The sequence below is a fragment of the Afipia sp. Root123D2 genome, from assembly GCF_001425835.1.
Classification (GTDB): Bacteria; Pseudomonadota; Alphaproteobacteria; order Rhizobiales; family Xanthobacteraceae; genus Afipia.
In genome coordinates this window covers 1-55,857 of record NZ_LMDP01000003.1, presented here as the reverse complement: position 1 = coordinate 55,857, position 55,857 = coordinate 1, and the positions used below count along the sequence as shown (strand labels likewise).

The window sequence follows — 55,857 nt, the reverse complement described above, 5'->3', positions numbered from 1 at the left end:
GGTGAGCTGGCCGCCGATCAGGGTGACGTACTGGAAGCTGGAGTAGAAGCCGCGATGCTGCGGGTCGGCAATTTCGCTTAAGTAAGTTGCGCTGGCGCCGTATTCGCCGCCAAGGCTGAGGCCCTCGATGATGCGCGCGACGGCGAGGACGATGGGCGCGGCAATGCCAATCGTCTCATAGGTTGGCGTGACTGCAATGATCAGCGAGCCGAAACACATGAATATGACGGACAGCGTCAAGGAGAGCCGTCGGCCGTATTTGTCACCGATGTATCCGAATAGCCATCCGCCGAACGGCCGCATCAGGAAGGTCGCGGCGAACAGCACGGCAGCATTGAGCTGCTGGACCACCGGATCGCTTTGCGGGAAGAATTTCGGTGCGAAGTAAAGCGCGAACGCGGTGTAGGCGTAGAAATCATACCATTCGACGAGATTGCCCATCGAGCCGATGAAAATCGACTTCAGGCGGCGCCGCACATCTGCCGTGTCGATATGACCGTCGCCGACAACCGTTTCTGTTTGCATGGAAGCTCCGAATTCCGGACGGGGAAGTGAACGTCCTTGCTCGGTAAAGGTTGCGCTCGAAAGGTAGATTGTACCCATGAGCCGTCGAGGCAGGCTACTGTGATAAGCGCATCCCTGATCGGCGCAGCCTTGAATCAAATTGTCGGTGGCATGCCGTCACCACGGCAGGCCGCACAGGTCGATCACGCCGTCGGGGCCGATAGCGCATGTCGAAGACATGGGGTGTCATCGCCTCGAAACGAACGGTCTTGCCATTCTGTTCGACATGAAGTTCGCCCTCGAACGGGTGCCAGCCGCGCGCCTGGTAGAATGCGAAATTGTGCGGTTCGCAGACCAGCAGGATAAAGTCACTGGCGTGTTCGTCCCGTAGCGTCTGCACCGCAGCGTTGAGTGCGATACTGGCATAACCATGACGGCGAAAATCCGGATGCGTGCAAACGCCGCCGATGCCTGCAATGCGTACCCTGCGGCCTTTCCATGTGCCGGTGCGGCGATAGATGCCGGCATGAGAAACGACACCCTGATCGGGCGCCTCGATCATCAACCGCAGGTCCGGATGCGCCCACTCGATCGGGCCGCCGGGCGGCCAGATCGAGGTCAGCAGTGGTCTGGCGGCGGGCCAGCCGGCGTCGCCGGTACGGATATCGATCTCGATGCTCATTGGTTACGACCCCTGCAGAAACTGCAGCTCATTATTGCAAGTCCCGAGGATGGTCACCTGTCAATTACGGTGCCAGAGTAGGAAAAATTTCGAGACCGGCAAGGCCGGGGAAACATTTCACATGCATGCGGGTCAACTGAGTTCATTCCAGCGTTGGTCGATTCTGATCGGCGCGGCGACGATGCTGAGCCTCTCGATGGGGATGCGGCAGAGCTTCGGGCTGTTTCAGCCGTCGGTCATCCACGACATCGGCATCACCACGGCCGATTTCTCGATGGCGATCGCCATTCAGAATATCGTCTGGGGTATCACGCAGCCGGTCGTCGGCGTGGTCGCCGATCGCTACGGCTCGCGCTATATCATGGTCGGCGGCGCCTTGATCTATGCGCTTGGCCTCGTCGCCATGATCTTCGCCAATTCGGCGTTGATGTTCACATTCGGCGCCGGCATCTGCGTCGGCATTGCATTGTCATGCACGGCCTCGAGCATGAGCATGACGGTGGCGGCGCGCACCGTGTCGCCGGCCCAGCGCAGTGTGACCATGGGCGCGATCTCGGCGGCAGGCTCGCTCGGTCTCGTGCTGGCATCGCCGATGGCGCAGACGCTGATTTCGCAAGCTGGCTGGCAGATCGCGCTGGTCGGTTTCCTCGGGCTGGTTGTGGTCATGCTGCCGTCCGCCTTCGGTGCCGGCTTGGCCGACAAGATCGAGATCGACAAGGCCGATGACGTCGAGCAGTCGCTCGGTGCGGTGGTGCAAACGGCGCTTGGCCATTCCGGCTATGTCGTGATGGCGATTGCTTTCTTCGTCTGCGGGCTGCAGCTTGTCTTTCTCACCACGCATCTGCCGAACTATCTGGCGATTTGCGGGCTTGACCCCTCGCTCGGTGCGACCGCGCTCGCCATCATCGGTTTTTTCAATGTGATCGGCTCCTATGCGTTCGGCTGGCTCGGCGGGCGCTATCCGAAGCAAATCCTGCTCGGCGGCATCTATATCGTCCGCTCACTGGCGATCGCGCTCTATTTCTCGTTTCCGGCGTCGGTGATGTCGACAATGGTATTCGCTGCGGTGATGGGCTCGCTGTGGCTCGGTGTCGTGCCGCTGGTCAACGGCCTTGTCGCGCAACTGTTCGGGCTGCGCTTCATGGCGACGTTGACCGGTATCGCGTTCCTGAGCCATCAGGTCGGCTCCTTCATCGGCGCGTGGGGGAGCGGCGTGATCTACGAGCACATGGGCAACTACGACATGGCGTGGAAAAGCGCGGTGGTAATCGGGATCGTGGCCGGCTCTTTCCAGATGCTGATGAACGTCCGTCCGCCGAAATCCAAAGAAGAACCGGCCGGCGCACTGGCCAGCGCCGCATAACATTGCGGCGCCGCCCTGCGGCCTCATATTGACTGTCTCTGGCGCGCGAAACCTTCTATAAGGAGGCGCGTTGAGTACCTGTCTCCCATAATTGCGGATGTTATCCCATGACCTTCACTCTCCCGAATTTGCCTTTCGCTTACGATGCGCTCCAGCCCCACATGTCGAAGGAGACGCTCGAATACCATCACGACAAGCATCACCAGGCCTACGTGACCAACGGCAACAACCTGCTGAAGGGCACCGAATTCGAAGGCAAGTCGCTTGAAGAGATCGTGAAAGGCTCGTTCGGCAAGAATGCGCCGCTCTTCAACAATGCCGGCCAGCATTACAATCATCTGCATTTCTGGAATTGGATGAAGCCCAATGGCGGCGGCGACAAGCTGCCTGGCAAACTCGCCAAGAAGATCGATGAGGATCTCGGTGGTTTCGAGAAGTTCAAGACCGATTTCGCCGCCGCCGGCGCCGGCCAATTCGGCTCGGGCTGGGCGTGGCTGTCGGTGAAGAACGGCAAGCTCGAAGTGTCCAAGACGCCCAACGGCGAGAATCCGCTGGTTCACGGCGCCACCCCGATTCTCGGCGTCGACGTCTGGGAACACTCGTACTACATCGATTATCGCAATCGTCGTCCCGATTATCTCAAGGCGTTCGTCGATCATCTGGTGAACTGGGAATATGTCGAGGACCTGTTCTCGAAAGCTTCTTGACGTCATCTGACGCGATATCATTCAGCGGGGCCCCAGAGATGCGGCCCCGCTTTTATGAGGCTCGGAAATAGCCGGGCAGGGGCTGGTGCAATGTCTTATTTGCTTGTCTTTGTCGGTGGCGGTCTCGGTGCGTCGCTCCGCCATGCCGTCAACATGCTCTGCGCCCGCCTGTTCGGAACGCATTTTCCCTTCGGCACCTTCCTCATCAATATCTCCGGCTCGCTGGTGATGGGGCTGATCGCCGGCTACCTGGCATTCAAGGGGCAGGCGGCGCAGCCGTGGCGGTTGTTCGTCATGACCGGCATTCTCGGCGGCTACACCACCTTTTCGGCGTTCTCGCTGGACGCCGCTTTGCTCTACGAGCGGGGCGAGATCGGACTGGCGGTCGCCTACGTGCTCGGCTCAGTCGCTCTGGCGCTTGCCGGTCTGGCGGCGGGGCTGGCGCTGATGCGCCATCTGGCCTGAATTTCAGCGATTTTCGGTGAGCGAAGCCATTGCCGTTTACCGGCCAAATGATATGTTATATTATAACATTTATGGTTTTTACCGCAGGCCGCCCGTGGGGCTGGTCAGAGTGTTCCATGGCCCATTCGCACGCCTCTCACGCCCACCCGCACGCCCATGACCATGGACACGGCCATCCGCACAACCATGATCCGGCGGCCCCTCATCCCGCTCAGGCGGCTCAGTGGTCGATCCTGCGGATGACGCTGGCAGCGCGCTTGACCGGCGCGATGGCGCTCAGCGCCGGTCTCTGGGCCATTGTCTGGCTGGCGATGAAATGACCATGATGGCCCAGCTGCAATTCCGGAACGTCACGCTGGGATACGACCGGCATCCTGCTGTGCATCATCTCAGCGGTGAGATCGCGCCCGGTACCCTTCTCGCGGTGGTCGGCCCGAACGGCGCCGGCAAGTCGACGCTGTTTCGCGGCATCGTCGGGATCCTCAGGCCGCTGGCAGGGACCATCGGTCTCGGCGGCCTCCATGCCCGCGACATCGCCTATCTGCCGCAGACCGCGGATATCGACCGCAGCTTCCCGATTTCGGTGTTCGATTTCGTCGGCACCGGCCTGTGGCGCCGCAACGGCCTGTTCGGCGGCATCGGCCGGCACGAGCGTGACCGGATCGCAGAGGCGCTCGCGGCTGTCGGCCTGAACGGGTTCGAGAGCCGCGCGATCGGCACGCTGTCCGGCGGCCAGATGCAGCGGATGCTGTTCGCCCGCGTACTTCTGCAGGATGCGCGCGTGATCGTGCTCGACGAGCCGTTCAACGCCATCGACGCCAAGACCTCCGCCGACCTGATCGATCTGGTCCGGCGCTGGCACACCGAGCAGCGCACCGTGGTGGCGGCGCTGCACGACATGGATCTGGTACGTACCGAATTTCCCGAAACGCTGCTGCTCGCGCGCTCGCCGGTGGCGTGGGGGGCGACCGCCGACGTGCTGACGGCGGACAATCTGCGCACCGCGCGGCGGATGTGCGAAGCCTTCGACGACGCGGCCGAGCCGTGCGTCGAGGAAGCGCCGCCACAGGCGGCCTGATCATCATGTATGACGCGCTGATCGCTCCGTTCCTTGAATTCGAGTTCATGCGCCGTGCGCTGGCCGGCGTGATCGCGCTGGCGCTCGGCGGCGCGCCGATCGGCGTCTTTCTGATGTTGCGCCGGATGAGCCTCGTCGGCGACGCCATGGCCCACGCGATTCTGCCGGGGGCGGCGATCGGCTTTCTGCTCTCCGGTCTCAATCTGTTCGCGATGACGTTCGGCGGCCTGGTTGCCGGATTCACAGTGGCCATTCTTGCCGGCGCCATTGCCCGCGTTACCGAATTGAAGGAGGACGCGTCGCTGGCGACATTCTATCTGGTGTCGCTGGCACTCGGCGTGACGATCGTTTCGATCCGCGGCACCAATATCGACCTGCTGCATGTGCTGTTCGGCAACATTCTCGCGATGGACGACCAGACGCTACTGGTCATCGCGTTCAATGCGACGATCACGCTGATATTGCTTGCGATCATCTATCGTCCGCTAGTGATCGAGTGCGTCGATCCGGTGTTTCTGCGCACGGTGAGCCGTGCCGGCGCGCCCGCGCATTTGACGTTTCTGGCGCTGGTGGTGATCAATCTCGTCAACGGCTTTCACGCGCTCGGCACGCTGCTGGCGGTGGGACTGATGATCCTGCCCGCAGGCATCGCGAGGTTCTGGTCGCGCGACATCACCGGGATGATCTTGATTGCCGTCGCCGCCGCGATGCTGTCCGGTTACGCCGGGCTGGTGCTGTCGTTCCACACCAAGGTCCCGTCCGGCCCGGCGATCATTCTGGTCGCGGCGGGGCTTTATATCGTTTCGCTGCTGTTCGGCAGCGTCAGCGGGCTGGTGCGCCAGCTATTCCCCGGCCGGCATCTCGAAGCATGATCAGGCAAACGATACACCGCTGGCTTGCGATGGCGATCCTGACTTTGGCCGCGATGGCATCTCCGGCCGTTGCGGAGGAGAAGCTGAACGTCGTCGCGACATTTTCAATCCTTGGCGATTTCGCCCGTAACGTCGGCGGCGACCGGGTTGCGGTGACTACGCTGGTTGGCCCCAATGGAGACACTCACGTCTACACACCGTCGCCGGCCGCTGCCCGGACAATAGCCAACGCGCGACTGGTGATCGTCAACGGCCTCGGCCTTGAAGGCTGGCTGCCGCGTCTGGTCGGCTCGTCCAGCCGTCAGGCGACGACGGTGGTTGCGACCAGAAACATCAAACCGCGCGATGTCACCTCGGGCGATAGCCATGGCCACGATCATCCCGATGAGGCCGATCCGCATGCGTGGCAATCTGTCGTCAATGCCAAGGTCTACGTCACCAACATCCGGGATGCCTTGATCGCGGTCGATCCGGCCGGCGCGGAAATCTACAGGGCCAACGCGGCGGCCTATCTGGCGAAACTCGATGATCTCGACCGCGAGGTGCGCGAGGCTATGGCGAAAATTCCGCAGGACCGCCGCAGCGTGATTTCGAGTCACAATGCTTTTGGCTATTTCGCCGCGGCCTACGGCATTTCGTTCATCTCCCCACAGGGCGTTTCAACTGACTCCGAGCCAAGCGCGCGGGACATCGCGGCCATCATCACCCAGATCAAAAAGCGGAAAATTCCGGCAATTTTTCTGGAAAATATCAGCGATCCACGGCTGATGCGCCGGATTGCCGCCGAGACCGGGGCCAAGGTGGGCGAAACGCTCTATTCGGACAGTTTGACCGAGGAAAACGGCCCCGCACCCACTTACATTGACATGGTCCGGCACAATATAAAGGCCCTGACCAGCGCGCTGTCGAGCTAGGGCAGGGGCCACCCTGTCGCCGGGCGCGCATTGATGTGCCTGGAGTTTTCATGTCTGACGTCGCCGCCAACAAAATCCCCGTGACCGTTCTGACCGGCTATCTCGGTGCCGGAAAGACCACGCTGCTCAATCGCATCCTGTCGGAAAACCACGGCAAGAAATACGCCGTGATCGTCAATGAATTCGGCGAGATCGGCATCGACAACGACCTCATCATCGGCGCCGATGAAGAGGTCTTCGAAATGAACAATGGCTGCGTCTGCTGCACCGTGCGCGGCGACCTCGTGCGTATCCTCGACGGGCTGATGAAGCGCAAGGGCAAGTTCGACGCCATCATCCTCGAAACAACCGGGCTGGCCGATCCCGCCCCTGTGGCACAGACGTTTTTCGTCGATGAGGACGTGCGGGAGAAGACCGCGCTCGATGCGGTGGTGACGGTGGCCGACGCGAAGTGGCTGTCGAGCCGCCTCAAGGACGCGCCGGAAGCCAAGAACCAGATCGCGTTCGCCGACGTTATCGTGCTCAACAAGACCGATCTGGTCAGCAAGCCGGAACTGGCTGAGGTCGAGGCGCGAATTCGCGCGATCAATCCTTATGCGACGCTGCACCGCACCGAACGCTGCCAGGTGCAACTGTCCGACGTGCTCGGGCGCGGTGCATTCGATCTCGATCGTATTCTGGAAATTGAACCAGGCTTCCTCGAAGACGATAGCCACGATCATGACCACGGCCACGATCATCACCATGACGGCCATGACCACCATCATCACGATCACGCCCATCACGGGATGAAGCACTATCACGACGAGGACATGCAGTCGCTGTCGCTGCATTCCGACAAGCCGCTTGACCCAACCAAATTCATGCCGTGGCTGCAGCAGCTGGTCGCCGAGGATGGCATGAACATTTTGCGGTCGAAGGGGATTTTGGCGTTCCAGGGCGACGACGACCGCTATGTGTTTCAGGGCGTCCACATGATGCTGGAGGGCGACCATCAGCGCAAATGGAAGGATGATGAAGCGCGTGTGAGCCGTCTGGTTTTCATCGGACGCGAACTGCCTGAGCAGAAAATCCGCGACGGCTTTGCGAAGTGTATCGTCGCGTGATGACAAATTTCGATCCCCCCGATCATTCGTCTTCGATCGTTTCAGTGACCGATCGCGTCACGCCGGTCACGCTCGCCGGTCCAGCAACGGCCATTCATTTTCTTGGCGACGTCGCTGCATTTGTCGGGGCCGAGGAAACAGTATCCCTTGTAACGGGCGTGGCCGAGATTTCACCGGTGTCCGTTCAGGGCGCTGGAATCCTGTGTTCAGCCTCGGATGGCAAGCGCATCGTGACCGGCGGAGATGACGGCAAGCTGGTGGCTATTAACGGCAAGGGCGAAACCGAAGTCATTGCGACCGATGCGAAGCGGCGCTGGATCGACAATGTCGCGGTTCATCCCGATGGCGCGGTCGCTTGGTCGGTGGGCAAGACGGCTTTCGTGCGTGCGCCCAAGGGCGAGGAGAAATCGCTCGAGGTGTCGTCGACCGTTGGCGGACTTGCCTTCTCACCGAAGGGATTGCGTCTCGCGGTGGCGCACTACAACGGCGTGACGCTGTGGTTTCCCAACATGGCGGCAACGCCTGAATTTCTGGAGTGGAAAGGTTCGCATCTCGCTGTCACCTTCAGCGAGGACAATCGTTTCCTCGTCACCGCGATGCACGAATCCGCTCTGCACGGCTGGCGCTTGGCGGATTCGCGGCACATGCGGATGACGGGCTATCCGGCGCGGGTCCGCTCGATATCATGGAGCGTCGGCGGCAAGTTCCTCGCGACCTCCGGTTCGGACAGCGTGATCCTGTGGCCGTTCGGCAGCAAGGACGGCCCGATGGGCAAGGAGCCGGCGATGCTGGCGCCGTTACAGGCAAAGGCGACCGTGGTGGCCTGCCATCCGAAGCAGGATATTTTCGCCGCGGGCTACAGCGACGGCACCATTCTCATGGTGCGGATCGAGGACGGCGCGGAAATTCTCGTACGCAGGAATGGCGGCGAACCGGTCGCTGCATTGGCATGGAATGCAAAGGGAACGATTCTCGCTTTCGCTACCGAAGACGGCGATGCAGGGTTGATGCCGCTGTAGGTTTCCTGTGCGATCAGGTTCCGCTCGCGATGTTCACCATCGGTTGAGTATCGTCGTCGCCGGGCGAGCCAGAAACCGGAACCTTGCGGTGTGTGATCGGTTGTCCATCCAATAAGGAATGGTGACCGATATGACGCCGAATGAGAGAAAACGCGCGCTGCGGCTGGATCTGGTTCTCGCCGGCATCATGGTCGCGGTGGGTCTGACGATGGCGGGCGTATCGCTGGCGCAGCTTCAGTCGCGCGACTCTCGCATGGCGCAAACCACGTCGCCGCCTGCCGCGACAACGCCTTCAGTGCCCGCTGGCAATGATAATGGGCCAGCCGAATCAAAGCCCGGCGGGACGCGCCCGACCACACCGCCGCCGGAGCCTGCGCGGCCGGATGCCGAGGCTCAGAAGAAGGGCGCGAGCCCGGCCTTGCCGGCTGCACCCGCCGAGAAGATGGGCGAGCCGGTCCAGAAATAATCCGCAAGAAATGATCCGAACGACGCCTCGCATGCGATGTCATCACCGGGCATAGCCGTTCGAAGACGGCGTCGCCTCCGCTCCCTATGTCCCGGTGATCCCCATTTGTGGCCACGGTGCACCCTGAATCGAGATGGCCGGGACCAAGCCCGGCCATAACGATCATTGGGTGCTGCGGATGTCGTTATCGCACCAGAACGTTCCGGAACTGCCACGGGTCGCTGGTGTCGATGTCTTCCGGGAAAAGGCCAGGACGATCGGTCAGCGGCGTCCAGTCGGTGTAATATCCCTTCACTGGACCGAGGTAGGGGCCCTGGATTTCCAGCAGGCGATCGAAATCCATCTCGTCGGCTTCGACGATGCCTTCGTTCGGATTCTCCAGCGCCCACACCATGCCTGCGAGCACGGTGGAGGTTACCTGCAACGCAGTGGCGTTCTGATAGGGCGCGAGTTTCCGTGTCTCCTCGATGGAGAGCTGCGAGCCATACCAGTAGGCATTTTTGTCGTGGCCGTAGAGCAGCACGCCGAGTTCGTCGATGCCGTCGATGATCTCGTTCTCCTCGAGAATGTGATGCTTCTCCTGCATCTTGGCGGCGCGGCCGAACATTTCGTGCAGCGAGAGAACCGCGTCATCCGCAGGGTGATAGGCATAGTGGCAAGTCGGCCGATAGATGACCGTGCCGGCCGCGTCGCGCACCGTGAAAAAATCGGAGATCGAGATTGACTCGTTGTGGGTGACGAGGAAGCCGTATTGCGGGCCGCGGGTCGGGCACCAGGTGCGCACGCGCGTATCGGCACCGGGCTGCATCAGATAGATCGCCGCGCCGCACCCGGCTTCATGGGTGTGTGCGTTTTCGGGAATCCATTTTTCGTGGGTGCCCCAGCCGAGTTCGGATGGCTGCACGCCTTCCGACATGAAACCTTCCACCGACCACGTGTTGACGAACACGTCAGGCTCTTTCGGATTCTTCGAGCGCTGGGTGTCGCGTTCGGCAATGTGGATGCCCTTGATGCCGGTCTGGCGCATCAGGTCCGCCCATTCGGCCTTGCTCTTCGGCTTCGGAGCATTGAGCTTGAGGTCGGCGGCGACATTCAGCAGAGCCTGCTTGACGAAGAACGAGACCAAGCCAGGATTGGCGCCACAGCAGGAAACGGCCGTCGTCGAGCCCGCCGGACGGGCCTTCTTGGCGGCCAGCGTGTTCTCGCGCAGGGCGTAATTCGAGCGCGCTTCCGGGCCCTTCGACGCATCGAAATAGAATCCGAGCCAAGGCTCATTGACCGTGTCGATATAGAGCGCGCCGAGTTCGTTGCAGAGCTCCATGATATCGGTGGAGCCGGTATCGACCGAAAGATTGACGCAGAAACCCTGGCCATCGCCTTCGGTGAGCAGCGGGGTCAGCAGTTCGCGATAATTGTCCTTGGTCACGGCCTGCTGGATGAAGCGAACATTGTGCTTCTCGCAATGTGCCTTGCGGCCTTCGTCTTTGGGATCGATCACTGTGACGCGCGACTTGTCGTAATCGAGATGCCGCTCGATCAGCGGCAGCGTGCCTTTGCCGATCGAGCCGAAGCCGATCATGACAATAGGGCCTGTGATGCGTGCATGAATGGGCGATGTTGGCATCTAAATCTCTCCGACTGATGAGGGCTTGATGGGGAAGCTCCAGCGGGAGCAGTGTTCTTGGCTTTGAAAACGACAAATAGCCGATGAAATCAAGGCTTATAACGCCGGCGACGGCGTCGCGGCGTCATGGTCCCGTCACACCGCGTGATCGGCCTTGAGCGCGCAGCGCGCTGTGGCCGAGATTTCGATCTGGATTGTGGTGTGGCCGATCCCGAAGCGCTGGTGAAGACCGTCGCATGCGGCTTTCAGGAAATCGTCGCCGGGATGTCCGGCTGGCGTCACCAGATGTGCGGTGAGAGCCACCTCGGTGGTCCCCATCGGCCAGATATGTAGATCGTGCATCGAGGCGACGCCGGGCAGTTCCGACAGATAGGCGCGCACCGCGTGAGGATCGATGCCGGCAGGGACCGCCGCCAGCGACATCGCCATGCTTTCGCGGAGCAGGCCCCACGTTCCCCATACGATCACCGCGACGATCAGAAGGCTGGTGAGCGGATCGACCCATAACCAGCCGGTTTGCATGATGATGAGTCCCGCAATGACGACGCCGGCGGACACGGCCGCATCCGCAGCCATGTGCAGATACGCGCCGCGAATATTGAGATCGCCCTTGCGGCCGGAGGCGAACAGCCATGCCGTAAAGCCGTTGATCGCGATACCCGCCGTCGCCACCGCAGTGATCGTCATGCTGGCGACGGGTTCGGGATCGATAAGGCGTTGCACCGCTTCGAGCAGGATGGCGCCCGCGGCGACCAGTAACAGCACCCCGTTCGTCAGTGCGGCAAGTGTCGAGGTGTTGCGCAAGCCGTAGGTCAGGCGCGGCGTCGGCGGTCGTGTCGCGAGGTGAGCGGCGATCCATGCCACCACGAGGCCAAGCACATCCGAGAGATTGTGCCCTGCGTCGGCCAGCAAGGCAGTCGAGTTCGACAGGAATCCGTAAGTCGCTTCGACGATCACGAATGCCGTATTCAATCCGATGCCGATGGCGAAGGCGCGGCCGAAATCGGCGGGCGCATGGCTGTGCCCGGCATGACCGTGTTCGTGGCGGTCTTGATGCGAATGATGGCCGTGATGGCTGTGGCTCATTCGCCGATCCTACCATGCACCGGGAGGGCCAGCGACCACGACCAACATCTGTTTCGTGCGGATGAATTTTATAACGTCTCACGAAGAAGCATAGCGCCGCAGCGCTATGCCTGGTTGAAAACCTTGGTCACGGTCAACGAACGCCAGCCGCCGGCCGGCGTCTGAAATTCGATCGTCTGTCCTGCGGACAGGCCGATGAGCGCCGCGCCGATCGGCGTCAGGACCGAGATCTTGTTGGCGTTGACGTCGGCGGCTTCGGGATACACCAGCGTGACGGTGCGGGCCTGTCCGCTGATGTCGTCGTGAAACGTCACCTCCGATTGCATCGCCACGATATTGCGCATCGAGCGATCGGCCGGACAGATCTCGGCGCGATCGAGTTCGCGCGCGAGAAATTCCGCGGTCGCCGGATACTTCTCGGCCGCGGCTTCGGCGAGGTGACGTAAGCGCTTGGCATCATTCGTGCTGATGGCAATCGTGGGCAGCCGCGTTTGCAGATCGTCGTACATGGTGTTCACCTGAGTTGGTCGCGAGATCGGTGCGACTCGCGCAAGGAAATTGCGGCATACGGCGAAAGGATCGCCGGATATGCCGTTGGACCGAATGTTGGATGTGGAGAATGCAGTCGAACGGAAAAACTTATCCCGGACGGCACGGATGCGCGTCCGCCCGGGTCACCTTCCTGCGATAAGGTGACCGGCGCGAAGCAACAGACGATTATTGCATACGTTCGACATGATGATCTTAACGTAAGGTGGCCCGCGCGGAAGTCAACGCGCGGGCTGCGACATCTTGGCGCGCAAGCGCTTTTTTGCCGGTCACATCAGATGGTTGGGCAGCCAGGTCGCCAGTCCGGGGAACGCGCTGATGAGGATGATCGCCAGGATCATCAGCAGCATGAAAGGAAGAGCGCCCTTCAGGATCGTCGGCAGGCGGACATCGGGAACGATTCCGTTGATGACGAACAGGTTGAGGCCCACCGGCGGCGTGATCAGCCCCAGTTCCATGTTGATGGTGAGGATGACCCCGAACCACACGGGATCAAACCCGGCATTGTGAATGATCGGTGCCAGAATCGGCGTTGCCATCAAGATGATCGCGGCAGGGGGCAGAAAGCAGCCGGCAACCAGCAGCAGGATATTGATGTAGAACATCAGCACCCAGCGATTGATGTCCATACCTGCGATCCACTCCGCGACGGACTGCGTCACGTAGAGGCTCGACATCATGTAGCCGAACAGGATCGAAGATCCGATAATGAACAGGAGCATGCCTGATTCACGCATGCCGTCACGCAGGATCTGCCAGACCTCTGTGGGCCGCCACATCCGGTAGATAATCATGACCATCACAACACAGAGGACAGCACCGACGCCGGCGGCTTCCGACGGTGTGGCGATGCCGCCATAGAGCGAATAGACCACGCCGACAATCACCGCGATTAACGGCAACAGTTTCGGCATCAACTCCAGCTTTTCCTTCAGTGAGTAGATCCGGTCACGATCGACAAGCTGGGTGCCGCGTTTCCAGCTCAGGAAGATCGCCCATGCGATAAACAGCGTGGTGAGCAGAATTCCGGGAATGATTCCTGCAATGAAAAGCTTTCCGATCGAGGTTTCGGACGCGATTCCGTAGAGAATCATGGTGAGGCTGGGCGGGATCAGAATTCCGAGCGTGCCGCCGGCCGCAATTGAGCCGGTGGCGAGGTCGGCGTCGTAGCCGCGCCGCCGCATTTCCGGAATTCCCATCTTGCCGATGGCGGCGCAGGTTGCGGGCGACGAGCCGGTCAGTGCGGCGAAAATCGCACAAGCGCCGAGATTCGACGCCACCAGCGATCCCGGAATTTTGTGCGTCCAGCGCGATAGCGCTTCATAAAGGTCGCTTCCCGCGCGCGACGATGCGATCGCCGCCCCCATGATGATGAACATGGGGATCGAAACGAGAGTGAAGTCGTTGAGGCCCGCAAACAGCGTTTCGGTTAGAAAGTTGATGCTGCGGAAGCCGTCGAAAATAATCATGAAGGCGAGGGCGACCGCGCCGAGTCCGAACGCGATCGGAATACCCGTCGCGAGGATGCCGAAGGTCACCGCGCAGATGATAAGGCCGATGACAAGAGGACTCATAGCCGATCCTCTGGTTTAAGGCCGAAGGGCATGTCGCGTCCGGTCGCGAGCGCCAGAATATCGACGATGTACTGGAGACAAAGCAGTCCCATGCCGATCGGGACCGGCAAATAGGCGATCCAGAGCCGCGCCCGCCAAAGCGTGCTGGTGTGCTTGTCGGTGATCCACGCCTCGTACCACCAGTCGATGCTGTTGACGAACAGCACGAGGCAGAATGCGAGCGCGATGAAGGACGCGACGAAAGCGAACACCACCCGCCAGCGTTGAGGGAGCATCAGCGGCAGCAAGTCGACGTTGACGTGACCGCGGGTCATCAAGATGTACGGAGCGCCGATGAATGTCGCGGCAATTAGTGCGAATGTGACGAATTCGGTCTGCCAGATCGACGATTCGTTCAGGACGGACCTGACGAAAATCATCTGGCAGACCACGAGCGCGGATATCAGAATCAGCGCAGTCGCAATGACTCCGCTGATCTGAGATAGCCGCCGAACGCCGGCAACAAAGAGGTTCACTGAAAAGCGCTCACTTCACGGCGAGCGCTTTGTCGATCAGTGCTTTACCGCCGGGCACCTTCTCACTGAATGTCTTGTATGACGTCTTCTCTGCGATCTTGCGCCATTCGTCGGCCTGCGCCGAGGTCATGGTCACGATCTCGACGTTGGCCTTTTTGAAGGAGGCGACCATCTTCTCGTCGAGCTTCTTCGATTCTCCGGCGAAATAGTCTTCCGCCTTCTTCGCCGCGGCCATGATTGCCTTCTTCTGTGCATCGTTCAGCTTGTCGAACGACGCCTTCGACATCAGGAGCGGCTCGTACATGAACCACAGGGCGTTATCGCCCGGCGCCGTCACGCACTTGAGTTGTTCGTAAAGGCGGAACGAGTTGAAGCTTCCCGTCGACGTGTCGGTGCCATTGGCGACGCCGGTTTGCAGGGCATTGTAGACTTCGTTGGACGGAATCGAGACGATCGAAGCTCCCGCGCCGGCCCACATTTCGGAGAAGGTCGCGCCTGCCGAGCGCACCTTGAGACCCTTGGCGTCGTCAGGCGCGACGATGCACTTGTCCTTGCCGCCGAAGGCGCCGGCGAGCCAGGCATCCGCCAGTACGATCACGCCGGCCTTGTTGATGATGGCCTTGATGTCGGCCATGAACGGCGATGTGTTGATGCGCCGGGCGTGGTCATGATTTTTGACCAGTCCCGGCATCAGCGTTGCGCCGAACTGGGGTTCCGATCCGGACGCATAATCGAGTGGGAATGATGAAATATCGATCTGGCCGCGCTGCATGGCGCGCCACTGCTCTTGAGCTTTCACGAGGCTGGCACCCGGGAAAACCTTGATCTCGATGCCGACATTGGCGGCATTCACCTCGCGCGCGAGGATCTGAACCATTTCATCTCGCGCGTCGCCTTTCCCGCCGGGAAACTGGTGCGAAGCCTTGAGCACAATCTGCGACGAAGCGGCAGTAGACGTAGCGACAAGCGCCAATGCGGCGACCAGCGCCGGAACAACTTTGATCATGTTTACTCCCTCACGTTATGTCGTGTCTTGACGCCGGACGGTCCTGAACCGTCCGACACCAGCCGACTTGCCCTGATTATGGAGGGGTCGCGCGCGGCTCACAAGGTCTGGTATCTCAGCCCATCGTCGCAGTTGAGGGCAAGGCCGCGCTATGCAACCGTCGGCGTCAGGCCGAGCGGCGTTTCGCGGTGATTTCGATCTCGATTTTCATTTCCGGCTTGTAGAGGCCGGCGACGGCAAGAGATCTCGATTTTCATTTCCGGCTTGTAGAGGCCGGCGACGGCAAGAATCGTCGCAGCCGGGCGAATGTCGCCGAGATTCTCGCCGCAGACCGCGAACACGGCGTCCGCATCCTTGGCATCGGTAATATAGTAGGTGGCGCGGACGATGTCGGCCATCGCAAAACCCGCTTCCTTCAGCGCGCTTTCAATCGTCTTGAAACAATTGCGGGTTTGCGCGGTAACGTCGGCCGGCAGGATCATGGTGCTGTAGTCGTAGCCGGTGGTGCCGGCGACGAAGCAAAATTCGCCATCGACCACGGCGCGGCTGTAGCCGGCGATCTTCTCGAAAGGCGATCCGGATGAAATCAGGCGGCGGGACATGGTCAGTTCCTTGAGGAGCGGCCTTGCGTGGCTGTGCAAACACGCAAGACCGCATTGGTGCGTGATCCGCCGGCGTATCGATGTCCGGCACGTGCCCGGTCTCATAACCGAGGGCGTGGCCGGACGCAAAAGCTGAAATCAGGCGGCGCGAGTGGCAGCCGTGCGCGCTGGCGGGGCAACACGCGGACGCGGCCGCCGCGCCTTCGAGCCGGTCGGCACGATCATGCCCCAGGCGTCGTTGAGCGCGCCGTCCCGCAGCTCGAGCGCCAGCAGGCGGTCGCGTTCGAAGGGGCCGGGCAGCGACAGTTCGCCGGTTTTGGCGGCGGTGAAGCCGAAGCGGCTGTAATAGGCGGCATCGCCGCGCAGGATCACTGCGCCGTGGCCGCGCGCCTTTGCGGCGGCGAGCGCGTGGCTCATCAGCACCGCGCCAACGCCGAGCTTGCGGCACGACGCATCGACCGCGAGCGGGCCGAGCACCAGCGCCGGAACGCCACCGGCGCTGACGTGCCATAGCCGCACGGTCCCGATCAGCCGGCCATTGCGGATCGCCGAGAAGGCGAGGCCTTCGGCGGGCGCGCGTCCGTCGCGCAGGCGCTGGCAGGTGCGCGCGTGACGGCCTTCGCCGAAGCTCGCATCGAGCAACGCTTCGCGCGCGGCGACGTCCGAAGCACGCTCCGCGCGGATCGCGAACGGAGCGGTGTCGGAGGCGAGGGCGGCAGCGGTGGTCCAAACAGCGGACGTTCTGAGAGCAGTCATGGCACGTCAGTCCCCACTCCGGACGGCGACCCGGCCGTCGAGTGTTGTCAGCAAATTCGCTTGTGACGGGATGGGAGCCGGCGCACCGGCTCCCGGTTATTCGCTTGTGAGGGCGACCCTCGGGGCAAGCCGAGGGAAAGCCTCAGATGTGGTAGGTCCTCAGCGGCGGGATGCCGTTGAAAGCCACCGCCGAGTAGGTCGACGTGTAGGCGCCGGTGCCTTCGATCAGCAGCTTGTCGCCGATCTCCAGCGTCACCGGCAGCGGATACGGCGCCTTTTCGTACAGCACGTCGGCCGAGTCGCAGGTCGGACCGGCGAGAATGCACGGCGTCATCTCCGCGCCGTCGTGCGGCGTACGGATCGCATAGCGGATCGATTCGTCCATCGTTTCGGCGAGGCCGCCGAACTTGCCGATGTCGAGATAGACCCAGCGGTTCTCATCGTCATCGCTCTTCTTCGAGATCAGAACGACTTCGGTTTCGATGATGCCCGCATTGCCGACCATGCCGCGGCCCGGCTCGATGATCGTTTCCGGGATCTGGTTGCCGAAGTGCTTGCGCAGCGCGCGGAAGATCGATCGGCCGTACTGCACGACCGGAGGAACGTCCTTGAGGTAGCGCGTCGGGAAACCGCCGCCCATGTTGACCATGGACAGGTTGATCCCGCGCTCGGCGCAGTCACGGAACACGGTCGAAGCCATCGCCAGGGCGCGGTCCCACGCCTTCACCTTGCGCTGCTGCGAGCCGACGTGGAACGAGATGCCGACCGGCTCCAGGCCACGGCGCTTGGCAAGATCGAGCACGTCGACCGCCATTTCCGGGTCACAGCCGAACTTGCGCGACAGCGGCCACTCGGCGCCGGCGCAATCGTAGAGGATGCGGCAGAACACCTTCGCGCCGGGGGCGGCGCGGGCGATCTTCTCGACCTCTGCGGCGCAGTCCACCGCGAACAGGCGGATGCCGAGCGAAAAGGCGCGCGCGATGTCACGCTCCTTCTTGATCGTGTTGCCATAGGAGATGCGGTCCGGCGTCGCACCGGCAGCCAGCGCCATCTCGATTTCCGCGACGGTCGCGGTATCGAAGCACGAGCCGAGCGAAGCCAGCAGCGACAGCACTTCCGGCGCCGGGTTGGCCTTCACCGCGTAGAATACGCGGCTATCCGGCAACGCCTTCGCGAAGGTCTGGTAGTTGTCGCGCACGACCTCGAGGTCGACGACGAGGCACGGCTCGGTGTCGAGGCCCTCGCTGCGGCGGTTGCGCAGGAATTCCTGGATACGTTCGGTCATAGCACTGCTCCCCAACAGCCCTGCAACGGGCTGTCAAAAATTGTTCTCGGACGTGAGCGCTGCGGCCAGTCGCACGATGGAGACGCGACGAAGCCTCGAACTCAGTACGAACTGTGCTGCCGTGGATTGGTTGGGAATTTCCCGCCCGCACACCTGGCAATGAAGGACAAGCCTTTTCAGTAGCCCGCGCCGGCGTTGGAATGCCGGTAGAGACCAAAAAAGCCCGCTCCGTCGTTGCTTTAAGTCGCGTCCCCCGTTGAGAGCGGGGTGCGCCGGTTCGCCTCCGGCTGTCAGTCACGGTTGCAAGTCCAAGAGACCCTTCAAGCGGCGCATCCCTTGAGAGAGATGCTGGGTCCCTTTTCCTTGGCGGCTGTCCGGCCTCTTGTCCGGATACCCACCGACTGACACACGACCACAGGCACGTGCGAAATTGGGCAAGGCTGGAAATATGAGTTTTGACTCTGCTTCGCAAGTTTTTTTTCCGTCTGCTGACAGAATTCGCGAAGACGTGTCCACAGTGTTGCAGCGATGCCGCGCGAAACGGCGCTCGCAGATGAACGGATGTTAAACTTGCTTAACGGAAATCACATTGTCGCCGCGGTTCGGCGCGTGCGATCGCTCAGGCGCGGCGGGTGAACGGCTCGACATGCTGCGCGCCGCGGACAAAGCCGATCATGATGGCGACGCCGATCATGAACAGGATGACCTGGACGATGTGCGCGCCGGTGTCGCTCAGGCCGAACAGGATCGCGAGCGCCCAGCCGCCGGCGAACGCAGCGCCGAATACCTCGGCCCCGATCAGGATCGCGGCGCTGATGACCGTGATGACGCTCGGCCAGGCGATTTTCCGGGCATTGGCTTCAAGCTTCTTGGCGCTCATGGCAGTCTATCCTGGCGGTGGTCCTGTTGCGGGCCGCAATCTCTGCGAAATCGCCGTCCCGATCAAGGCTTCAGGGCGTAAAAAAGCCCCAACCGATGCTATATCAGAGATCATCAGAATTCGTTGAAAACAGGGCTTTCCATGTCAAACGTGTCTCCGTCGCCGGCGCCGAAATCCTCATCCTCGGCGGCCGCCAATCCGCTGCTGGCTGCGTGGGACACGCCGTTCGAGACGCCGCCGTTTGGCCAGATTCGGCCCGAGCACTTCCCGGAGGCCTACGACCGCGCCTTCGCGGACCACGCCGCTGAAATCGCGGCGATCAGGGACAATCCGACTGAGCCGACTTTTGAGAACACCGTCGCGGAGCTGGAGCGCGCCGGGGCGCTGCTGACGCGGGTCTCGGCAGTATTTGCCAACCTCGTCTCCGCCAACTCGAACCCCGAACTGCTCGAGATCGAGAACGACATCGCCCTGCAGGAAGCCCGGCATTGGAATCCGATCATGATGGACGCCGCGCTGTTCGGTCGCATCGCCCAACTGCGCGACAACGCCGCCCGACTCGGCCTCACGCCGGAGCAGGCGCGGCTGCTGGAGCGGACCTGGACTGACTTCCACCGCTCCGGCGCCGGCCTCGACGCCGCCGCCAAGGTACGGATGGCCGAGATCAACGAGCAACTCGCCCAACTTGACACGACTTTTAGCCATCACCTGCTCGGCGATGAGCAGGACTGGACGCTGGAACTGGGCGAGGGCGATCTGGCGGGGCTGTCGGACAGCTTCGTGGCGGCCGCCAAGGCTGCCGCCGAAGAGCGCGAGATGCCGGGAAAAATGGTGGTCACGCTGTCGCGGTCCTCGGTCGAGCCGTTCCTGCAAAGCTCCAGCCGCCGCGACCTGCGCGAGAAGGTGTTCAAGGCCTTCACCGCCCGCGGCGACAACCAGAACGCCAACGACAACAGCGCGACGATCCTCGCCATTCTCAAGCTGCGCGAGGAAAGCGCGAAGCTGCTCGGCTATCCGTCGTTCGCCGCCTACAGCCTCGAGGACTCGATGGCCAAGACGCCGGAAGCGGTGCGCGGCCTGCTGGAGCGGGTGTGGACACCGGCCCGCGCCAAGGCGCTGGCGGATCGCGATGCGTTGCAGGCATTAATCTCGGAGGAGGGCGGCAACTTCAAGCTCGCCGCCTGGGACTGGCGCTACTACGCCGAGAAGCTGCGCCAGCGCCGCGTCAATTTCGACGACGCGGCGATCAAGCCCTATTTCGCTCTCGACAACACGATCGACGCCGCCTTCGACGTCGCCCATCGGCTGTTCGGCCTGACCTTCCATGAGCGTAAGGACATTCCGGTGTGGCACCCGGATGTCCGCGTCTGGGAGGTCAAGGATTCTGCGGGCCGCCACAAGGCGCTTTTCTACGGCGACTACTTCGCCCGCGCCTCAAAACGTTCGGGCGCGTGGATGACGTCACTGCGCGATCAGGAAAGGATGGATGGTGAGGTCTATCCTCTGATCCTCAACATCATGAACTTCTCCAAGGGAGCGAACGGTGCTCCGGCTCTGTTGTCGCCGGACGATGCTCGCACCCTGTTCCACGAGTTCGGCCACGCTTTGCACGGCATGCTGTCGAACGTGGTCTATCCGTCGTTGTCGGGCACCAGCGTGTTCACCGATTTCGTCGAGCTGCCGTCGCAGTTGTACGAACACTGGCAGGAGCGGCCGGAAGTGCTGCGCAAGTTCGCCCGCCATTACCAGACCGGCGAGCCGTTGCCGGACGACCTGCTCAAGCGCTTCCTTGCCGCGCGCAAGTTCAACCAGGGCTTTGCGACCGTGGAGTTTGTGTCGTCCGCGCTGATGGACATGGAGTTTCACAGCCAGCCGTCTGAGAGCATCACCGATGTTCGCGCCTTTGAGCGCCGTGAACTCGACAAGATCGGGATGCCGGTCGAGATCGCGTTGCGCCACCGCCCGCAGCAGTTCGGCCATATCTTCTCCGGCGATCATTATGCGGCGGGCTATTACAGCTACATGTGGTCCGAGGTGATGGATGCCGACGCCTTCGGCGCATTCGAGGAGGCGGGCGACATTTTCGACCCCGCCGTGGCGAAGCGCCTGCACGACGACATCTATTCGTCTGGCGGTTCGCGTGACCCCGAGGAAGCCTACATTGCCTTCCGCGGCCGCAAGCCGGAACCCGACGCGCTGCTGCGCGGCCGAGGCCTGCTTGATGACTCTGAGGCGGCATAAGGAGCGGCGAACGTGTTGACACTCAGGATCGACCGACTGCTTTGCAGTCTCGCGCTGATGGCGGCCGTAATATTCGGCGGCGGTCGCGCCGAGGCGCATCCGCACGTCTGGATCACCGCGGTGAGCGAACTGGTCTATGCGCCCGATGGCACGATCACCGGCGTGCGTCACGCATGGACCTTCGACGACATGTTCTCGGCCTATGCCGTTCAGGGTCTGCCGAGCAAGACGCCAGGAACGTTCACCCGGGAAGAACTGACCGCGCTGGCGCAGACCAACGTGGAGTCGCTGAAGGAGTATGCGTTCTTCACCTTCGCCAAGGCGGGCGCGCTTGGCAGCCAGAAGAAAGAGAAGTTCGGCGATCCGATCGACTACTATCTCGACTACAAGGATGCGGTGCTGACCCTGCACTTCACGCTGCCATTCAAAACGCCATTCAAGGCGCAACAGCTTGCGGTCGAAGTGTTCGATCCGGCTTACTTCATCGATTTCAAGATGGCCGATAATGATCCCGTGAAGCTGGTTGGTGCCCCGGCGAACTGCAAGATGAGTTTCGTCCGACCGACGGACAGCACCCAGACGCAGCCGCTCGACGAGTCCTCGTTCCTCAGTGGCGACAACTCGAACTACGGGGCGATGTTCGCCAACAAGATCACGGTGGAATGTCCCTGATGGCGCACTCCGGATGGACGGCTGCGCGCATTGCGGCAATCTGTGCCCTTCTGTTCGCGATCGTCGGATGTCTCGACATTCTCGTGAGCGTGGCGCATGCGCAGAACCCGTTCGGTGCGCCACGCCCTGCGGCCGGCGCCGGCGAAGCATCGGGCGGCATCGTCGGCTGGCTGCTCGCCAAGCAATCGGAATTCTATCGCCAGATGTCGTCGACGATCCGCGCGGCGAAGGCCGACGGCTCGGCGGTGTGGTCGCTGCTCGGCATCTCGTTCGCCTATGGCATCTTTCATGCCGCCGGTCCCGGACACGGCAAGACGGTAATTTCGTCCTATCTCGTGGCCAACGAGGAGACCGCGCTGCGCGGTATCGTACTGTCATTCGCCTCGGCGCTGATCCAGGCGCTGGTCGCCATCGCGATTGTCGCCGTTGGCGCGCTGCTGCTCAACGCGACGGCGCGCACGATGTGCAGTGCGGAGCGGGTGATCGAGATCGCAAGCTACGGCCTGATCGCGGCATTTGGCGCCCGGCTGGTCTGGAACAAGGGGGGCGGTTTTCTCCGCGCGCTGAAAACATGGCGCAGGGAAACCACTCCGCCGCTGGTCCCTGCGATGGCTCACGCCCACGATCATCATCATGCTCATGCAGCCCATGACGGTCACAGCCATCATGCTCATGCTCATGATCATCACCACCACGATCACCATCACGTTCATGACGAGCATTGCGGCCATTCGCACGGTCCCGAACCAAGCGAGCTGGCTGGCCCCGGCGGCTGGGCGCGAGGCTTAAGCGCCGTGCTGACGGTCGGCATCCGGCCCTGCTCGGGCGCGATCCTCGTTCTGGTGTTCGCGCTGGCGCAGGGTCTGTTCTGGGCCGGTGTCGCCGCCACACTGGTGATGGGTCTCGGCACCGCGATCACCGTTGCGGCCATCGCCATTGTCGCCGTGTCGGCCAAGGGTCTTGCGCTGCGTCTTGCCGGCGGCCGTGACGGTGGTGGGGCAATCGTGATGCGCGGCATCGAATTCGCAGCCGCCGGTCTGGTTCTGCTGTTTGGAGCCGGATTGCTGCTGGGCTATATTGCCGCCGAGCGCGTGACGTGCTTTTGACGGTAAGCATTCTCTGATCCGGGTGAGCGCCGATTGAGCGCGCCGGAGCGTAATTATTGCTATGATGAGCCCATGACCGTCACTGTTCCCCTCGATAGTTCAAAGATCGTCGCTCAAGCCGCGCAAGGTCGCGTCGGCGTGCTTCTCGTCAATCTCGGCACGCCCGACACCGCGGACGCCAGCGGCGTGCGCGTTTACCTGCGCGAGTTTCTGTCCGATCCGCGCGTCATCGAAAATCAGGGACTGGTCTGGCAACTGATCCTCAACGGCATCGTGCTGCGGATTCGTCCCGCCAAGAAAGCCAAGGATTATCTGAAGATCTGGAACAACGAGAAGAACGAGTCGCCGCTCAAGACCATCACGCGCGGACAGGCGGAGAAGCTCGCGGCGTCGATCGGCGACGATCATCATGTCATCGTCGAGTGGGGCATGCGGTACGGTAATCCCTCGCTCAAGTCGGGCATCGACTCGCTGATGGCAAAGGGTTGCGATCGCATTCTCGTGGTGCCGCTTTATCCGCAATATTCGGCGTCGACCTCGGCGACGGTGGTCGACAAGGTCGCGACCGTGCTGAAGGACATGCGTGCCCAGCCGACGGTGCGGTTTGCGCCGCCGTATTATGACGATCCCGGCTATATCGACGCGCTGGCCACCTCCATCGACGCGCATCTGACGACGCTGACGTTCGAGCCCGAAACCATCGTCGCCTCGTTTCACGGCATGCCGCAGAGCTACATCGCCAAGGGCGATCCGTATCAGGCGCATTGTGTCGCGACTGTCGAAGCTTTGCGCAAGCGAATGGGCCGCGACGACAAAAGCCTGATGCTGACGTTCCAGTCGCGCTTCGGCTATCAGCAATGGCTGCAGCCCTACACCGACAAGACGGTCGAGCGGCTGGCCAAGGAAGGCGTCAAGCGACTCGCTATCGTCACGCCCGGCTTTTCTGCGGATTGCATCGAGACGCTGGAGGAGATCGCGCAGGAGAATGCCGAGATCTTCCGCCACGCCGGCGGCGAGCAGTTTTCCGCGATTCCCTGCCTGAACGACAGCGATCCCGGCATGGACGTGATCCGCCAGTTGGTGCTGCGTGAATTGCAGGGCTGGATCTAACAGCCGGATTTAGATCCGTTCTGACGTGCACCTGCGGCGAAAGGCGCGGCAAATTATTTGCACGCGATGCCGTGAACCTGCATGGTTGCTGCCGAGACAATGATAGGCTGCCCGGGCGCGGCTTTGTCGTGCCCCGATGCCTGGCGGCTCAAATGATTTGACTTCGAAGGCCACTTGGGAGGGCTCATGTCCGGGTTTGATATTTTCACCATCGCCTTTTTGCTGCTGGTCGTCTTCACCCTGTTTGCAGGCGTCAAGACGGTGTCGCAAGGCTATGACTGGACCGTCGAGCGGTTCGGCAAATACACCCGCACACTGGAGCCCGGCCTCAACATCATCATTCCCTATTTCGATCGCATCGGCCGCAAGGTGAACATGATGGAGCAGGTGATCGACATTCCCGAGCAGGAGGTCATCACCAAGGACAATGCCACCGTCAGCGTCGATGGCGTCGCATTCTATCAGGTGTTCGATGCCGCCAAGGCGAGCTACGAGGTCTCCAACCTCAACCAGGCGATCGTGACGCTGACCATGACCAACATCCGCTCGGTGATGGGCGCGATGGATCTCGATCAGGTGCTGTCGCATCGTGACGAGATCAACGAGCGGCTGCTGCGCGTGGTCGATGCTGCGGTGTCGCCGTGGGGCCTCAAGGTCAACCGCATCGAGATCAAGGACATTGTGCCGCCGGCCGATCTGGTCGAGGCGATGGGCCGCCAGATGAAGGCGGAGCGCGTCAAGCGCGCGGAAATCCTGCAGGCCGAAGGTCAGCGCCAGTCGGAAATCCTGCGCGCCGAGGGCGCCAAGCAGTCGCAGATCCTTCAGGCGGAAGGCCGCAAGGAAGCTGCGTTCCGAGACGCCGAGGCGCGCGAGCGTTCGGCCGAAGCTGAAGCCAAGGCGACGCAGATGGTGTCGAGCGCCATCGCCGCCGGTGACGTCGCGTCGCTGAACTACTTCATCGCCGACAAGTACATCAAGGCATTCGGCGAGATCGCCAAGTCGCCGAACCAGAAGATCGTGATGCTGCCGATCGAGGCAACCTCCATTCTTGGTTCGCTCGCGGGCATCGGCGAGATCGCCAAGGCGACATTCGGCGAAAGCGCTACGTCCGCCGCATCGGCGGCGTCTGCCGCGCGGCGTCCGTCGGTGCCGAACGCCGGAACGCCGCCGAACCGAACCACCTGAGTATCCCGATCATGATCGATATCGTTGCAAAGCTCGGGACCTGGAACTGGCTCATTCTCGCCGTCGTGCTGATGGGTATCGAGACTTTCGCGCCCGGCGTGTTCATGCTGTGGCTCGGCATCGCGGCGCTGATCGTCGGCCTGCTGTCGTTCTTCATCGTGTCGTCGTGGCAAAGCCAGTTTCTGGTGTTCGCGGTGCTGTCGCTGGCGATGGTGCCGCTGTGGCGCCACTTCGCCCGCCGCAATGAGGCGCCTACCGACAAGCCATTTCTCAATCGCCGGGCGGAGGGTCTGGTCGGCCGCGAGTTTACGCTCGACAAGCCGATCCTCGATGGTATCGGCACCGTGAAGATCGACGACACGATCTGGCGTGTCTCGGGCGCCGACGCGCCGGCCGGCAGCAGGGTCAAGGTGGTTCAGGCCGATGGCGCGAGTCTGCGCGTCGGGCCTGCGTAGCGCTCAAGCGGTCTTCTGCCGCCTGTTCCAGCGATCGGCGAACTGGTGGAGCGGCATGAACAGTTCGAACAGCTCGTGCCCGCCCGCGGAGAGGCGATAGCCGCCCTCGGCCAGTTTCTCAACCAGTCCCGCGTCGCGCAATTCCGTCAGCCGCTGCTGTATCACGGTCGGCGATGCGTCATCGCAAGCGGTGCGCAATTCGCGCGACGTCAGCGTGCTGTCGCGCAATTCCCAGACGATCCTCAGGGTCCATCGCCGGCCTAAAAGATCGAGCAGGACCATGATCGGCCGCCCGGATTGCGAGCCGCGAACGGATTTCGCGGGTTTCGCCGATGGCGGTTTTGCTGGTTGCGGCTTAGTCACTGGCGCGTCTCTGCGAAAAGTATCTTGCTACAATTAGTGTAGCGATGCTACATTTACTGTAGCAAAGGGATAGTGCCATGTCACGATTAGCTCCGCTGGAGCCGCCGTATGCGGCGGACATTCAGGCCGATTGCGACCGCATCATGCCACAGGACGTTCCGCCGCTGGTTCTGTTCCGCACCATCGCGACGTCGAAACGGGCATGGACCAAGTTCCGCGCCGCCAGTTTGCTCGATCGTGGGCCGTTGTCGCTGCGCGAGCGGGAAATCGTGATCGACCGCACCTGCGCGCTGACCCGATGCGAATACGAGTGGGGTGTCCATGTCACGATCTTTGCACAGGCAGCGAAGCTGACCGGCGAGCAGGTGAGGGCAACCGTCCTCGAACCCGCGGAAGCTGCGTGCTGGACCGATGCCGAGCAGGCGCTGATCGCGGCGGTCGATGCGCTCCATCATCGCGCGACGCTGACCCGCAGGGAGTTCGAAGCGCTCGCCGCGTACTTCGACGGTGCGAAAATTCTGGAGATCTTTCAGCTCTGCGGATTCTACCGGACCGTCGCCTACCTCGCCAACGGGCTCGATCTGCCGCTGGAGCCGACAGCGATGCGCTTTCCGGAAAGCTGAGCGAAGCGGTCAGGCCACGCCGGCGCGCAGGATGTCGTGCAAGTGAACGATGCCGACGGGTGTCTTGCCGTCAGTGACGATCAGCGCGGTGATCTTCGATGAGTTGAGGATTTCAAGCGCCTCGCTCGCCAGCAGATCGGGACTGATGGTCTTCGGATTTTTCGTCATCACCTCATCGACGCTGGCGGTCATCAGGTCCGGCCGCATGTGGCGGCGCAAGTCGCCATCGGTGACGATGCCGGCGATCTCGCCGCGCGTGTCGATGATGCCGACGCAGCCGAAGCCCTTCGATGTCATCTCGACCAATGCCTCGGACATTTTCGCGCCGAGCGGCTTCAACGGAATCGCAGTGTCGATGTGCATCAGGTCGCGAACGAATTTCAGCATCGCGCCGAGCTTGCCGGATGGATGCAGCACGCCGAAATCGAGTGCGGTGAAGCCGCGGCTTTCCAGCAGCGCGACCGCGAGTGCGTCGCCGAGCGCGAGCTGCATCAGCGACGATGTTGTCGGCGCAAGATTGTGCGGACAGGCTTCGCGTGCCTTCGGCAGTGTCAAAGCCACGTCGGCGGCCGCGCCCAGCGTCGATTCCGCCTCGGAGGTGACCGCGATCAGCCCGATGCGGAAACGCCGCGAATAGTTGATCAGGTTCTTGAGTTCGGCGGTTTCGCCGGACCACGACAGCGCCAGAATGACATCGTCGGCGGTGATCATGCCGAGATCGCCGTGGCTCGCTTCGGCGGCGTGGACGAAGAAGGCGGGGGTGCCGGTGGAGGCGAAGGTCGCCGCCATCTTGCGGCCGATGTGTCCCGACTTGCCGAGTCCGGTCACGATCAGGCGGCCCTTGGCATTGCGCACCAGATCGACGGCGGCGGTGAACGGAGCGCCGAGGCCGTTCTGCAGGGCGTCGACGAGCGCGGTGATGCCATCGGCTTCGGTGTCGAGGGTGCGCAGCGCGGAAGCGATCGCCGGCGGTGTTGTGGAGGTCATGTGAAGCTTTCCAGGAGCGACGGGCCTCGCATGAAACGACGCGCCATCCGGAGTTTCCCCTAGCACGTTCAACGACATAACGCGAAGCCGCCGGCGGTTCTCAACGGCTCATTAACCATAATTGTTTTAACTCCATTAACCCTGCGCGTTGCCGTGCGGGGCGGCGGACGTTTTCCGCAAGCATCTCAATTTGTTGCGGTTTTCGGCTTGGCCGGAAAGGCTGGTGAGACGTGCGTTCAGGGCGAAAGCCCCTCCGGTTGCGAAATCGCGGTCACCGCGCGCGAAACAGGCGCGCGCTGGCGGCGTGCGCGGCCGCGTGCCTGATCGCGAGTGCTCCCGTGCCTGCATCCGCCCAGTCGCTCACCGACATGCTCAATCCGTCGCGCGGCGGCTTCGCGCCGGCCGATCAGTCAGCGTTGCGGCGGACCGCGCAGAACGCCGCCACCGGCAGCACCGCGACCGACAGCACCATGATGGACAATCCCGACGCCACGCGACTGCGGGGCGCGACCGCGCCATCGCGGATCGGCCGGATCCCGACCTACGACGTGCCGGCATCGGGAGCGGCTGTCGCCGGCTACGACTCGCTTAATCGCAAGCGCATCCGTCCCAAGCCCTATCCCGGCACGCCGAAGCCGAAAGTCGTCGGCCCCGGCAATTCGCCGATCTCGCCCGACACCGCACTGCGCGGCACGCGCCGTCCGCCGGTCTCAGCCTCGGTCGCGGGCATCGCTGTCGGCCAGCCGCCGCGTCGCCCGTTGAAGGTCGACGACGATCCGTTCGGCAACGTTGGATTTCACACCGGCCCGTTTCTTAGCAAGGCCGCGGTCGAAATCATGGGCGGCTACGACACCAATCCCGGCCGTCTTGATGTGCCAAAGGCCTCGCCGTTTTACGTGATCTCGCCCGAGTTGCTGATCGCTTCGCAGTGGAGCCGCCACTCGCTGGTCGCCGACCTGCGCGGCTCGTTCACCGGTTACAGCCGGACCTTTCCGCCGGTCGACGGCGAAGTCGCGCCGATGCCGACCAACATCGATCGCCCCGATTTCACCGGCAAGGTCGCCGGACGTATCGACGTGACGCGCGACACACGGATCAATTCCGAACTGCGGCTGCGCATCGCTACCGACAATCCCGGCAGCCCGAACATCCAGGCGGGCCTGAGCAGATATCCGCTTGCTTTCACCACGGGCGCCACCGCCGGCGTCGAGCAAGATTTCAACCGTCTGCAGGTGTCGCTCGCCGCCACCGCCGATCACACCACCTATCAGTATTCGCATCTCACCGACGGCACCGCGACCAGCAACGCCGACCGCAACTTCGACCAGTATGGCGGCATCGCCCGCATCAGTTACGACCTGATGCCAGGCGTCAAACCGTTCGGCGAAATCGAGGGCGATACCCGCATCCACGAAACCGAATTCGATCGCTCGGGCTACCGGCGCAATTCGACCGGCGGCTACGCCAAGGCCGGAACGTCGTTCGAATTCTCGCGGCTGCTGACCGGCGAGGTCGCCGCCGGTTACTCGCTGCGCAACTACGACGACCCGCGCCTTGAGCGCCTGAGCGGCCTGCTGACCAGCGCATCGCTGGTGTGGACCGCGACCGGGTTGACCACTGTGCGCCTCAACGCGACGTCGTCGATCGACGAGACCACGCTGCCCGGCGTGTCCGGCTCGCTGACCCGCGATTATGTTTTTCAGGTCGATCACGCCTTCCGCCGCTGGCTGATCGGCACCGCCAAGCTCGGCTACGGCACCACCGATTACGACGAGGCGCGCTCCGACAAGCGCTATTTCGCGGAGGCCGATCTGATCTACAAACTCAGCCGCACCTTCCACATCAAGGGCAGCATCCGCCACGACTGGCTGGAAAGCTCGGTCCCCGGCGCGAGTTCGCGCGGGACCATCGTGATGCTTGGCGTGCGCGTGCAGCGCTAGGTTGTTAGCGAGACTCTAGTCGTTGACGCTCGTATTCGGCCGCCGCGTCAGCAGCCGGTTCTCTACCATGGTCAGAAGCCATTCCGCCAGTAGCGCCACCACGGCAACGACGATCATCGCGGCGAACACGCCGTTGGCATCGAACGAGCCTTGGGCGGTGGCGATCAGCAGGCCCATGCCCTCGCGCACGCCCTGAAACGCGTGGGCGAACACGACTAAGAACACCATCACCGCGTCGCATCAGCAGGCACCTTGACACCAGCATGAGTCAATGCCCGCGCGCGCAGAATCCGGTGTTGCGCGCGCGCTTTCTTTCGTTGTCGCGAAGCAAGATTCTAACGAGCGGAATAGATAATTAAGCAAAATTGGGATGTGTCGCGGCGGATCTGGGCTATTCAATTCCGACCAGATTCATCCTTTATCCGAACTTCCCTCCTATTCCCGCGTTATCTCCCTCGCATGCGCCGGGTGACAACCGGCCGCAACGGGGATGATGGACGCAGCTTCTTTTGCCGGTTTCTGGCTGCGGCACCAACGCATCGGTACGCGTTTCGTCTAACCTGTTCCCGGCGTGTGCGCTTCGCCTGATCCGCTCTGCGCTGTTCCGCTCCCAATCTCCTCATTCATCCACACGCTTTGCGGGTTTCTGCGCAACCATCGCGGCGTGCGCGCATTAACTTCTCGACACTCAAAACAACAACGGAGGTTCCGATGGGACAGGCTCTCACTCCGACCGCCCTTGTCGTCGAGGATGACCTGATGCAGCGCGCGCTGGTCAGCATGCTGCTTGAGGAAAGCGACATGCGCGTGGTTCAGTGCGAAAGCGCGGAGGCGGCGCTCGCTGTGCTCGATCAGATCGGCTCGCGTCTTGCGATGATCTTCACCGATGTTGAACTCGCCGGCGACATGGACGGCATCGAGTTCGCGCATCAGGCGCGCGAGCGCTTTCCCGAATTGCGTATCGTTGTGACGTCGGGCGCGCCGCGCGTGCGCCGCCTGCCGGATGGCACCAAGTTCATGGCCAAGCCGTGGGTGCCGCTCGACGTGCTGCGCGAGGCGCAGCACGCGCTGAGGCATTGAGCGTTTCTCACTTCCCCTCTCCCCTCGTGGGAGGGGGTGGTTTCGAGCGTAGCGAGAGACCGGGTGAGGGGGCTTTTTACGGCTCTCAAATATATTTCTTCATTTCCGTCAGCAGATCGCTGCGCAGATCCTCGCGGTCCATCGCATAGGCGATGTTGGCGGCCAAGAATCCCGACTTCGAGCCGCAGTCGTAGCTCTTGCCCTTGAACTTGAAGCCGTAGAACGGCTGCGTCCGGGCGAGGCCGAGCATGGCGTCGGTGAGCTGGATTTCGCCGCCGGCGCCGCGCTCCTGCGTTTCCAGCACGTTGAAGATTTCCGGCTGCAGAATGTAGCGCCCGGTGATCGAGAGGTTCGACGGCGCCACTTCCTTCTTCGGCTTTTCGACCATGCCGTTGAGTTCGAACAGGTCGCCCCTGGTCTTGCCGACGCCGACCACGCCGTACATGTGGACCTGGTCCATCGGCACTTCTTCCACCGCGACGATGTTCGCCTTGTCGGCGCCCGCCGCATTGGCGGCGTCGATCATCTGCTTCAGGCCGCTCGGCTTGTTCTTCACCAGCACGTCCGGCAGCAGCACCGCGAACGGCTCGTCGCCGACGATGTCGCGCGCGCACCACACCGCGTGGCCGAGCCCGAGCGGCGCCTGCTGGCGGGTGAACGATGTCGCGCCCGCTTCCGGCTGGTCGCGTTCGAGGATGTCCATTTCCTTGAGCTTGTTGCGCTCCTTCAGCGTGTCTTCCAGCTCATAGGGGCGGTCGAAGTGATCCTCGATCACGCCCTTGTTGCGGCCGGTGACGAACACCAGGTGCTCGATCCCGGCTTCCAGCGCTTCGTCGACCACATGCTGGATCAGCGGGCGGTCGACCACGGTGAGCATCTCCTTCGGCATCGCCTTGGTGGCGGGCAGGAAGCGGGTGCCGAGACCGGCGACGGGGAACACAGCTTTGCGGATTTTCATGTGGCTCTTTGGATTGGTGAATCTTGGACTGGTGGGGTCAAAGGCAGGCGGCTATTAAATTTCGGGAACGGCAATGGTTCCCTCGTATCCTGTTTGCAGCCGGGAACAAAGGCGGATGTATGATCGTGGTTTGCGAGGTTTGATCTGTCATGGCCGGACTTGTTCCGGCCATCCCGCTCAGGGAGGCATGGTGCCCGCCTTATCGGGATCGCCGGGACAAGCCCGGCGATGACAACAAATGTAGATGCCTGCGCCATTCGGTCGCCAAAAAAAGCCTGCCTGTTAAGCTGATCGAAACCCTAAATGGGCCTCCTAACCGTCGGGGTTTTGTTGCGTATCGGGTGGGTTCTCATGCGTGTTTCGGAGATGATCGGCGGCCGGTTCAGCCGCGCTGCTGCGGTGACCATGTTGGGCGCGAGCGCGCTGTCGGTTTCGGCCTGCGCGCAGGGTTCATCCGGCGGCGGCCCGGTGATGTCGTCGCGTGCCGAATACACCGGCACGATCTCGTCAGCACCGCCGGCGACCCGCCCCGCGCCCGCGCCGAAACGGCGGGTGGCGCAGCTCGGCGCCGCGCCCGCCAAAGAATGGAGCGGCGAGGACGGCGCGTCCGGCCATCCGCTGATGACGGCGCAGGCGATCCGCGCCTCGGCCAACGATTTCGGCAATTGCGTCGCGCGGATGTGGCCCGCCGCCGCGCATCGCGGCGTTACCGAGGCAAACTTCCGCCGCTTCACGTCCGGCCTCACGCCCGACCTGAAGATCATGGACTTCATCGACGCCCAGCCCGAATTCACCAAGTCGGTGTGGGATTATCTTGATGTGCTGGTGAACGACACCCGCATCGCCAAGGGTCGCGAGGTGCTGGCGAAGTACAAGCCGCAGTTCGATGCGGTCGAGCGCGCCTATGGCGTCGATCGTCACATCATCGCGTCGATCTGGGGTATCGAGTCGAATTATTCGACGCAGGGCGGCGACCGTCCGGTGCTGCGCTCGACCGCGACGCTCGCCTGCGTCGGCCGACGCCAGAAATACTTCAAGGATGAATTTCTCGCAGCGCTGGAGATCCTCAATCGCGGCGATCTGACGCCGGATGAGATGGTCGGCTCGTGGGCCGGCGCGTTCGGCCCGACCCAGTTCATGCCGACGGCGTTCAAGCGCTATGCGGTCGATTTCGACGGCGACGGCCGCCGCGACGCGGTCGGCAATGTCGCCGACCTGATCGCCTCGACCGCCAACAAGCTCAAGAAGGATGGCTGGCAGCCGGGCGAAACCTGGGGCTACGAGGTCGCGGTGCCGCAGGGCTTCAACTACATGCTGGCGGATCGCGCCAAGACCTACTCGCTGGCGCAGTGGCAGCATCTCGGCGTGCGGCGTCCGGACGGCAAGGCGTTTCCGCGCCCGAGCGACAAGGCGTTCCTGCTTGCGCCCGCGGGGGCCGACGGTCCGGGTTTCCTGATGCTGGCGAATTTCCGCGCCATCCTGCGCTACAATCCGGCGGAGTCGTATGCGCTCGCCATCGGTCATTTCGCCGATCGTCTGCGCGGCGGCGCGCCGTTCGTGCAGGCGTGGCCGCGGCAGGAGCGAGTGCTGTCCCGCGCCGAGCGGCTCGAGTTGCAGCAGTTGCTGGCGCGGCGCGGCTTCTATCGTGGCGATGCGGACGGCCGGCTTGGCGGCGAGACTCGCAAGGCGCTGCGCTCGTTCCAGGCTTCGATCGGCGCTCCGGCGGACGGTTTCGCCTCGTCGGGCGCGCTGGAGCAGTTGCGCGGGCGGTGAGCGTACAAGCTTCCGATTTTCGCGGATTTTGACCTCGGCCGCCCTTGACGGCGGCGAGGCGAAACCTGCTTATGGCGCGCGATTTGCCCCTTTCGGGCCTGAATCTGTTATTATTTTACCTCGGTAATTCCACCGACCGTGACCCGCATGCGCAGCCGCAGCCCCTTGCGACGTATCCTGACCGAAACCGGCCCGTTGATCGCGCTGGCCGTCGCCGGCATGATGACGTGCGGCATCGTCGCTCCCGCGTCGGCGCAGTTCTTCCTGTTCGGTGGTCCACCCCAGCAGCGGCCGCTGCGCGGCCCGCCACCCGAGCGGCGCGGTTTCTTCTCGCCGTTCGGTGACATGTTTCCCGGCCGCGCACCGCCGGAGCGCGAAGCGCAGCGCCCGACCGACTATTCGCACGCGCCGTCGCCGGCCAAACGCGAACAGCCGGCCGAGCGCAACGTGCTGGTGCTCGGCGACTCGATGGCCGACTGGCTGGCCTATGGTCTTGAAGATGCGCTCTCGGAAACGCCTGAGCTTGGCGTGATCCGCAAACACAAGACTGTCTCGGGTCTCATCAAGTATCAGCCGAAGGGCGAGCCGTCGGACTGGATCGGCGCCGCCAAAGACATTCTCGCTCATGAAAAGCCCGATGTGATCGTCGTGATGCTCGGCCTGCATGATCGCACCGCGATCCGCGAGGCCGAGAAGAAGAACGACAAGGCCGACAAGAAGGGCGCGAAGAAGGACGGCAAGAAAGAGACGAAGGGGGACGCGAAAGACGGCAAGCCCGCTGACGGTGCGACCGCAAAGGCCGACGAGAAGGCTGACGGCGCCGGCACCGCGGACCAATCGGCCGCTCCGGCGCCCGCCGAGGATCCGGATTTGCAGATCGCCGCGCCCGAGAAAACGCGCCGTGCTCCGGACGGCATCGCCGATTTTCGCGATGACCGCTGGGTCGAACTTTATGCGAAGAAGATCGAGGAGATGGTCGCGGTCCTCAAGGCCAAGAACGTGCCGGTCCTGTGGGTCGGCCTGCCGGCGATCCGCGGCACGAAGTCGACCTCCGACATGCTGTTCCTCGACTCGCTGTATCGCGATGTCGCGGGCAAGACCGGCATCACCTATGTCGATGTCTGGGCTGGCTTCGTTGACGACAACGGCCGCTTCCTGACCCAGGGCCCGGACTTCGAGGGCCAGATCCGCCGCCTGCGTTCGGCCGATGGCGTATTCTTCACCAAGGCCGGCGCGCGCAAGCTCGCGCACTATGTCGAGCGTGAAATCCGCCGCGTGCTGTCGGCGCGCCTGTCTCCGATGGCGATGCCGACCGACGAGCCGCCCGCCGACACCAAGCCGGGCGTCGCCGGTCCGCGTCCGCTTTACGGGCCGGTGATGCCGCTGGTGGCATCCTCGGTTCGCTCGGACGAATTGCTCGGCGGCAACGGCACACGACCGGCCGCAGTCGATGCGCTGGCTGCACGCACGATGGTCAAGGGCGAGGCGCTCGATCCGCCTGCGGGACGCGCCGACGATTTCGCATGGCCGCGCCGCGATGTCGGCAAGCAGGAAGCGCCGGCCGGCGATCCGACCGTCGTCAGCCTGAAGCCTGAGGAGCCGGCCGACGCCGCGCCGAAGGTAAAGCGAAAGATGCCGGCAAGCTCGGGCTTCATCGAGGCCGAAGACCGGCCGCGCCAGTTGCAGCGTCCGCAGCAGCGCGGTGGTCGGTTCTATGACGAATCCGCTCCGCGCCCGCCGACCTTCGCGGGACCGGGCTCGTTTTTCCGGAGTCTGTTCGGACAGTAGGCCGGCTGATCGCATTGCCGCGGATAAACTGATCATCGGCGATCGGGCGCCTCTTCTGCCGTCAAAATCGCGCCGCATGACCGGCATCAATGTGACGCGCGGAACCAGCATGGGTTGATTTCCGTCGGTTCGCGGACAATTGCCGGAACGCGGCCGCGCCTGCACCGTTATTCCTCCGTTGATCGATTGGAGGATGACATGAAAATTCGTACAGCGATGATGACTGCGATCCTTGTTCTGGCGCCGGGCCTTGCCTTTGCGCAGAGCACGACCGCGACAGGCGCGGCCAACGGCGCAGCCTCCGGCGGTGCGGTGGCCGGTCCGGTGGGCGCCGCCGTCGGCGGCACCGTGGGCGCTGCGGTTGGTGCGGCGGTGGAAATCCCGAACGCGGTTCTCAACTCCGTGCGCTCCGAGCCGGGTCCGTCGGTGGTGGTCCGCGAGGAAGTGGCGGTCGGCCGCCCGCTGCCGCAATCCGTCCGGCTGCGGCCGATCCAGCGCTATCCGGAATATCGCTACGCCGTCGTCAACGATCGTCATGTGATCGTTGAGCCGCGCACCCGGCGTGTGATCAAGATCGTCGAGTAACGTCGGTTCGTGAATGACCGACACGAAGAAGCCCCGTCGATTGTTCGGCGGGGCTTTTTCTTTTTTGAGAGTGAAAGTCCGAACATTCTCGATGTCATCACCGGCCTTGTGCCGGTGATCCCGCTTAGGCTGGCATTGGTGTTTCCCAAAGCGAGTTGGCCGGGACATAGGCGAGCGGGAGCGAAGCCGTTCTTCGAACGGCCATGACAATGTGCATGCCAATGAAGATGTAAATCTGAATCAAAAAAGCCGGGCAACAGCCCGGCCTTCATGAATGAACGACGATATGCGCGTTGACTATCGCGGCAGGGTGGTCGCGCCCATCAGATGCTGGTCGATCGAGGCAGCGCACTGCCGGCCTTCGCGGATCGCCCACACCACCAGCGACTGTCCACGGCGCATGTCGCCCGAGGTGAACACCTTCGGCACCGAGGTCTGATAGTTCACCGTGCTGGCGCGGACATTGCCGCGCGGGTCGAGATCGACGCCGAGCGTCTTGAGCAGGCCTTCATGCATCGGATGGACGAAGCCCATCGCCAGCAGCACCAGTTCGGCCTTGAGTTCGAATTCGGTGCCGGGGATCGGCTGGAACCTGGCATCGACCTGCGTGCATTGCAGACCGGTGACCTTGCCGTCCTTGCCTTCGAATTTTTGGGTCAGCACCGCGTATTCACGCTTCGCGCCTTCGGCCTGGCTCGACGAGATGCGCATGCGCAGCGGCCAGTTCGGCCAGGTCAGCATCTTGTCTTCGTGCTCGGGCGGCTGCGGCATGATTTCGAGCTGCGTCACCGAGGTCGCGCCCTGGCGGATCGAGGTGCCGATGCAGTCGGAGCCTGTGTCGCCGCCTCCGATCACGACGACGTCCTTGCCGCCGGCGAGAATCTCGCGGACGCCGTTCAGCGGTTCGTTGCCGACGCGGCGGTTCTGCTGCGGCAGGAAATCCATCGCGAAATGGATGCCGTCGAATTCGCGGCCGGGGATCGGCAGGTCGCGCGGCGCTTCAGCGCCGCCGGTCAGCGCCACGGCGTCATAGGCCTTGAGCAGGTCCTGCGGATCGACGGCATTCGCCGCCTTGCCGCCGATCGGGATGTTGTAGTGGAAGGTCACGCCCTCGGCTTCCATCTGCTTGACGCGGCGGTCGATGATGCCCTTCTCCATCTTGAAGTCGGGGATGCCGTAGCGCAGTAGGCCGCCGGCCTTCGCGTTTTTCTCGAAGACGTGGACGTCGTGACCGGCGCGCGCGAGCTGCTGCGCGCAGGCAAGACCCGCCGGACCGGAGCCGACCACGGCAACCTTCTTGCCGGTTTTCTCGGTCGCGGTTTGCGGCGGCAGCCAGCCATTGTCCCAGGCGCGGTCGACGATCGCGCATTCGATGGTCTTGATGGTCACCGGGGTGTCGGTGATGTTCAGCGTGCACGAGGCTTCGCACGGCGCCGGGCAGATGCGGCCGGTGAATTCCGGGAAGTTGTTGGTCGAGTGCAGGTTGCGCGACGCTTCTTCCCAGTTGCCGTTATAAACCAGGTCGTTGAAGTCAGGGATTTGATTGTTGACCGGACAGCCGGGTGTGCCGGGCTCCACCGAGCCGGTGCCGTGACAATAGGGGATGCCGCAGTTCATGCAGCGCGCCGCCTGATCGCGCGTTTCCTTCTCGGTGAGCGGGATCACGAACTCCTTGAAGTTCTTCACGCGCTCGGCGACCGGCTCGTACTTGCGGTCGTGACGTTCGATCTCGAGAAAACCGGTAATCTTGCCCATTAAACCAAAAGCCCCTGAACGACGCGACCTTGCTACGACGCCTCCTCGCCTTGAGGAGGTGGTAATTCCGCAGCCGCCCGAGCGGCTGCAACGATTGTGTTATGCGCCGATGGCGATCTGCGGCTCGGAGGCGAGCTGCGATTTCAGTTCCTTCAGCGCGCGGCGGTACTCGACCGGCATCACCTTGCGGAACTTCGGCAGATAGGTTTTCCAGTTCGCCAGAATGTCGACGGCGCGCCGCGAGCCCGTCAGCTTGGCGTGACGCGAGATCAGCACGTGGAGCCGTTCGACATCCTCGCCGAGCAGGTTGGCGAACACGTCGACGCGGCCATGCGCTTCGAGGTCGCCGGTCTGGTGATAGGCCTCGGCGTTGATCATCTCCTCGGAGAGGATCGGTTCGAGGTCGACCATCGCCATGTTGCAGCGCTTGGAGAACGTGCCGTCCTCGTCGAGCACATAGGCGACGCCGCCGGACATGCCGGCCGCGAAGTTGCGCCCGGTCTTGCCGAGCACGACGACGATGCCGCCGGTCATGTATTCGCAGCAATGATCGCCGGCGCCTTCGACCACGGCGATGGCGCCGGAGTTGCGCACCGCGAACCGCTCGCCGGCGACGCCCTGCAGATAGGCTTCGCCGTCGATGGCGCCGTACAGCACGGTGTTGCCGACGATGATCGATTCCTCAGGCACGATGCCTGAGTTGGCCGGCGGCCGGACGATGATGCGTCCGCCCGACAGGCCCTTGCCGACATAGTCGTTGCCTTCGCCTTCGAGGTCGAAGGTGACGCCGCGCGCGAGCCAGGCGCCGAATGCCTGACCGGCGGTGCCCTTGAGGCTGACATGGATGGTGTCGAGCGGCAGGCCGGTATGGCCGTAGGTCTTGGCCACCGCGCCGGACAGCATCGCGCCGGCGCTGCGGTCGGTGTTGTGGATCTTCGCCTCGATCTTGACCGGCGCGCCGCGGTCGAGCGCGGCCTGCGCCTGCGCGATCAGGGTACGGTCGAGGACCTTCTCGAGATGATGATTTTGCGGCTCGGAATGATAGATTTTCTGGCCCGGCTGCGCCTGCTGCTTGAAGAACAGCTTGGAGAAGTCGAGGCCCTTGGCCTTCCAGTGCGCGATGAGGCGGCTCTGGTCGAGCATCTGGCTCTGGCCGATCATTTCGTTGAAGGTGCGATAGCCGAGCGTGGCCATGATCTCGCGCACTTCCTCGGCGACGAAGAAGAAGAAGTTGATGACGTGCTCGGGCTGGCCGACGAAGCGCTTGCGCAGCACCGGGTCCTGCGTCGCGACGCCGACCGGGCAGGTGTTGAGGTGGCACTTGCGCATCATGATGCAACCGGCCGCGATCAGCGGCGCGGTGGCGAAGCCGAACTCGTCGGCACCGAGCAGCGCGCCGATCACGACGTCGCGTCCGGTGCGGAAGCCGCCGTCGACCTGAACGACGATACGGCTGCGCAGGCGTTCGCGAACGAGGGTCTGGTGGGTTTCGGCGATGCCGACTTCCCACGGCGAGCCCGCATGCTTGATCGAGGTCAGCGGCGAAGCGCCGGTGCCGCCTTCGAAGCCGGAGATCGTCACGTGGTCGGCGCGCGCCTTGGCGACACCGGCGGCGACGGTGCCGACGCCGATTTCGGACACGAGCTTGACCGAGACCTGACCGTCCGGGTTGACGTTCTTCAGGTCGTAGATGAGCTGCGCGAGATCCTCGATCGAATAGATGTCGTGGTGCGGCGGCGGCGAGATCAGGCCGACGCCCGGAGTCGAGTGACGCACCTTGGCGATGGTCGCGTCGACCTTGTGGCCGGGCAACTGGCCGCCTTCGCCGGGCTTCGCGCCCTGCGCCATCTTGATCTGCATCATGTCGGAATTGACGAGGTATTCCGTCGTCACGCCGAAGCGGCCCGATGCGACCTGCTTGATCGCCGAGCGCATCGAATCGCCGTTCGGCAGCGGCTTGAAGCGATCGGATTCCTCGCCGCCTTCGCCGGTGTTCGACTTGCCGCCGATCCGGTTCATCGCGACTGCAAGCGTGGTGTGCGCCTCGCGCGAGATCGAACCGAACGACATCGCGCCGGTGGCGAAGCGCTTGACGATGTCCTTGGCCGGCTCGACTTCATCGAGCGGGACCGGCTTGCGCTTCTCGTCCTCAGCGGTGCGCAGGCGGAACATGCCGCGCAGCGTCAGCAGCCGTTCGGCCTGTTCGTTCAGCGTCTTGGCGAATGCGCGGTAGCGCTCCTGCGAATTGCCGCGCACGGCGTGCTGCAGGTTGGCGACCGACTCGGCGGTCCACGCATGATCTTCGCCGCGGGTGCGGAAGGCATATTCGCCGCCGACATCGAGCGCATTCTTGTAGATCGGTGCATCGCCGAAAGCGTCGTTGTGGCGGCGCACGGCTTCCTCGGCGATCTCGGCCAAGCCGACGCCTTCGATCCGCGTGTGGGTGCCGGCGAAATACTTGGCGACGAAATCGGCCTTCAGGCCGATGGCGTCGAAGATCTGAGCGCCGCAATAGGACTGGTAGGTCGAGATGCCCATCTTGGACATCACCTTGAGCAGGCCCTTGCCGATCGACTTGATGTAACGTTTGACGATTTCCTTGTCGTCGAGCGCCGTCGGCAGCTTGTCCTTCATCGCGATGATGGATTCGAACGCGAGATAGGGATTGATCGCTTCGGCGCCGTAGCCCGCGAGGCAGGCGAAGTGATGGACTTCGCGCGGCTCGCCGGATTCGACCACGAGGCCGACCGAGGTGCGCAGGCCGGTGCGGATCAGGTGATGATGCACGGCGGCGCAGGCGAGCAGCGACGGGATCGGAATCCGGTCGGTGCCGGCCATGCGGTCCGATAGGATGATAATGTTGTCGCCGTCGCGCACCGCGGCTTCAGCACGCGCGCACAGCTCGTCGAGCACCTGATCCATGCCTGTCGCGCCGAGTCCGGCGTGGAAGGTGGTGTCGAGGGTGCGCGAGCGGAAATGATTGTCGGCCACGTCGGAGATCGAACGGATCTTCTCGAGGTCGCCATCGGTCAGGATCGGCTGGCGGACTTCGAGGCGCTTGGTCTTCGACAGGCCTTCGAGATCGAACAGGTTCGGGCGCGGGCCGATGATCGACACTAGGCTCATCACCAGTTCCTCGCGGATCGGATCGATCGGCGGGTTGGTGACCTGCGCAAAGTTCTGCTTGAAGTAGGTGAACAGCGGCTTCGGCTTGTCCGACAGCGCCGACAGCGGCGTGTCGGTGCCCATCGAGCCCATCGCTTCCTCGCCGGTGGACGCCATCGGCGTCATCAGGATGGTGAGGTCTTCCTGGGTGTAGCCGAACGCCTGCTGGCGATCGAGCAGCGAGAGATTCGAACGCGCGCTCTTGGCGGTCGCGTCCTTCATCTCCTCGAGGACGATCTGGGTGTTGTGGAGCCATTCGCGATAGGGATTGCTCTTGGCGAGCTCCGCCTTGATCTCGTCGTCGGGAATGAGGCGGCCCTGTTCGAGATCGACCAGCAGCATCTTGCCCGGTTGCAGGCGCCACTTGGTGATGATCTGGTCTTCGGGAATTTCGAGCACGCCCATCTCGGACGCCATCAGGATGCGATCATCCTTGGTGACGAGATAGCGCGCCGGACGCAGGCCGTTGCGGTCGAGCGTCGCGCCGATCTGGCGGCCGTCGGTGAACGCCAGCGCGGCGGGGCCGTCCCACGGCTCCATCAGGGCGGCGTGATATTCGTAGAACGAGCGGCGTTCTTCATCCATCAGCGGATTGCCGGCCCACGCTTCCGGGACAAGCATCATCATCGCATGCGCGAGCGAGTAGCCGCCCTGCACCAGGAATTCGAGCGCGTTGTCGAAGCAGGCGGTGTCCGACTGGCCTTCGTAGGAAATCGGCCATAGCCGGCTGATGTCCTTGCCGAACAGTTCGGACTGCACCGAGGCCTGACGCGCCGCCATCCAGTTGACGTTGCCGCGCAGCGTGTTGATTTCGCCGTTGTGGGCGAGCATCCGGTAGGGATGCGCCAGCGACCAGGTCGGGAAGGTGTTGGTCGAGAAACGCTGATGCACCAGCGCCAGCGCGCTCGAGAAATCGTCTTCGCTGAGATCGGGATAATACTTGCCGAGCTGGTCGGCGAGGAACATGCCCTTGTAGACGATGGTGCGGCACGACAGCGACACCGGATAATAGCCGGACAGGCCGCGTTCGCGGCGCAGGTAGATCGCGTTCGAGATCGACTTGCGCAGGATGTAGAGCTTCCGCTCGAAATCGTCTTCGGTCTTGATCGCGCTGCCGCGGCCGATGAACACCTGCATGATGGTGGGTTCGGTCGGCTTGACGGTTTCGCCGAGCGAGGAGTTGTCGGTCGGCACGTCGCGCCAGCCGAGCAGCTTCAGGCCCTCGGCCTTGATCTGGTCGGCGATGATGCTCTTGATCACCTTCCGCCAGGCGGTGTCGCGCGGCATGAACAGCGCGCCGACAGCGTACTCGCCGGGCTTCGGCAGCGTGAAGCCAAGACCCTTGGCCTGACGCGAAAAAAATGCGTGCGGAATCTGCACGAGGATGCCGGCACCGTCGCCGGCGCGGGGATCGGCGCCGACGGCGCCACGATGTTCGAGATTGCAGAGGATTTTCAGCGCATCGGAGACGATCTGATGCGACTTGCGGCCCTTGATGTCGGCGATGAAGCCGACGCCGCAAGAGTCTTTTTCGAGCGACAAGTCATAAAGGCCTTCGGCTGGCGGACGCCACGTGTGTTCGTGGGCTGAAACCAGCCCATGCCCATCGAATTTCTCGCGCTCCAGATCTGACTCGCTCATCAAAATTGTCCCTCGAACCCAGAAAAAGGCCTCATCGGGCCTTTTTGGCACACCTTGGGCGGTCGCGGTCCGCTCAGGCTATCGCCTGCCTGGGAACCCCTCGCCAAAGACGAGCCTCATTTAGAAGATGCAGCCTCGTAGCTGCCATTTCCGGCCAGCCAACAGCCTGCGAGTGCCCAGCGTCCAGATGCCGTACCTGGTTTCCCCGGGAAAATTGGGACAATATTACTGTCCTATCCCGCAGATTGCCAAACTTTTTTCTATCACACAAGCGCGTGAGAGTCCCCGGCACGATGAGCTCCCAAGCATGGACCAATGCCCTAATTCAACGCGCCGATTGCGGCCAAATCGCCGCCAAGCGGCCCAAGCTCCGCCGAATTCGGAAACGACGTTGCGACGGGGGCCGGACGCGCCCGCGATGGACGGTTGCGGGCGTTACAGGAGCAGAATGCGATGACGCTGTTTGGCACGAAATGGGTGTGGAGAACTGGGCTCGCTGCGGCCGGGCTGTTCGCGGGAGTGGCCGTTCAGGCGCAGGTCGCGATCGCCGCCGACGAGATCGTCGGGCCTGCCTACGAAGAGGAAATCTACGCCGATCCCCCGCCCGCCGTGGTTTACCGCGAGGAGGAGAGCTATCCGGTTCCGGTTCGCCGCCCGCCGCCGGTTGATGTGGCGGTGCTGCCGCCGCGCGAAGTATTGGCGGTGGTCCGTGAACGGGGCTTCGAGCCGACCGGTGCGCTGCGTCGGCGTGGCTGGGTCTATTCGGTTTCAGTGCTCGATCCGAATGGCGAGGATGGCCGTGCCGTGGTCGATGCCCGCACCGGGCGGTTCATGCGCTTCGTCCCGGCCTATGCGATGGGCCCGCGAATGAGCCATGAGATCGGGGTGCGTTACGGGCGTTTCGGGCAGCCGATCGAGGACTTGCGTTATGCGCCGCGCCCGCCGGCCGGCGTACCCCATGGCGCGTGGCGTGGCGCGATGCCGCGTCTTGCGAGCCGTCCGCCATCCGCAGTGCCGCTGCCGCGTCCGCGCCATGCCGCGAAACCCGCCGCGACAAAGGTGGTCGACAAGCCGCCGGTCGATCAGGCAACGCCGGACAAGGAGATTGCCGGCAAGCCGGCCATCGATCGCACCGTGCCCGAGACCACCGCGGCCGGAAGCGCGACGGTGACGAAGCCTGCCGAGACGGCGCCGACGCAAACGTCCGCAGCGGTTGAATCGAAAACCGTCGGTGCGGCGCAGGGATCGGTGAAACCGGCTGACGTGACGTCTGCTGTCTCCAGACCTGCGACTGTCGAACTCAAGCCGACGCAGGACATGCCGCCGGTGCAGCCGCTGGATTGAGTAGGCTATTGAGTGGGCTAAAGAGGAAATCGTTTTTGTTGTCATGCCCGGCCTTGTGCCGGGCATCTCGCTTAGGCGGGCACAGTGGTGGCCTGCGCCCTGTCCCGCTGGGGCGAGGGCTGGGTGAGGGGCCTGTGGCCATCGCTGTGCTTTGCCCCTCACCCGGCTCGCGATGCTCGCCGACCTCTCCCCGTAAACGGGGAGATGTGAAGGCGAAGCGTTGGAAAAAAAGCGCCCCGGAAACCGGGGCGCTAAGTCTTGGGAGAAGTGTTTCGATCGAGTGACGCGGATCAGGCCGCGGCTTTCTCAACCTGATTTTGAAGCGCCGGCGCACTGGTGCCGATCGGGATGTTGCGCGGCTTCTTGGCTTCCGGAATCTCGCGGACGAGATCGACGTGAAGCAGACCGTTCTCAAGCGAGGCGCTCTTCACCTGCACGAAATCGGCAAGCTGGAACTGACGCTCGAACGCGCGCGAGGCGATGCCGCGATAGAGAACCTCGGATTTCCCGGCGCTGTTCTCATTGGCGACTTTCTCGCCCTTGATGGTGAGGGTGTTTTCCTTGGCGACGATCGAGATCTCGTTCTGCGAGAATCCCGAAACCGCGACGCTGATACGGAAAGCGTTCTCGCCCGTGCGCTCGATGTTGTAGGGCGGATAGCCCGTCGCGCTCTCGCCGGGAGCCTGGTCCAGCAGCGAAAACAGCCGGTCGAAACCGACGGTGGAGCGATAGAACGGGGTGAGATCGAAAGTACGCATGGCTTAGTCCTCCTGTTGAGCGACCAGCACGTTTCCCGCTGCGGCAAACCGCATCGTCGGCAGAAAACGCGCTACTCTTTACAAAGAGCAGACAACCCGCCGGATCTGGCCGGGTTTTCGTTCTGCGTGCAGCCTTAACTGGCCTGCACGAAACTGATATGGGAGCCGTACCGTCGGCTTCAAGAGGTTCTGTTTTCTTCGCTAAGCGGAAAATTCGTCATGGCCGGGCTTGACCCGGCCATCCACGTCTTGGCTTGTTGAATCCAGCGCCGTTGAAGAAAGGCGTGGATACCCGGCGCAAGGCCGGGCATGACGAAAATCGATTGATTTAATCTGTCGGCAACTATCGCGGTTTCCATGACCCTCGTTTCCATTCCCGCAAATCCGGTGCCTGACGACGTCGTCTCGGGCACGATCAAGACCCGCGACGGGGCCGACCTGCGCTTCGCGCGCTGGGCGCCGCCTACGGGGCGCAAGGGCACGGTGTGCGTATTCACCGGGCGCGGAGAATCGATCGAGAAATATTTCGAGACGGTGCGAGACCTGCGCGACCGCGGCTTCGCGGTGGCGATGATCGACTGGCGCGGGCAGGGCCATTCGTCGCGTCGTTTGAGCGATCCCCGCAAGGGCTACGTCCGCGATTTCGCGGATTTCGAGAAAGACGTCGCCGCCTTCGTCGAGCAGATCGTGATGCCGGATTGCCCGCCGCCGTATTACGCGCTGGCCCATTCGATGGGCGGCGCGGTGATGCTGCGCATCGCGCGCTCCGGCAAGCGCTGGTTCGACCGCGTCGTGCTGTCGGCGCCGATGATCGATCTGCCGGGCTACGCCACCAAACTGCCGACGCGTATTCTGGTCCGGGTGCTGCGCTATGCCGGCATGGGCGGCAACTACGTGCCGGGCGGCAGCGGCGAACTCACGGGAACCGCGCCGTTCGACGGCAATCCCCTGACCTCCGATCCGGTCCGCTACGCGCGCAATGCCGCCATCCTCGAGGAGGACCCCTCGCTCGGCCTCGCGTCGCCGACGGTGGCGTGGGCCGACAGCGCATTCAAAACCATGGTCGGCTTTCGCGCCTCGGACTACCCGGCAAAAATCCGCCAGCCGATCCTGATGATCGCGGCCAGCGCCGACACCATCGTCTCGACGCCGGCGATCGAGGAGTTCGCCTACCATCTGCGCGCCGGTTCGCATCTGGTGATCGCCGGCGCGCGGCACGAAATCCTGCAGGAGCAGGACCGTTATCGCGCGCAGTTCTGGGCGGCGTTCGATGCCTTCGTGCCCGGTACGCCCGCGTTCGGGTGAACGTTTAGCGGTTACCCGTACAGCCTCACCAGCATCTCGCCGGCGAGATAAATGCCCAGCACCATCATCGCGATCAGGAACCAGCGCCGGAAGGATTCGGCGTCCATGCGCGAGCGCACCAACTGGCCGAGATACATGCCGGCAAACGCGGCGATCATCGCGATCGTGGTCGGGATGGCGATCGACATGTTCATCAGTCCGGCGCCGTTCAGATTGTAGGCCAGCATCACCGTCCCGGTGGTGAAGAACACGCCGAGCGCCTGGATCAGTTCGTCTTTCTCCATGCCGATCGCCTGCAGGAAGGGCATCGAGGGAATGGTTTGCACACCGGTCGCGGCGGCGACCACTCCGGTCAGCAGGCCGACAATGCCGCCGAGCCAAGTCTCGTTGCGGCGTGCGACGCTGAAGTGGGTCCTGGACAGGCCGACGATCGCATAGATCACCAGCAGCAGGCCGAGAACGATGGTGGTGTAAGGGGCATAAGGCCCGGTCATCAGGCCGCTTGCGGACCAGATGCCGAGGCAGGTGCCGATCAGCAGCGGCCACAGCCGGCGCAGGATGTCGCGCAGATAGGGACCGGCAAACGTCTGGTAGAGGTTGGTGATGACCGAGGGCAGGATCACGATCGCCAGCGCATGAGCGGGCGCCATACGGGTCGCGAGCAGGCCCATCGCGACCGTCGGCAGGCCCATGCCGATGGTGCCTTTGACGAAGCCGGCGAGCAGAAAGACGGCGGCGATAATGAAGAGAATCGGTTCGAGCATCGGCGCACATTGACCGAGCGGGCCTCCGGGCACAATCTGGAGGTTACGGAGATAGCCTTCGGATTTTACGAAGCGAGGAACAGTGCCGGTGCGGTTCGATCTGATCGATTTGCAGGTGTTTGTCGCGGTGGCCGATGCGCGGAGCATCACCGGCGGCGCGGCACGGTCGAACCTGGCGCTGGCGTCGGTGAGCGAGCGGATCCGGCGGCTGGAGGAGGTGGCCGGCGTATCGCTACTCAACCGCGGCCGTCGCGGCGTGACCCTGACGGCGGCGGGCGACACGTTGCTCGATCATGCCCGTATCGTGCTCCATCAACTGGCGACGATGCAGGGCGAACTCGCCGTTTACGCGCGCGGACTGAAAGCGCGCATCCATATGCTGGCCAATACCTCGGGAGCAGCCGAGCATCTGCCGAAGGCACTCGCGGCCTTCCTCGGCAAGCATCCCGATATCAGCGTCGATGTCGAGGAGCGGGAAAGCTCCGTGATTGCCGAGGCGCTCGCCTCCGGTCTCGCTGACATCGGCATCGCGATCGAGGCGGCGCTTCCCGACAGTCTCGCGCATTTTCCGTTTTGCGAAGATCACCTGGTGCTGGTGACGCCGCCGCGCGACGAACTTGCCCGCGCCCGGCAGGTCGCGTTTCGCGATGTGGCGCACCGCGAGTTCGTCGGCCTGTCCGATGATAGCGCATTGCAGATCCATATCGCGGCTCATGCGGCGCGGCTCGGAGTGCGGCTGCAAATGCGCGCGCGGCTGCGGAATTTCGATGCGATCTGCCAGATGGTGGAGGAGGGCGTCGGGGTCGCGGTGATTCCGGAAGCCGCCGCGCTGCGTTGCCTCCGCTCGATGAAGATCAGGACGGTGCGGATCGGCGATGCCTGGGCCACCCGCCGGCTGGCGATTTGCATCGGCAAGCATGACGCCTTGCCGCGCCCGGTCCGGCAACTGGTCGAGCATCTGAAAGCAAATGCGATGATTTGAGGGGCCGCTTAGCCCGCCAGAATTTTCAGCGCCGCCTCATGGGTGCGCCTGTCGCCGGCGGCGACGATGCGTCCGCCGTGTTGCGCCGGTTTGCCGTCCCAGGTGGTGACGATGCCGCCGGCGCCGGCGATGATCGGCACCAGAGCGGCGATGTCGTAAGGCTTCAGCTCAGTCTCGATGATCAGGTCGAGATGCCCGGCCGCCAGCATGCAATAGGCGTAACAGTCGCCGCCATAGCGCGACAGCCGCACCTTGTCCTCGACGCGCTCGAAGATAGCGCGATCATCGGGCTTCATCAGTTTCGGGCTGGTGGTGAACAGCGTTGCGTCCGCCAGCGCCGCGCAGCGCCGCACCGACAGTTTCCGTTTGCCCGACGCGCCCTGATAGGTGGCGGAGCCGTTGTCGCCCGAAAAGCGCTCGCCGATATAGGGCTGGTGCATCATGCCGAACACCGGTGCGCCGTTGTGCATCAGCGCGATCAGCGTGCCCCAGATCGGCATCCCGGCGATGAAGGATTTGGTGCCGTCGATCGGATCGAGCACCCAGACATACTCGGCGTCTTCGCGTTCGGAGCCGAACTCCTCACCAACGATACCGTGCTGGGGAAAGTTCTGCTTGATCATTCGCCGCATCACCGCCTCGGCGGCGCGGTCGGCTTCGGTCACAGGGTCGAGGTCGTGGCTGGCATTCTTGTTCTCGACGCTCAGCGAGGTGCGGAAGAACGGCAGGATGGTCTCGCCCGCCGCGGTCGCCAGACGTCCAATGAAGGCTGTGAAATCGATGACCGTCACGGCGTCTCCTTGTCAGCGCGGAAAGCAGAGCGGCCGGCTGTTCTCAATGGCCGTATAAGAATACGAAGCGGCGGGCAATCCATGGTGTTTGCAGCCTGCACATCCGCGGCGGGCGGATCGGGAATTGCGTTCATTTCTTGACCAGTAGAATCATCCTTTGAGAGTCTCGAATTGCTGAAAATATGAAAGATATGAATTTGAAATTCATTCTTTCGCGATTGGCAATGCGATTCTGTGGTATCCAGACGACCTTGGATCGCAATCAAGCTATTGTTTCATCAGCGGTATTTTAAGGCCGTGTCGCAGTTGCCCGCCAAATCGGCCATGCGTTTGATGCATGGCAAAAACACCGATATTCCTTGCCTTTGGTGCGTTGCGGCTGCATATTGTTGCGGTGCGATAGCGCTTTGCGCTGTTGCTGCCCTCCTTGGGCGTTTCCTCCCTAGACTTGGGCCACTTGCCAACGCAAGTGGCCCTTTTTTCTTGTCCGCATCATCCGCAGTGCACCACGCGCGAAGCAATCGCACGCATGGCTCGCGATGAAAGGATCATTGCGATACGCGCGGATTATTCCGCCGCGGCCTGGAAGGGACCGAAGTTCTCCAGCGGGACAGCTATCAGCACCTCCGCCAATACAGCGAAATCGGCCGATACCTTTTCGAACCGCTCACTGCGTGCGCGCCGCCGCTCGTCCATATAGATCGCGCGATTGAGTTCGATCTGGATGGTGTGCAGCCCGCTGGCCGGGTTACCGTAATGTTCGGTGATGAAGCCGCCGGCATAAGGTTTGTTGCGGCCGATCGAATAGCCAAGATTGGCGAACGTTTCTTCGACCACGTCGGGCAGCACCGTCGCGCAACTCGTGCCGTAGCGATCGCCGATCACGACATCAGGGCGTCTCGGTTCGTCGCGCGAGACGCCGACCGACGGCATCGAATGGCAGTCGACCAGCACGACCGAGCCGAATGCCTGGTGTGCCTTGCCGATCAGGCGGCGCAGGGCGCGGTGATAAGGCTTGTACAGGGTGTCGATCCGCCTCAACGCATCCTCGACATCGAGGCGCTCGCGATAGATCTCCTGGCCGTCGCCGACCACGCGCGGAATCGTGCCGAGGCCACCGGCGACCCGCATCGAGCGGGTATTGGCGAAGCTCGGCAGCCGGCCATTGAACATGCGCGGATCAAGCTCGTAGGGCTCGCGGTTGACGTCGACATAGGAGCGCGGGAAGTTGACTCGCACCACCGGAAAGCCGCGTGCGGCAAGGTGCGCGATCATCTCGTCCATGAAGGAATCTTCGGACCGCTGCAGCGCCGCGATGTCGATTCGCGAAGCGCTGAGGAATTCGCGCGGGTAGACCGAGCCGGAATGGGGGGAATTGAAGATGATCGGCGCGCGCCAGACCGCCGGCTCAACAATCTCGAAAGGCGGAGACAATTCGTCGTCAAAATCAGCCATCGTGTCTCTTTACCTTCGGGCCCGTCTCGTTGTGGCAACATCTTCCGGCGAGAAAAGGGCCGCCGCTCGCGAAGATATCATTGTTATTCAATCTCCCCGGCGTGCCAATAAGAACCCGGCTTTCACCCCAAATTTACCAGATCTCTGGCACAACTTGAGTCAATTGCTTCCTCAGAACCGGATTTGATGACCGTCTGCCATGCAACATAAAATTCTGCTCGCCGAAGACGACAACGACATGCGCCGCTTTCTGGTCAAGGCGCTGGAAAACGCCGGTTTTGAGGTGTCGTCCTATGACAACGGCCTTTCAGCCTATCAGAGGTTGCGCGAGGAACCGTTTGAAATGCTTCTAACCGACATCGTGATGCCGGAAATGGACGGGATCGAACTCGCTCGCCGGGCCTCGGAACTGGACCCCGATATCAAGATCATGTTCATCACCGGGTTCGCCGCGGTGGCGCTGAATTCCGACTCGGAAGCGCCGAAAAACGCCAAGGTGCTGTCCAAGCCGGTCCATTTGCGGGAATTGGTCAGCGAAGTGAACAAAATGCTGGCCGCCTGAGCGGGCGGGCCAGCATAAAACAGGCGTTCAGCGTCCTTGCCTGGGCTCGTTTGAGCCGATATAGGGACGCTTCCCGATACGACTGGTTGACCGGGCGCGTAGCTCAGCGGGAGAGCACTACCTTGACATGGTAGGGGTCACAGGTTCGATCCCTGTCGCGCCCACCACCCTATCTTGCTGACCCTATCATTTTGAAAACTCTCGCGTTTGTGCCCCGGAATGGGGGCTTTTTTGATTCCGCGCGGGTCTCTGTTGGGGTCTCTGGGGCGACAAGGCCATTTTTCCCCGCCCGTCTCTGCATCCAAAAATTCCGTTCCCGGCGCCCCGCGGGCAAACGACCGAGTTCGGGCCAGCAGTCGGAATTTGAGACGTCAGATTGGTCAACGGCGGGTGCCGAGGCTGGGGACTATTGTGGGTTCAATCCGAGGGCTTCGAACTGGCGGCTCCATTCTGGCGGAGCATCGCGAAGCCGTTCCACGCCGATGCCGCGGGGGAGGCGTCCTTCGACGGCGGCGCGAACAAGGTCTGGCGCAAGAAAGGCCAGGGAGATGGTCATGTTGACCTGACGCGAACTGCAGTTCTCGCGAGCAGCGATTTCTTCGACGTCAGTGACCAAGCCAGAGACAATCTCGTCTAGCCAGCGTCGACCCCGAGCGATCGCGGCGACAAGGCGCGCGCGACGTTCGGCGCGTTCCGGACGCACGGCAGCGCGAGATGCGCCGTGCGGCAGCAGAATCTGCCGAGATCTTTTGGACGGAGGCTTGTGCCAAGGGATCGAGATCACGTGACCATCGTTCGCGTTCGCCTCCTCTTCGTTTGATTTTACCTGGATGAGTAGTCGATCTTTATGCACGGCGATGCGCGCGACATGCTCCAGGATGATGCTGCGATCTACTGCTGGCGTGATGGCGGAGCTTGGCTTTCCTTTTTGAGCCATCAGATGCTCGCTGATTGATTTGACGATGATGTCTTCAATGTCCGCTGCCGGAACGCGAGAGACCGAGCCGACGGATGCGGTTTTCGACACCCCGTGAAGATGCGGCAGCGAGACGTAGTACCGGTAGCGGATACCGGCCTTGGTGGCGTGGGTCGGCACCATGCGATGGCCGACCTCATCGAACAGCAATCCCGTCAACAGATGATCACTGGCGTTGCGGATTTTAGAGCGCGTGGACCAATGATCGGTCAGCTTTTGCTGAACCGCATCGAACAACGCGCGATCCATGATCGCAGGCTGTTCTCCCGGCAGGATGTCGCCCTTGTATTTGACTTCGCCAATGTAGAACCGATTACGCAACAGATAGAACAGAGTCCCGCGACCAAACGGGATGCCGCCTCTAATTGCGCCGGTTGCGAGTAACTTCGTCTTGGTCCGCATGTCCTTCGCCTTGAGATCTCGGGCCAGCGCATTGACCCCAGAGAGATCGAGATAGCGGTTGAAGATCAGTCGGACCTGCTCAGCTTCCTCTTCGATTACGACGATCTTGCCATCCTTGAGGTCATAGCCGAGGGGCAACGGACCCCCGACCCAGAGGCCCTTGCGTTTGGAGGCCGCGATCTTGTCGCGAATGCGCTCGGAAGTGACTTCCCGCTCGAACTGAGCAAAGGAAAGCAGCACATTGAGCGTTAACCGTCCCATCGAGGTCGTGGTATTGAACTGCTGGGTGACCGAGACAAAGGAAACGCCATGGGCGTCGAACAGCTCGACCAGCTTGGCGAAGTCCGCCAATGATCTCGTCAGCCGATCAACCTTGTAGACGACGATGACATCGATCTTCCGGACCCGGATGTCGTTCAGCAGCCGTTGCAGGTCGGGGCGGTCGGTCGAGCCCCCGGAGTAACCGCCGTCGTCATAACGTGACCGGATTTGGGTCCAGCCGGCATGTGCCTGACTCTTGATATACGCTGACGCCGCATCGTATTGCGCGTCCAGCGAATTGAACTCTTGGTCCAGCCCGTTCTCAGTCGAGACCCGGGTATAGATGGCGCAGCGGACCGCTTTGGTCGAAGCAGCGGTCATGATCGCGCCTCCGCGATCGATGCCTCATCCTTCGGTTTCTTGTCCCTTAAGCCAAAGAAGCGCGGACCGTTCCATTTGGTGCCGGTAATGGCGAAGGCGACCTTGGACAGACTGTCGTAGGTCTGACCGTTCCAGGCAAAGCCATCGGCCATCACCATAACGCGCTGCGATCGGCGATCCCACTCCCGGACCAGAACCGTTCCGGGCGTCAGTTCGGTCCGCTTCTGATCAAGGTTCATCAGCCGGATGGAGATTGCTGCGCCGGTCTCGTTCGCAGCTGTTCGATCAAGCATCTGCCTGGTCTCATGATCGAGATCACCGAAACGCTCGGCCTGGAGCTGGTAGGCAAGAATTGCAAACAGCAGGTGCCGCGGCAGATGCGCGGGTGCCGACTTCTGAAACACGCTTTGCCATCGCGCGCGCAATCCGTTGAGATCGAGACCGCGCAAATGCGCGATCTCATCCTCAAGGGAAATCTTGCTCGTGGCACCACTGTTGCGATGCTTCCGTCGCATCGCATCAGGCCGCCTGCCTGATGCGATAGGCGCGGCCCCTGTCCGTCTGCTCCGAAACAAGATTTAAACCGAGCTTTTTGCGAACGACGCCGGCAAGAAACCCACGCACCGAATGTTGCTGCCATTCCGTTGCCGCCATGATTTCGGCGATCGTTGTGCCTGCAGGTGTTCGCAGCGCCGCAATGATTCGGGCGTGCTTAGTCTCGGGTTGTGCTGCTAGCTTCGAGGAGGAAGGTGCTGGTCGCGTGCGCGACTTTGGATTCTTGGTCACTCTCGATGTCGGGCGAGCGGCAACCTTGGCCTTTGACTTTCGTTTGGTCATTGAATCCTCTGAAGTTGGACGACGTTATCGTCGCACCACCTCAGCCCCGCTCGGGCGAACAACCGGCAGGGCAGGATCCTGAAGCGCGCGTTCAAACCGCCCCGGTCGCTACAGCAATGCTCCGATCAGACACGAAGGCCAGTCATTTCTGAGCAAGAAAGTTGCTCAAATTCCGGAATAGTCGCGGTTAGAAATCAAGGCCAGCTTTCCTTAGGCGGCAGCGACGTTTTGATATCGTTGAGCCATGTCTCGGTGCGCAAGCTGCGCAATCACGAATAACGGTCTACGAACGTCTGCTTCTGACCCAACGGGGGCTTTTTAGCACGCGGCGGTGAATGACAGCTTTGCGCCCCAACTCGGTCGTTCAGCTTGGGCGAGGGCTAGCCTGGAACCTGTCGTTCGTTCATCTTGCGTGCAGTAGCGTTGACGAGCTGATTTTGACCGTTTCGCGCGCCGGCACCATTGCGCTGTGAGTTCGGACTGGAGGTGGGTTGCGGACAGTCTGCTTCTAAGGCTCAACCTACATTTTTGAAGAAGGGCGCGCCTGAAAACGCTCCCCCATTACCAGCCAGCAAAGCTCTCGGCCTTGCCACGGGCGACGTCCTTTTCATAGGACTTGAGCAGAAGAGACGAGAGCTCTTCCACCTGCTTGGGGCTTTTCAAGTCAGCCTTGTAATCAAACGCTGGACCTTTTTCTTGGACCTCGTAGTTCAGATCGATAACCAGCGTACCTACGATGTCGGCGCACTTTCTTAGGAACTCCGTTTCCCGTTCTTGAGGGAGCGTGCTCGGATCCCGCATAACATCCCGGGGCCCCTCAGAGCTACGAAGTATTTTCGAGAGTAACGAGGCGAGGAAATACTTCGTGAGCGCGTAATGGGCCAATGGCCTAACTTCAATGCCGTCCAGTTTCTTCTCAATTAGCCACATGATTCGCATAATGAAGATGACCCTGGCCGCGTCCACTTCTTTGCGACCAAAAATATCGGCGTATTTGTCGTCGAAAACCTTGTAGATCTGGTGGCATGACCACGGTTCAAGAAGGTCAATCGCCAACATAGCCCGTCCAGCCGCCTCATTGCTGATGGTTATCCGATTTGCCGGGGCCACCTCACCGCGCTTGATCTCGAAGAAGAACTCGTTTGATTTCTGATTCATCTCCGACTGCAGGCGAGTCATTACAGCGTGGTTCGAACGCAAGTCCCTAGGTTTGATAGCGTTTTGGTTATTGCTGTATTCGGTGATCTTCCTCGCCAAAGCGTCATTTTGCAGCGCGATGACCCTTACAAGCACCCGCAAATCGTCGGTGAGTTTATCCACACCACAAGCGCGTAGATTAGCGCGGTCAAACCGAGGGTCAGGAACAGCGCGCGGGGCAGGGTTCGGCTTGGTTCCTTGATCTCTTCGGCAACGTTGACCAGATGTTCGAAGCCGATGAAAGCAAAGACTGCGATAAGCGCCGTTCCGGCTATTCCGATCCAAGCCGTCGAATCAGCGGAAGAAGGCCAGATTTCAGGAAGGCGTGTGACAACGTCGGTTCCGTGAGTGAGGCCGGCAATAATGATCAGCACGAGACCGCCCACTTCGACGAGCGTCATGATCGCGGCGAACGTGATCGACTGAACCGTTGCGAGATATGCCACGACCCCCATCGCAAGTACTACCCCGGAAATTATCCACGGCGCGGGGATGGGCAGAAAAACCGCAACATAGCCCGCGCTACCGACGCTGATCGTTGCGGCTGAGACTATCGCCGTCGCGACCACGAGAAGCCCGACGCCGAGACTGAGCCAATCAAGCCGGAACGCTGCCTGCACGTAGGCCGCCTCGCTGGCACTCACCGGCATACGCGTTCCCAATTCGGCAAACGATGCCGCACTGAAAGCCATGACGAGTGCCGCACCCATGAAGGCAAGCGGCGCTTGCATGCCGCTGCGCTCCGCGGCAAGACCGACGAGGACGTAGATGCCGGCGCCGATGGTTACGCCAAGCCCATAAAGTACCGCGTGTGCCAACGTGAGTGAGCGAACAAGGCGCTGCGACGCCTCCTGAGTCGCCAAAGGCTGGACAGACATTCAACGTTCTCCTTGCCCAGTCCAGCCAGGCTGCCTCATAGAAGGTAGCCGCTCAAGTATGCCATAGTCCGGGGCAAGACGTCGAATACCGACGCAAATTGTATCCGTTCCGCGGCGCCGAGAGCCGCCAAGCGGTGCCGACCGGCAGATAGCGACGGCGTCTTTCCACAACATTCTTATCCGCGAGAGCATTTGATTCGCGTCAAGGAACTCATCTTATGAGACAACTCTTGGACGGGCCGCAGCCGCGAGAAATACGGCGTGAAATGATCGTCGCGGCTGCTAAGAGGCGGTTGCCCAGCCTCATGCGACCTATCCTCGGCTTGCGCCGCACTTACCTGCCGCTGCTGATAATCTACTTTGCCTACGGCGCCCTCGGTATCATCTGTCCGTCGTCAGATAATTTGAGACTGATCAGGTATTTCGAGAAGGGAGGCTCTGGCTCATCAGGGGTTAGAGTTTAAGCGGCCTGCAGTCGGTGCTG

55 protein-coding genes and 1 tRNA gene (1 of these 56 only partly in view) are annotated in these 55,857 nt (G+C 62.4%); 27 read left to right on the top strand and 29 right to left on the bottom strand.

All coding sequences use genetic code 11. The annotated features are described in order from the left end of the window. On the bottom strand, positions 1–525 hold the 5' end (the start) of the coding sequence (locus tag ASC80_RS15455) for an MFS transporter (protein ID WP_056299175.1). 795 nt of this gene lie to the left of the window's left edge; 525 of the gene's 1,320 nt are visible here — the first part of the coding sequence; the start codon lies at positions 523–525; its stop codon lies off the left edge, out of view. Positions 526–619: 94 nt separating this feature from the next. Then, positions 620–1,186, bottom strand: coding sequence for a GNAT family N-acetyltransferase (locus ASC80_RS15450; protein ID WP_349509665.1), 567 nt, complete (start codon positions 1,184–1,186; stop codon positions 620–622). A gap of 121 nt (positions 1,187–1,307) precedes the next feature. Between ASC80_RS15450 and ASC80_RS15445 the strand changes: the two genes are divergently transcribed. From ASC80_RS15445 to ASC80_RS15400, 10 genes are all read left to right on the top strand, one after another. After that, positions 1,308–2,549: an MFS transporter gene (locus tag ASC80_RS15445; protein WP_056299173.1), complete on the top strand. Its 1,242-nt coding sequence runs from the start codon at positions 1,308–1,310 to the stop codon at positions 2,547–2,549. A gap of 107 nt (positions 2,550–2,656) precedes the next feature. Beyond that, positions 2,657–3,256 (top strand): superoxide dismutase, encoded by a 600-nt coding sequence (locus ASC80_RS15440; protein WP_056299171.1) that lies wholly within the window; start codon positions 2,657–2,659, stop codon positions 3,254–3,256. A gap of 90 nt (positions 3,257–3,346) precedes the next feature. Then, entirely contained in the window at positions 3,347–3,721 is a 375-nt protein-coding gene (gene crcB / locus ASC80_RS15435) for a fluoride efflux transporter CrcB (protein WP_056299168.1), read from the top strand. A gap of 116 nt (positions 3,722–3,837) precedes the next feature. Next, positions 3,838–4,041, top strand: coding sequence for a hypothetical protein (locus ASC80_RS15430; protein ID WP_056299165.1), 204 nt, complete (start codon positions 3,838–3,840; stop codon positions 4,039–4,041). A 2-nt stretch (positions 4,042–4,043) separates the two neighbouring features. After that, positions 4,044–4,799, top strand: coding sequence for a metal ABC transporter ATP-binding protein (locus ASC80_RS15425; protein WP_056300788.1), 756 nt, complete (start codon positions 4,044–4,046; stop codon positions 4,797–4,799). 2 nt (positions 4,800–4,801) lie between these two features. Next, the gene (locus ASC80_RS15420) at positions 4,802–5,671 is read left to right on the top strand and encodes a metal ABC transporter permease (protein WP_056300786.1); all 870 of its coding nucleotides are present in this window, start codon (positions 4,802–4,804) and stop codon (positions 5,669–5,671) included. Positions 5,672–5,700: 29 nt separating this feature from the next. Continuing rightward, the gene (locus tag ASC80_RS15415; protein ID WP_056299163.1) at positions 5,701–6,585 is read left to right on the top strand and encodes a metal ABC transporter substrate-binding protein; all 885 of its coding nucleotides are present in this window, start codon (positions 5,701–5,703) and stop codon (positions 6,583–6,585) included. Between the two features lie 50 nt (positions 6,586–6,635). Then, positions 6,636–7,691, top strand: coding sequence for a CobW family GTP-binding protein (locus ASC80_RS15410; protein ID WP_056299161.1), 1,056 nt, complete (start codon positions 6,636–6,638; stop codon positions 7,689–7,691). Further along, positions 7,691–8,710: a WD40 repeat domain-containing protein gene (locus ASC80_RS15405; RefSeq protein WP_056299158.1), complete on the top strand. Its 1,020-nt coding sequence runs from the start codon at positions 7,691–7,693 to the stop codon at positions 8,708–8,710. The genes ASC80_RS15410 and ASC80_RS15405 overlap by 1 nt, the downstream gene beginning before the upstream one ends. A gap of 130 nt (positions 8,711–8,840) precedes the next feature. After that, on the top strand, positions 8,841–9,176 hold the full coding sequence (locus ASC80_RS15400; RefSeq protein ID WP_056300783.1) for a hypothetical protein: 336 nt from the start codon (positions 8,841–8,843) through the stop codon (positions 9,174–9,176). Between the two features lie 184 nt (positions 9,177–9,360). On the opposite strand, the gene ASC80_RS15395 is transcribed toward ASC80_RS15400, so the two are convergent. The 10 genes from ASC80_RS15395 to ASC80_RS15350 form a co-directional block, all read right to left on the bottom strand. Further along, positions 9,361–10,800, bottom strand: a complete 1,440-nt coding sequence (locus tag ASC80_RS15395; protein WP_056299155.1) for a homospermidine synthase — start codon at positions 10,798–10,800, stop codon at positions 9,361–9,363. A 135-nt stretch (positions 10,801–10,935) separates the two neighbouring features. Then, positions 10,936–11,886 carry a cation diffusion facilitator family transporter gene (locus ASC80_RS15390; protein ID WP_056299152.1) on the bottom strand — a complete coding sequence of 317 codons (951 nt, stop codon included), beginning with the start codon at positions 11,884–11,886 and terminating at the stop codon, positions 10,936–10,938. Between the two features lie 104 nt (positions 11,887–11,990). After that, the gene (gene rnk / locus ASC80_RS15385) at positions 11,991–12,395 is read right to left on the bottom strand and encodes a nucleoside diphosphate kinase regulator (RefSeq protein WP_056299149.1); all 405 of its coding nucleotides are present in this window, start codon (positions 12,393–12,395) and stop codon (positions 11,991–11,993) included. A gap of 309 nt (positions 12,396–12,704) precedes the next feature. Further along, positions 12,705–14,009 (bottom strand): TRAP transporter large permease, encoded by a 1,305-nt coding sequence (locus ASC80_RS15380; protein ID WP_056299146.1) that lies wholly within the window; start codon positions 14,007–14,009, stop codon positions 12,705–12,707. Beyond that, on the bottom strand, positions 14,006–14,524 hold the full coding sequence (locus ASC80_RS15375; RefSeq protein WP_056299143.1) for a TRAP transporter small permease: 519 nt from the start codon (positions 14,522–14,524) through the stop codon (positions 14,006–14,008). Before ASC80_RS15375 ends, ASC80_RS15380 begins: the two co-directional genes overlap by 4 nt. A gap of 10 nt (positions 14,525–14,534) precedes the next feature. Next, positions 14,535–15,530, bottom strand: a complete 996-nt coding sequence (gene dctP, locus ASC80_RS15370; protein WP_056299140.1) for a TRAP transporter substrate-binding protein DctP — start codon at positions 15,528–15,530, stop codon at positions 14,535–14,537. A gap of 149 nt (positions 15,531–15,679) precedes the next feature. Further along, positions 15,680–16,132: a RidA family protein gene (locus ASC80_RS15365; protein WP_082512675.1), complete on the bottom strand. Its 453-nt coding sequence runs from the start codon at positions 16,130–16,132 to the stop codon at positions 15,680–15,682. A 138-nt stretch (positions 16,133–16,270) separates the two neighbouring features. Further along, complete coding sequence (locus tag ASC80_RS15360; RefSeq protein ID WP_056299137.1) at positions 16,271–16,888, bottom strand: GNAT family N-acetyltransferase; 618 nt, start codon at positions 16,886–16,888, stop codon at positions 16,271–16,273. Positions 16,889–17,030: 142 nt separating this feature from the next. Further along, positions 17,031–18,173: a type III PLP-dependent enzyme gene (locus tag ASC80_RS15355; RefSeq protein WP_056299133.1), complete on the bottom strand. Its 1,143-nt coding sequence runs from the start codon at positions 18,171–18,173 to the stop codon at positions 17,031–17,033. A 619-nt stretch (positions 18,174–18,792) separates the two neighbouring features. Continuing rightward, positions 18,793–19,053: a hypothetical protein gene (locus ASC80_RS15350; RefSeq protein ID WP_056299130.1), complete on the bottom strand. Its 261-nt coding sequence runs from the start codon at positions 19,051–19,053 to the stop codon at positions 18,793–18,795. A 141-nt stretch (positions 19,054–19,194) separates the two neighbouring features. Here ASC80_RS15350 and ASC80_RS15345 point away from each other — a divergent pair, with 141 nt between their 5' ends. The 6 genes from ASC80_RS15345 to ASC80_RS15320 all read left to right on the top strand — a co-directional run bounded on the left by ASC80_RS15345 (position 19,195) and on the right by ASC80_RS15320 (position 25,822). Beyond that, on the top strand, positions 19,195–21,294 hold the full coding sequence (locus tag ASC80_RS15345) for a M3 family metallopeptidase (protein ID WP_056299127.1): 2,100 nt from the start codon (positions 19,195–19,197) through the stop codon (positions 21,292–21,294). Between the two features lie 57 nt (positions 21,295–21,351). Beyond that, on the top strand, positions 21,352–21,966 hold the full coding sequence (locus ASC80_RS15340; protein WP_056299123.1) for a DUF1007 family protein: 615 nt from the start codon (positions 21,352–21,354) through the stop codon (positions 21,964–21,966). Beyond that, the gene (locus tag ASC80_RS15335) at positions 21,966–23,072 is read left to right on the top strand and encodes a nickel/cobalt transporter (protein WP_056299121.1); all 1,107 of its coding nucleotides are present in this window, start codon (positions 21,966–21,968) and stop codon (positions 23,070–23,072) included. Before ASC80_RS15340 ends, ASC80_RS15335 begins: the two co-directional genes overlap by 1 nt. 72 nt (positions 23,073–23,144) lie before the next feature. Next, positions 23,145–24,182, top strand: coding sequence for a ferrochelatase (hemH, locus tag ASC80_RS15330; RefSeq protein ID WP_056299118.1), 1,038 nt, complete (start codon positions 23,145–23,147; stop codon positions 24,180–24,182). 186 nt (positions 24,183–24,368) lie between these two features. Further along, entirely contained in the window at positions 24,369–25,367 is a 999-nt protein-coding gene (locus ASC80_RS15325) for an SPFH domain-containing protein (RefSeq protein WP_056299115.1), read from the top strand. An 11-nt stretch (positions 25,368–25,378) separates the two neighbouring features. Continuing rightward, a complete protein-coding gene (locus tag ASC80_RS15320) occupies positions 25,379–25,822 on the top strand; it encodes an NfeD family protein (RefSeq protein WP_056299112.1) in 444 nt (147 codons plus the stop codon). 3 nt (positions 25,823–25,825) lie between these two features. Here ASC80_RS15320 and ASC80_RS15315 read toward each other — a convergent pair whose 3' ends face one another. After that, positions 25,826–26,104 carry a winged helix-turn-helix transcriptional regulator gene (locus tag ASC80_RS15315; protein WP_082512629.1) on the bottom strand — a complete coding sequence of 93 codons (279 nt, stop codon included), beginning with the start codon at positions 26,102–26,104 and terminating at the stop codon, positions 25,826–25,828. Positions 26,105–26,262: 158 nt separating this feature from the next. On the opposite strand from ASC80_RS15315, the gene ASC80_RS15310 reads away from it, so the two are divergent. Further along, positions 26,263–26,808, top strand: coding sequence for a carboxymuconolactone decarboxylase family protein (locus ASC80_RS15310; RefSeq protein WP_056299107.1), 546 nt, complete (start codon positions 26,263–26,265; stop codon positions 26,806–26,808). A 9-nt stretch (positions 26,809–26,817) separates the two neighbouring features. On the opposite strand, the gene ASC80_RS15305 is transcribed toward ASC80_RS15310, so the two are convergent. After that, positions 26,818–27,795 (bottom strand): KpsF/GutQ family sugar-phosphate isomerase, encoded by a 978-nt coding sequence (locus tag ASC80_RS15305; protein ID WP_056299104.1) that lies wholly within the window; start codon positions 27,793–27,795, stop codon positions 26,818–26,820. 368 nt (positions 27,796–28,163) lie between these two features. Between ASC80_RS15305 and ASC80_RS15300 the strand changes: the two genes are divergently transcribed. After that, positions 28,164–29,735, top strand: a complete 1,572-nt coding sequence (locus tag ASC80_RS15300) for an outer membrane beta-barrel protein (protein ID WP_082512674.1) — start codon at positions 28,164–28,166, stop codon at positions 29,733–29,735. Positions 29,736–29,750: 15 nt separating this feature from the next. On the opposite strand, the gene ASC80_RS15295 is transcribed toward ASC80_RS15300, so the two are convergent. After that, positions 29,751–29,963, bottom strand: a complete 213-nt coding sequence (locus tag ASC80_RS15295) for a hypothetical protein (protein ID WP_056299100.1) — start codon at positions 29,961–29,963, stop codon at positions 29,751–29,753. Positions 29,964–30,446: 483 nt separating this feature from the next. Between ASC80_RS15295 and ASC80_RS15290 the strand changes: the two genes are divergently transcribed. Further along, positions 30,447–30,815, top strand: coding sequence for a response regulator (locus ASC80_RS15290; RefSeq protein WP_056299097.1), 369 nt, complete (start codon positions 30,447–30,449; stop codon positions 30,813–30,815). Between the two features lie 85 nt (positions 30,816–30,900). Here the strand turns inward: ASC80_RS15290 and galU are convergent, their stop codons facing one another. Next, on the bottom strand, positions 30,901–31,773 hold the full coding sequence (gene galU, locus ASC80_RS15285; protein WP_056299095.1) for a UTP--glucose-1-phosphate uridylyltransferase GalU: 873 nt from the start codon (positions 31,771–31,773) through the stop codon (positions 30,901–30,903). Between the two features lie 351 nt (positions 31,774–32,124). Between galU and ASC80_RS15280 the strand changes: the two genes are divergently transcribed. The 3 genes from ASC80_RS15280 to ASC80_RS15270 all read left to right on the top strand — a co-directional run bounded on the left by ASC80_RS15280 (position 32,125) and on the right by ASC80_RS15270 (position 35,919). Beyond that, the gene (locus tag ASC80_RS15280) at positions 32,125–33,546 is read left to right on the top strand and encodes a lytic murein transglycosylase (protein WP_056299092.1); all 1,422 of its coding nucleotides are present in this window, start codon (positions 32,125–32,127) and stop codon (positions 33,544–33,546) included. Between the two features lie 147 nt (positions 33,547–33,693). Continuing rightward, the gene (locus ASC80_RS15275; RefSeq protein ID WP_082512628.1) at positions 33,694–35,334 is read left to right on the top strand and encodes an SGNH/GDSL hydrolase family protein; all 1,641 of its coding nucleotides are present in this window, start codon (positions 33,694–33,696) and stop codon (positions 35,332–35,334) included. A gap of 198 nt (positions 35,335–35,532) precedes the next feature. Then, on the top strand, positions 35,533–35,919 hold the full coding sequence (locus tag ASC80_RS15270; protein WP_056300781.1) for a DUF1236 domain-containing protein: 387 nt from the start codon (positions 35,533–35,535) through the stop codon (positions 35,917–35,919). 297 nt (positions 35,920–36,216) lie between these two features. Here ASC80_RS15270 and ASC80_RS15265 read toward each other — a convergent pair whose 3' ends face one another. Then, positions 36,217–37,674, bottom strand: a complete 1,458-nt coding sequence (locus ASC80_RS15265; RefSeq protein ID WP_056299089.1) for a glutamate synthase subunit beta — start codon at positions 37,672–37,674, stop codon at positions 36,217–36,219. Between the two features lie 99 nt (positions 37,675–37,773). Next, positions 37,774–42,480: a glutamate synthase large subunit gene (gene gltB, locus ASC80_RS15260; protein ID WP_056299085.1), complete on the bottom strand. Its 4,707-nt coding sequence runs from the start codon at positions 42,478–42,480 to the stop codon at positions 37,774–37,776. 453 nt (positions 42,481–42,933) lie between these two features. Between gltB and ASC80_RS15255 the strand changes: the two genes are divergently transcribed. Continuing rightward, positions 42,934–43,824 carry a PepSY domain-containing protein gene (locus tag ASC80_RS15255; RefSeq protein ID WP_056299083.1) on the top strand — a complete coding sequence of 297 codons (891 nt, stop codon included), beginning with the start codon at positions 42,934–42,936 and terminating at the stop codon, positions 43,822–43,824. Between the two features lie 290 nt (positions 43,825–44,114). Here the strand turns inward: ASC80_RS15255 and ASC80_RS15250 are convergent, their stop codons facing one another. Both ASC80_RS15250 and ASC80_RS15245 read right to left on the bottom strand, forming a co-directional pair. Then, a complete protein-coding gene (locus ASC80_RS15250) occupies positions 44,115–44,582 on the bottom strand; it encodes an Hsp20 family protein (RefSeq protein WP_056299079.1) in 468 nt (155 codons plus the stop codon). 179 nt (positions 44,583–44,761) lie between these two features. Then, on the bottom strand, positions 44,762–44,941 hold the full coding sequence (locus ASC80_RS15245; RefSeq protein WP_056299076.1) for a hypothetical protein: 180 nt from the start codon (positions 44,939–44,941) through the stop codon (positions 44,762–44,764). Here ASC80_RS15245 and ASC80_RS15240 point away from each other — a divergent pair. Then, a complete protein-coding gene (locus ASC80_RS15240; protein ID WP_056299073.1) occupies positions 44,940–45,887 on the top strand; it encodes an alpha/beta fold hydrolase in 948 nt (315 codons plus the stop codon). The genes ASC80_RS15245 and ASC80_RS15240 overlap by 2 nt on opposite strands. Positions 45,888–45,898: 11 nt before the next feature. Here ASC80_RS15240 and ASC80_RS15235 read toward each other — a convergent pair whose 3' ends face one another. After that, a complete protein-coding gene (locus ASC80_RS15235; RefSeq protein ID WP_056299072.1) occupies positions 45,899–46,651 on the bottom strand; it encodes a sulfite exporter TauE/SafE family protein in 753 nt (250 codons plus the stop codon). A gap of 88 nt (positions 46,652–46,739) precedes the next feature. On the opposite strand from ASC80_RS15235, the gene ASC80_RS15230 reads away from it, so the two are divergent. Then, positions 46,740–47,633: a LysR family transcriptional regulator gene (locus ASC80_RS15230; RefSeq protein WP_056300778.1), complete on the top strand. Its 894-nt coding sequence runs from the start codon at positions 46,740–46,742 to the stop codon at positions 47,631–47,633. 8 nt (positions 47,634–47,641) lie between these two features. Here the strand turns inward: ASC80_RS15230 and hisN are convergent, their stop codons facing one another. The 3 genes from hisN to ASC80_RS15220 form a co-directional block, all read right to left on the bottom strand. Next, positions 47,642–48,424 carry a histidinol-phosphatase gene (hisN, locus tag ASC80_RS15225; protein WP_056299069.1) on the bottom strand — a complete coding sequence of 261 codons (783 nt, stop codon included), beginning with the start codon at positions 48,422–48,424 and terminating at the stop codon, positions 47,642–47,644. Beyond that, complete coding sequence (locus tag ASC80_RS24260; protein ID WP_156464433.1) at positions 48,421–48,690, bottom strand: hypothetical protein; 270 nt, start codon at positions 48,688–48,690, stop codon at positions 48,421–48,423. The genes hisN and ASC80_RS24260 overlap by 4 nt, the downstream gene beginning before the upstream one ends. Positions 48,691–48,991: 301 nt before the next feature. After that, positions 48,992–49,879 (bottom strand): N-formylglutamate amidohydrolase, encoded by an 888-nt coding sequence (locus ASC80_RS15220; protein ID WP_056299066.1) that lies wholly within the window; start codon positions 49,877–49,879, stop codon positions 48,992–48,994. Between the two features lie 199 nt (positions 49,880–50,078). On the opposite strand from ASC80_RS15220, the gene cpdR reads away from it, so the two are divergent. Then, a complete protein-coding gene (cpdR, locus tag ASC80_RS15215; RefSeq protein WP_056299065.1) occupies positions 50,079–50,441 on the top strand; it encodes a cell cycle two-component system response regulator CpdR in 363 nt (120 codons plus the stop codon). A 92-nt stretch (positions 50,442–50,533) separates the two neighbouring features. Next, positions 50,534–50,608 (top strand) — tRNA-Val (locus ASC80_RS15210). Positions 50,609–50,847: 239 nt separating this feature from the next. Here the strand turns inward: ASC80_RS15210 and ASC80_RS15205 are convergent. The 5 genes from ASC80_RS15205 to ASC80_RS15185 all read right to left on the bottom strand — a co-directional run bounded on the left by ASC80_RS15205 (position 50,848) and on the right by ASC80_RS15185 (position 55,373). Continuing rightward, positions 50,848–52,461: a recombinase family protein gene (locus tag ASC80_RS15205; RefSeq protein WP_056299064.1), complete on the bottom strand. Its 1,614-nt coding sequence runs from the start codon at positions 52,459–52,461 to the stop codon at positions 50,848–50,850. Beyond that, positions 52,458–52,976, bottom strand: coding sequence for a DUF2924 domain-containing protein (locus tag ASC80_RS15200; protein WP_056299061.1), 519 nt, complete (start codon positions 52,974–52,976; stop codon positions 52,458–52,460). Before ASC80_RS15200 ends, ASC80_RS15205 begins: the two co-directional genes overlap by 4 nt. Before the next feature lie 4 nt (positions 52,977–52,980). Next, entirely contained in the window at positions 52,981–53,298 is a 318-nt protein-coding gene (locus tag ASC80_RS23195) for a DUF3489 domain-containing protein (RefSeq protein WP_082512627.1), read from the bottom strand. A gap of 561 nt (positions 53,299–53,859) precedes the next feature. After that, positions 53,860–54,618 carry an AIPR family protein gene (locus ASC80_RS15190; RefSeq protein ID WP_082512626.1) on the bottom strand — a complete coding sequence of 253 codons (759 nt, stop codon included), beginning with the start codon at positions 54,616–54,618 and terminating at the stop codon, positions 53,860–53,862. Further along, complete coding sequence (locus ASC80_RS15185; protein ID WP_244487295.1) at positions 54,582–55,373, bottom strand: APC family permease; 792 nt, start codon at positions 55,371–55,373, stop codon at positions 54,582–54,584. The genes ASC80_RS15190 and ASC80_RS15185 overlap by 37 nt, the downstream gene beginning before the upstream one ends. Positions 55,374–55,857 lie beyond the last annotated feature (484 nt).

Coding starts and splice junctions, on each gene's coding strand:
- ASC80_RS15450 (WP_349509665.1), bottom strand. CDS start 1,186: ATGAGCATCGAGATCGATATCCGTACCGGCGACGCCGGCTGGCCCGCC.
- ASC80_RS15445 (WP_056299173.1), top strand. CDS start 1,308: ATGCATGCGGGTCAACTGAGTTCATTCCAGCGTTGGTCGATTCTGATC.
- ASC80_RS15440 (WP_056299171.1), top strand. CDS start 2,657: ATGACCTTCACTCTCCCGAATTTGCCTTTCGCTTACGATGCGCTCCAG.
- crcB (WP_056299168.1), top strand. CDS start 3,347: ATGTCTTATTTGCTTGTCTTTGTCGGTGGCGGTCTCGGTGCGTCGCTC.
- ASC80_RS15430 (WP_056299165.1), top strand. CDS start 3,838: ATGGCCCATTCGCACGCCTCTCACGCCCACCCGCACGCCCATGACCAT.
- ASC80_RS15425 (WP_056300788.1), top strand. CDS start 4,044: ATGATGGCCCAGCTGCAATTCCGGAACGTCACGCTGGGATACGACCGG.
- ASC80_RS15415 (WP_056299163.1), top strand. CDS start 5,701: ATGGCGATCCTGACTTTGGCCGCGATGGCATCTCCGGCCGTTGCGGAG.
- ASC80_RS15410 (WP_056299161.1), top strand. CDS start 6,636: ATGTCTGACGTCGCCGCCAACAAAATCCCCGTGACCGTTCTGACCGGC.
- ASC80_RS15405 (WP_056299158.1), top strand. CDS start 7,691: ATGACAAATTTCGATCCCCCCGATCATTCGTCTTCGATCGTTTCAGTG.
- ASC80_RS15400 (WP_056300783.1), top strand. CDS start 8,841: ATGACGCCGAATGAGAGAAAACGCGCGCTGCGGCTGGATCTGGTTCTC.
- ASC80_RS15395 (WP_056299155.1), bottom strand. CDS start 10,800: ATGCCAACATCGCCCATTCATGCACGCATCACAGGCCCTATTGTCATG.
- ASC80_RS15390 (WP_056299152.1), bottom strand. CDS start 11,886: ATGAGCCACAGCCATCACGGCCATCATTCGCATCAAGACCGCCACGAA.
- rnk (WP_056299149.1), bottom strand. CDS start 12,395: ATGTACGACGATCTGCAAACGCGGCTGCCCACGATTGCCATCAGCACG.
- ASC80_RS15380 (WP_056299146.1), bottom strand. CDS start 14,009: ATGAGTCCTCTTGTCATCGGCCTTATCATCTGCGCGGTGACCTTCGGC.
- dctP (WP_056299140.1), bottom strand. CDS start 15,530: ATGATCAAAGTTGTTCCGGCGCTGGTCGCCGCATTGGCGCTTGTCGCT.
- ASC80_RS15365 (WP_082512675.1), bottom strand. CDS start 16,132: ATGTCCCGCCGCCTGATTTCATCCGGATCGCCTTTCGAGAAGATCGCC.
- ASC80_RS15360 (WP_056299137.1), bottom strand. CDS start 16,888: ATGACTGCTCTCAGAACGTCCGCTGTTTGGACCACCGCTGCCGCCCTC.
- ASC80_RS15355 (WP_056299133.1), bottom strand. CDS start 18,173: ATGACCGAACGTATCCAGGAATTCCTGCGCAACCGCCGCAGCGAGGGC.
- ASC80_RS15350 (WP_056299130.1), bottom strand. CDS start 19,053: ATGAGCGCCAAGAAGCTTGAAGCCAATGCCCGGAAAATCGCCTGGCCG.
- ASC80_RS15345 (WP_056299127.1), top strand. CDS start 19,195: ATGTCAAACGTGTCTCCGTCGCCGGCGCCGAAATCCTCATCCTCGGCG.
- ASC80_RS15340 (WP_056299123.1), top strand. CDS start 21,352: ATGGCGGCCGTAATATTCGGCGGCGGTCGCGCCGAGGCGCATCCGCAC.
- ASC80_RS15335 (WP_056299121.1), top strand. CDS start 21,966: ATGGCGCACTCCGGATGGACGGCTGCGCGCATTGCGGCAATCTGTGCC.
- hemH (WP_056299118.1), top strand. CDS start 23,145: ATGACCGTCACTGTTCCCCTCGATAGTTCAAAGATCGTCGCTCAAGCC.
- ASC80_RS15325 (WP_056299115.1), top strand. CDS start 24,369: ATGTCCGGGTTTGATATTTTCACCATCGCCTTTTTGCTGCTGGTCGTC.
- ASC80_RS15320 (WP_056299112.1), top strand. CDS start 25,379: ATGATCGATATCGTTGCAAAGCTCGGGACCTGGAACTGGCTCATTCTC.
- ASC80_RS15315 (WP_082512629.1), bottom strand. CDS start 26,104: ATGGTCCTGCTCGATCTTTTAGGCCGGCGATGGACCCTGAGGATCGTC.
- ASC80_RS15310 (WP_056299107.1), top strand. CDS start 26,263: ATGTCACGATTAGCTCCGCTGGAGCCGCCGTATGCGGCGGACATTCAG.
- ASC80_RS15305 (WP_056299104.1), bottom strand. CDS start 27,795: ATGACCTCCACAACACCGCCGGCGATCGCTTCCGCGCTGCGCACCCTC.
- ASC80_RS15300 (WP_082512674.1), top strand. CDS start 28,164: ATGCTCAATCCGTCGCGCGGCGGCTTCGCGCCGGCCGATCAGTCAGCG.
- ASC80_RS15295 (WP_056299100.1), bottom strand. CDS start 29,963: ATGGTGTTCTTAGTCGTGTTCGCCCACGCGTTTCAGGGCGTGCGCGAG.
- ASC80_RS15290 (WP_056299097.1), top strand. CDS start 30,447: ATGGGACAGGCTCTCACTCCGACCGCCCTTGTCGTCGAGGATGACCTG.
- galU (WP_056299095.1), bottom strand. CDS start 31,773: ATGAAAATCCGCAAAGCTGTGTTCCCCGTCGCCGGTCTCGGCACCCGC.
- ASC80_RS15280 (WP_056299092.1), top strand. CDS start 32,125: ATGCGTGTTTCGGAGATGATCGGCGGCCGGTTCAGCCGCGCTGCTGCG.
- ASC80_RS15275 (WP_082512628.1), top strand. CDS start 33,694: ATGCGCAGCCGCAGCCCCTTGCGACGTATCCTGACCGAAACCGGCCCG.
- ASC80_RS15270 (WP_056300781.1), top strand. CDS start 35,533: ATGAAAATTCGTACAGCGATGATGACTGCGATCCTTGTTCTGGCGCCG.
- ASC80_RS15265 (WP_056299089.1), bottom strand. CDS start 37,674: ATGGGCAAGATTACCGGTTTTCTCGAGATCGAACGTCACGACCGCAAG.
- gltB (WP_056299085.1), bottom strand. CDS start 42,480: ATGAGCGAGTCAGATCTGGAGCGCGAGAAATTCGATGGGCATGGGCTG.
- ASC80_RS15255 (WP_056299083.1), top strand. CDS start 42,934: ATGACGCTGTTTGGCACGAAATGGGTGTGGAGAACTGGGCTCGCTGCG.
- ASC80_RS15250 (WP_056299079.1), bottom strand. CDS start 44,582: ATGCGTACTTTCGATCTCACCCCGTTCTATCGCTCCACCGTCGGTTTC.
- ASC80_RS15240 (WP_056299073.1), top strand. CDS start 44,940: ATGACCCTCGTTTCCATTCCCGCAAATCCGGTGCCTGACGACGTCGTC.
- ASC80_RS15245 (WP_056299076.1), bottom strand. CDS start 44,941: ATGGAAACCGCGATAGTTGCCGACAGATTAAATCAATCGATTTTCGTC.
- ASC80_RS15235 (WP_056299072.1), bottom strand. CDS start 46,651: ATGCTCGAACCGATTCTCTTCATTATCGCCGCCGTCTTTCTGCTCGCC.
- ASC80_RS15220 (WP_056299066.1), bottom strand. CDS start 49,879: ATGGCTGATTTTGACGACGAATTGTCTCCGCCTTTCGAGATTGTTGAG.
- cpdR (WP_056299065.1), top strand. CDS start 50,079: ATGCAACATAAAATTCTGCTCGCCGAAGACGACAACGACATGCGCCGC.
- ASC80_RS15205 (WP_056299064.1), bottom strand. CDS start 52,461: ATGACCGCTGCTTCGACCAAAGCGGTCCGCTGCGCCATCTATACCCGG.
- ASC80_RS15200 (WP_056299061.1), bottom strand. CDS start 52,976: ATGCGACGGAAGCATCGCAACAGTGGTGCCACGAGCAAGATTTCCCTT.
- ASC80_RS23195 (WP_082512627.1), bottom strand. CDS start 53,298: ATGACCAAACGAAAGTCAAAGGCCAAGGTTGCCGCTCGCCCGACATCG.
- ASC80_RS15185 (WP_244487295.1), bottom strand. CDS start 55,373: ATGTCTGTCCAGCCTTTGGCGACTCAGGAGGCGTCGCAGCGCCTTGTT.